Raw genomic sequence first — 57671 nt, 5'->3', positions numbered from 1 at the left:
GTTCTTGGAACCCGTTTCCGCGACCTGTTCTTGCAGGCGGAGCGCGCCGCTAAGACGGCCGTGAAACCGGGACGTTTCTTCGAAGACCTCGGCATCCGTTACTTCGGCCCCATCGATGGCCACGACATCAACGAACTCATTATGTTGTTGCAGCGCGTCAAGGAACAGCCGGGCCCCTGCCTGGTTCACGTCTTGACCGAAAAGGGCCGCGGCCTGGACGCTGCGGTAAAGAACCCGACCAAGTGGCACGGCATTGGACCTTTCGACCCCGAAAGCGGGCTTCCGCTTTCTCCGGGGAGTCCGAACCCCTCGCTGACGCACGTGTTCGGAAAGACGCTATTGGAACTAGCAAAGAAGGACGAACGCATTATCGGCATTACGGCCGCCATGCCCACGGGCTGCGGCTTGGATATCGTCGCCCAGGAATTGCCCGACCGCGTGATCGACGTGGGCATTGCCGAAGAACATGCGCTGACATTTGCGGCAGGCCTCGCCTGCGCCGGCGTAGTACCGGTAGTCGCAATCTATTCGAGCTTCATGCAGCGCGCCTACGACCAGATCATGCACGACATCGCCTTGCAGAACCTGCATGTGGTGATGGTACTTGACCGTGCGGGGCTGGTAGGAGCCGACGGCCCTACCCACCATGGCGCGTTCGACTTGTCATTCTTGCGTACGGTGCCGGGTATTACCATCTTGGCTCCCAGCAACGAAAACGAACTGCGCGACATGGTACGCGCGGCTATCGACATGAAGGGACCTGTCGCGATTCGATATCCGCGCGGCACCGCCCTGGAAGAGCACCTGAAACCCGCTCCCGAAACCGTGGACGTGAAGCTCCCGAAGGTCTTGGAAGAAGGCAAGGACATCTTGCTCCTGGGTGCAGGCTTCATGACAAACGAACTTAAGAAGACCGCGAAGGTTCTCCGCGAAAACGGCAAGAGTGCAACTGTTGTCGACGCCCGCGTGATCAAGCCTTTGGATACCGAAACATACCGCAAGCTCTTTGAAAGCCACAAGACGATTGTGACCCTCGAAGACAATACGCTGGTGGGTGGTTTTGGTTCTGCAGTCGCCGAACTGATTGCGGACTTGGGTCTTGAAGGCAAGCGCTTGCTGCGCTTTGGTCTGCCCGACCATTTTGTGGAACAGGGTGAAATTCCTGCCTTGTTCAAGCTTTTGAAAATTGACGGAGAATCCGTCGCCAAACAAATCATGGAAAAAGTATGAGCGAAGAAAATAAAAACCGCACCGTAAAAGTGACTCTGGACCGTAAGTTCGGAGTGAGCGAAAAGCCTGAACGTCGTCCGCGCCGTGACGATGACCGCGAAGAACGCGGTGGCCGTGATGGTCGTTCTTTCGACCGTGGCGAACGTAAGTTTGGCGACCGTAAACCGTTTGGTGATCGTGGCGATCGCCGCGAAGGCCGCTTTGACCGTGAACGCCGTCCGCGTCGCGACGGTGATGACCGTGGCTCCTTCGGAGGCCGCGAAGGTCGCCGTCCGTTTGGCGAACGTTCCGGAAACCGTTTTGGCGACCGTCGCCCGCGCCGCGAATTTGCAAGCGCCGGTGCTCCGATTTACCGCCAGCGTCCTGAAGAACAGAAGGAAGAAGTGGAAGAAGTATTGGACGAAGCCGCACTCGAAGCACGCGTGGCCCAGGCTGAAGCTTCTGAAGATTCCAACTTCAACCCGCCTTGGTTCAAGCGCCTCCTGGCCCTCACCACCGAAAAGGGTCGCGAACGCGAAGGCCGTTTCCTTGGCGAAGGCGTGCATGTGGTGCAGGAACTTGTGAGCCACCACCGCGAACTCGTGATTGGCGTCTACGTGACCGAAGCCTTTAATGACGAAGGCCTGATCGAAGCCATCAACGAAGCCGAAATCAAGATTAACGTGCTCACCGACGAACAGATGAAGCGTCTGTCTTCTACGGTGACCACCCAGGGCGTGATTGCTGTCGCTCGCATTGCAAGCAAGAAGCCGGTTTATGAATCTAGCCGCAGCGTGATTACGCTGGTGGATGCCGTGCAGGATCCGGGTAACCTCGGTACGCTTTTCCGCACGAGCCTCGGCTTTGGTTCCGACGGTATGATTCTTGGTCGCGGTACCGTGAGCCCGTTCAACCCGAAGGTTGTCCGTGGTTCCTCGGGCACTTTCCTCCGCGTGCCTTTTGAATTCGACGTGGATCTGGTGGACCAGATTAACTTCTTGCGCAGCAAGGGTTACACCATTATCGCTACTGATCTGCATGCCAAGCAGTCTCTGCGCCAGATTCCGCAGAACAAGCTCCGCAAGATGGCATTCCTCGTGGGTAACGAAGGTGCAGGCACCAACCCGTACTTCATTGAACTTGCCGACGAAACGGTGAAGATCCCCATGAGCAGCGAACTCGAATCTCTGAACGTCGCTGTCGCCCACGGTATCCTTAGCTACGAAGCCGCCCAGATTCAAGAGGACCTTAAGTAATGAACTTCCAGGCTCGTCTCGAAGAACGTATCGCCAAGTGCGGTAACCCGATTTGTCTCGGCATGGATCCGGTCATGAAGTTGATTGACCCGTGCTGTGCAAACGGTACTGCCGAAGACAAGATCAAGCGTTTCTATTCCGACATTTTGGAATGCTGCCTCAAGCGTAACGTGACGCCCGCCGTGGTGAAGCCCAACAGCGCTTACTACGAATGCGTGAGCGTGCAGGCCATGCTCGTGCTGCAGCAGCTGATTGTCGATTATCGCAGTGCCGGCATTCCCGTGATTCTGGATGCCAAGCGTGGCGACATCGGTAAGTCTAGTGCCGCTTACGCAACCGCCGCTTATGACGTGTACAAGGCCGATGCCGTGACGGTGTCTCCTTGGATGGGTGCCGATTCCGTGGGTCCGTTCATTCGCGAAAATTCTGAAAACGGCGCCTACGTGTTGCTGCGCACCAGCAACAAGGGCGCCCATGACTTCCAGGATTTGCCGGTGGTCCGCAGTGACGATCCGCGCGACACTGCAGAAGCTTTCTATTCTGTGGCCGACAAGATTATGGAATGGGACGGCTCCCTCGGTTACCTCGGCGCCGTGGTCGGTGCAACCCACCCCGAAGAGCTTGAAAAGATTACGGCTTACACCGTTGCCCACAAGCATGAAATTCCGTTCCTGATTCCGGGCGTTTCGATTCCTGGTGTTCCGGGCGGTCAGGGCGGCGATGCAAAGACAGTTCTTACGGCTATCGCCAACGGTGGCGGCAAGCGCAAGTTCCACGTGCTCAACAGCTCCAGCGGCTTGAACTTTGCCTACCAGCGTAGCGGAAAACCCGAGAACTTCGCAAGCGATTGCGTAGACGCTCTCGAAAAACTCGCCGAGGCTTGCCAGTTCTAAGTTATGCGTTTTCTTGCAGCCATCATCGTTGCTATCGCGATTATCGCAGCGGCTTTCCATTTCGCGAAGCCGCTTCCCGGTACGAACTTCGACGAGTCATTCTTGCCGAAGGCATCGACGGTGCATTATGTGGCTGCAGGGCATGACGCATCGGTGGCAGGGCTCTTCTGGATCAAGGGCCTTACTGAACTGGGCGAAAGCTACCTGACCGGAAAGGAATATGCCTACCTGGGTCATGTGGCAGAACTCTCTACCAGTCTGGATTCCCTGTTCTACACGCCCTATTACTTTGTGGGCGGCGTGACTCCGATTGATGCTCCCGATACTTCGGACTTCTCGGTACTGCGTCGCGCCAGTCGCGTGTATCCCGAAAAGTGGAGACTGTCCCTGTACTATGCCCTTCGCCTTGCCCGCGGCCCCTACCCCAACAAAACGGAAGCCGCCAACGTGATGCGCAAGTATTTCGATAGCCCGGATTCTACGATTCCCGATCACATCCGCACCATCTACCGTACCTTCGAGCTGGATTCCATGCAGACGGAAACAGCCCTCGAAACCATCCTCAACGATGTGATGCAGCCGCGCTTCAAGAAGTTCCGCAAGAGTTTCTATACCAAGATTACCAAGTTGCTCGGTTACAATTTCTTCGGCAAGGATCTAGAAAAGGAAGCCGATTATCAGAAAATCAAGGCCCTCGTCGATGGCATGGCCGACGGCAAGATCCACCCGGCAATCGTTTACCGTGAACTCCTCGCCATGAAGAAGATTCAAGACGAAAAGCTTGCGGAAGAAACCAAGGCTAAAGAAGCCGCAGCCGATTCTACAGCAGCGTCGGATACGACAGCAGTAATCGATACAACCGCCGCAGTCAATACTCCGGCAGACAGTTCTACAAATTAATTTGAAATTATTCCGCGCAACGCTTGGAGTTGTTCGGAAGTCCCATCAGTTCAAAAGCATTCCTGCAGCGGGCCTTCAACTCCGCGGCCTCTTTCTTAGGCGTGCTTTTTAACAGGGAACGATAATAGAGAATGGTCGCCGTATTGTAAGGCTTGTTCGCCTTGATGGATTTTTCTTCGGCAACCCGGTAAAGGGAATCGGCTTCGCCTTTTCCGGAAAGGTCGGCCATGCGGGCTGCGGTGAAGGCGTAAAATCCGCCCTTCTTGTCGGAACGTTTACCAGCCATCTTCAGGGCTTCTTCAGCACGGTCGCTACCCACGGCAGCGTATGCAACGGCACATTCCCCATAAAAGGCGGCCTGGGCGGTTTCATCCGCGTTCTTCAAGTCCTTGTCACTGACTTTATTGCAAATCGTTGCGGCATCCTTGTATTTCGCACGGGTATTCAAGAGCGCCACCTTCACCTTCGTGTACTGCACCTGAGTACTCGGGTCCAGGACATCTTCGTGAACCACAGAAAGCAGGGAATCCGCGAAATCAAGATCCAGGCTCATGGTGCGAATTTGCGCCATGGCAATCAGCACGCGGCTCTCAGAAAGCAGGTCGGCCTCTTTGCGGCTTGCCAACAGGGCTCGTTCTAGCTGGTTGTAGCCCTTCGCAAATTTACCGTTGTCCAAAGACCTTTGGGCACGGAAAGAATAGACGCCCGAATCGGAAGCGCCAGCAATTGCACTTGCGGCAAGGAGTGCTACGACGGCAGATTTAAGCTTTACCATAGCGTCTCCACCATAAAGGGCACGGAGTCCTTGTTAGGCAAGGAACGCTTCACAATCCACATGTTCGAAACGCCTGCCATCAAGTCGTCTGCATTCTGGAGCGTCTGCTCCGTCGCTTCCATAAAGTCCGAAAGTCCCGAGGTCACAAGACTAACCTCGTTCAAAAGCCCGTCGACACGGTTAAAGGTGTGATCCACCTTGCCCATCAAGCCGTCTACATTGCCGAGGAGGTTATCCAGCTTTTGCGGCACGGGTCTCAACTCGGTCATCATGCCCGAGACATCGTCTGCAATGCTATCCACCTTGCTAAACAGGATAGGAACACTAACCTGTATGGTATCGAACAGTCCCGAGGCCTGGAACAAGACCTTCTTGCCCACATAGGTAATGTCATCGAGACGGTTAAGCTGACGGTTCAAGTTGTCGTAGAGGAGTCGCGAGCCGAACAGAGCGCCAATGGTCGTTCCTGTATCCATGGCCATGCCGAGAATCGTATCGGCGGCATCGATGAGCTGGTTCACGCGGCCCAAAAGCTCGTTTGCTGTTTCAAGCACGGTTTCGATATCCTGGGCCTGTCCGGGGGGCAAGTAATCGCCATCCTCCAACACGCGGCCCTTTCCGCGGCGAATATCGATATTGATAATACGCGCCGAAATCATGTTCTGGTCGCGCATGGCAAACACCGTGGCACTGTCCGTAATCAGGTTCTGGAATTCTTTGCGGATAATGAACTCGATCTTGACGCCTTCGCCTTCGACATCCATTTCGCCAATCTGTCCGACATCCACGCCGCTAATCTGGACACGGGTTCCCGGACGCAGGCCGAAAGCCTTTTCGAAGTTACTGTGCAGGCGGTATTCCTCGACACCGATCATACCGGTCGAGAACAACTTTGCATAAAGGACAATGCCAAAAACCATTACGGCAACGGTAAAGAAGATACCGACCAGAAGGCCGGAAATTTCCATCCAGTTGATCCGTTTTAATGGTTTAAAAGCCATATCAAGAATATAGATTAAAGACTTGGCCATAAAGTCTCTAAGTAAAAAAAAATATGCGAAATAGTTGTAAAACGCTGTAATATCTATTTTTAGGGCATGGAATACTTCGAATTTTTGAACAAATCGGTAACGCCCTACCATACCGTAGAGACGTTGAAAGCTCTCCTTGAAGAAAAATGTGACAAAAACACCCGCTTTTTTGAACGGGGAGGGGCTTTAATCGCCCTGCGGGCCCCTAAGCAAATTTGTGCGGACTCCCAGTTTAGGATCGCCCTTGCCCATACGGATTTTCCGGCCCTGAAAATCACCCCGAACCCGGACCATGCCGCCGCAGGCATCCAGACTTTGCATCCTGAAATTTACGGAAGCCCCATTTACACCAGCTGGCTGGACCGGGACCTGGGTTATGGCGGACTCCTCGCCTACGAACTGGACGGCAAAATACATACAAAATTATTCCGCGGAAGCAAACTTGTCCGTATTCCGCAGCTGGCAGTCCATCTGAACCGCGGCGTCAACCAGGACGGCCTCAAGGTAAACCCCCAAACTGACCTGAACGCCTTGTGGACCGCAAGTGTCGGTACAAAGTTTACGGATATGTTACAACGGGAGATTCCCCAGGGCGGAACCCTACTGGATTTCGACGTACAGCTCTTTGACGCACAACCGGCGCAACTGGGCGGGCTGGAAGACGAATGGATTTTCTCGGGACGTCTTGACAACTTGAGCAGCTGTCACGCCATTGCCGAAGCCTTCGCCGCAGGCAAGCCCCTGGACAAGGACTTCCAGGTGGCAGCCTTCTTCAACAACGAAGAGGTGGGCTCCGAAACCCGCGAGGGGGCCGGAAGCAACTTCTTGAGAAGCGTGCTGGAAACGTCATTGCGAGAAAACGGCGCAACCGAAACAATCCAACTTGACTCTATGCTTGCAGCAAGCCTTGCGCTTTCCATTGACATGGCCCATGCCGAACACCCGAACTTTGTACAGAAGCACGAACCGAACCATGCCCCCGCTTTAGGCGGAGGAGTCGTATTGAAGACAAATTCACAAAAACGCTATGCCAGCGACGTATTCTCCAACGCACAATTCAAACTCATTTGTAAACAAAATAACATACCCTACCAAACCTTCGTAATGCGTAACGACATGCCCTGCGGTTCGACGGTTGGCCCCACGATTTCGGCTTCGCTTGGAATCCCGACGGTAGACATTGGTGAACCCATGCTCAGCATGCACAGCATTCGCGAGATGACAGATGTCGCAGATCACGAAAAAATGACAAGTCTGCTTTCTGCATTTTGGAGATAGTTACAAATAGTTATATTTACCCCTATGCGTTTACCGACAAAGCTTTCTTTGAAAAATCTAGTTTCCTCATTACTCCAAAAAATCAAAGGTTGTTTTCGAAAGGATTCCTTCGCCCTTTGGGGGCTACTGGTCATTCTGCTCAATTTCGTGATGCTGCACGGAATCGGGTTCGCATCGGATTTGACGTTCTGGCGCCATTGGGTGAGCGACTTGCAGCAGGGTGTCGGGCACTTTACCGGTAACTACCCGCCGCTTTATGTGCTATGGCTCCGCGTAGTCGGCATCATTTACCAGATTACCGGCCTCAATATGGATCTGGAATATGAACTCAAGCAGTTCTGCCTTTTCCCGGTGATTCTGGCCCACATTTCACTTGCGCATTTTGTGTGGCTGCGCATTCATAAAAAGAGCTGGCTCCCCGAAGTGAAAACCATCGTGATGCTCTTGGTGGTGGCTAACCCGGCATTTTACCTGGATGGCCCTATTTGGGGACAGGTGGATGTTTTGCCGGTGACGTTCTGCGTGTGGGGACTTTGGTATGCTTCTCGCCCCAAGACGTACGGCCTTGGCATGGCTCTGTTTATGCTTGGACTTTTGACGAAGTTCCAGATGATTATGTTCTTGCCTGTGTTCGGAGCACTTTCTCTGCGTTACCGCAAGGTGATGTGGAAGGGCCTTTTTGCAATGGCCGCCGTATTCTTACTGGTATTCTTGCCCTTTATTATTGCCGGGAACTTTAGCAAGGAATTTGCCCAGGCCTACTTGAGCACCATTGACGAATACCCCTATGCATCGATGAATGCGGGTAACTTGTGGATGGTATTCTCGGGGAACATGACGCCGCAATCGAGACCGATTTTTGAATGGGCACCCTCGTTTATGAACCCGGGCCTGCTGGGAAAAATCCTGTTCGTGCTAGTCTCCATCGCAGTGATGGCCCTGACCTTCTTTAAGCGTTTGCCGGTGTCGCGTGTGATGACTTTGGCGGCTTTGAATGCCTTTGCCTTCTTTATGATTTTGCCCTGCATGCATGAACGCTATGTGCTTGCAGCCGCTGTCGTTGCCATTGCAGGTGTTGCTTGCAAGAATCGTCCGGTGGTGATTTGGGCGGTGCTCCTTTCGATGGTTGCTTTCTTGAACATTTCGATGATGACTTCGATTCGCGGAAGTGCTCTTTGGTTCTGGATTGCCATGGCGGGCATCGTGGTGATGTTTGCGTACATGGTCCACACATTTGCGCCTGCCGCATTGGACAAGGCGCTTAACGCCTGCAATAAAGTCAAGTTGCCCGCATTGGTACCCTATGCGCTGTTCCTGCTGATTTACCTCGTAGATGTAGGTAGCAGCTACTTGCAACAGGCGAAAACCGCATACCACCTCAAAAAGGGCGAGACCTTCGTTTACGACTTGAAACTGTTGCATCAGGAACAGGGATACGGAACTACCCATATCGGCAAGTCCATTGACGACAACCCCCTTCACGTAAACGGGCAGCTATACTTGAGCGGTATCGGAACCCACGCCCCCTCCAAGCATATCTATAGGCTCCCCGATAACGCCAACAGCTTTACCGTAACCTGCGGCATTGACGACGAATCGGGCAACGGCGTCGTCGACTTCATTATCGAATTGGACGGCAAGGAAGTATGGCGCAGCGGCCGCATGGAAGGACGCATGGCTGCTACCGCCGAAATCGATATCCGTGGCGGCAAAAGATTGGCTCTCATTACCAACGAAATGGGTTCCAAGAACTTTGACCATGCCGACTGGGTAAACCCCGTAGTACGCACAGAAGACTAAGTACAGGTTGCCATAAGCCATTTGCAAAGCCTGGTCACGTGCCAGGCTTTTTTGTATATTCTTAGGCGAAGGATTTAGAATGCGTTTACTTGTTTTTTTGATGTTTTTACTTGCTGTCGGTCTGTGGGCGCGCCCCATTAACGACGGCAACAAGCTATTTAAAAACGGCGACTACGCCGGTGCTCTCGAAAAATACATGAAGGCTCGCGAAGCCGAACCCGGTAATCCGCTCCTGTTCTATAACATCGGAACCTGCCAATACAGGCTCGGCAATTACGATGAAGCCAAAAAGGAACTTGAAAGTGCTGTGCGCATGCCGGACAAGAAGATGGCTGCAAAGGCAGCCTATAATTTGGCGAATACGCATTTCCGTATGGGTGAAAAAGCTGCTGAAGGTAGCGAACGTATTGCTGCCTGGCGTGAATCGGTGGCCTACTTGAAGAAGGCTATCGACCTGGACAACAGTTTTGAAAATGCGAAGAAGAACGTGGAAATCGTTCAGCGCAAACTGAAAGAAGAACTCGACAAGCAAAAGCAGAATCAGGACCAGAACCAAGACCAGAATAACGACCAGAAGCAACCGCCTCTGAGCGACAAGGCCAAGGAAGTTCTGGCCCGCGCCCTGCAACTTTGCAAAGACGGCAAGTACGCCGAAGCAAAGGAAATGCTGGAAAACCTGATTGCCGAAGATGAAACGGCTGGCCAGTTGAGCGGCCACGTGCAGCGCATTGACGACGTCATTGAAATCAAGGCCGGCCGCAAGCCCAAGGCAAAGATTGACGCCAGCAACACCGACAACGACTTGGAGGTAATCTAATGCGTAAGTTGATGATTGCCGCCGTGATGTTCCTTGCTGCCGCCGCAATGGCCGCCCCGAAGTCTGCAAGCGCCTATTACAGCGATGCTGCCTTCCAGTATATTGAAAACCGCTTGCCCTCGGCAGAAATTACTTGTAACGAAGGTCTGCAATATTATCCGAACGACCAGAAACTGCAAATGCTCTTGGACCGTATTCACGAAGCCAAGGACGAGCAGAAGAACGAAAACAAGAAGAACGACAAGAACCAGGATAATAACCAGGACCAGAATAAAGACCAAAATCAGGATCAAAACCAAGATCAGAATCAGGACCAGAACCAGGATCAAAATAAAGATCAGAACAAGGATCAAGATAAGGACCAGCAGGACCAAAATCAAGATCAGCAGAATCAAGATCAAAATGGTGAGAATGGTCAGTCCAGCGATTCGAAGGCTGAAAGTTCCGATAGCAACGAAGGCGGTGCCGGCCAACAGCCCGAGCAGCAGCCTGAAGAGCAGTCCAGTGATAGCCAGGGTGGCGAAGAACCTCAGGAACAGCCCGTGCAGATGGGTGAAATGAGTCCGGAAGATGCCGCCCAGCTGTTGAAGGACTTTGACGAACAGAATGGCGAACGCAAACCCTGGAAACCTATCCGCGGCCAGGCAAGACCGGCCCGAGATTGGTAAAATTTTATTAAGCTGTAACGTTCGTCACACTGTTTACGGGTGTAACATTATTCGTTGCTTACATTCTGTTTTTTGCCCCTAGATAATTATAGTTTAGGGGCATGAATTCCAACGAGATGCATATTGTCAAACAGATTGTGTTGCTAATCGTAGCAGCGGTCATGCTCGGTTTTATTTACGGCTAATTGGCCGTTTTATATATTTACCGCATGCAGCCCTACATTCACCAGTTTGCAAATTTTCTGCGAGTCCACATGGATTCTATTTCGGTAGGCCTCGTAGCGACAGTACTGATGATTTACGGGGCATACATCAACAATTACTTCAAGAAAATCACCCGCAGCATTCCCTTTATAGGACGATTTGCATTATTCATTCTTTTGTGCAGTGCAGGCTACGCATTCCTGACATCGCAACTGGTGAAATTACTCAAGATGTTCTTGCGAGGGCAACCCGACCTACCCCTTATCGGAATTATCGCAGGGGCTTTTGTCGTCCTTGCATTCTGCGCCCATAGCGGAAAAGACGTCTAGCCAAAATTCAAACACGAAACTCAACGCATATAAAACGGGTCATCGGCTTTTGCCAATGACCCGTAATTAATGCAATAACGATTAATCAACAACTAGTAGTTGATGGCAATATAGAAACTGCCTGCTCCGAAGCGACGGTCAAAGCTTTCGAAGCCGTCCCACAGGACATCCCATGCAAGGCCAACTTCCAGCTGGGTTGCCGAATTGCGGAAGAAAATCACACCAAGTTCGGCACCGGTGGCAAGACCGATTGCAAAGCTTTCATTGCTGTCGTAATAACGGTTGTCTACCTGAATGCCCAAGCCAACGCCTGTACCCAGGAACGGAGTCACAACGCCCGTGCTCGGGAAGAATCGACCACCCAGCAAGAAGGTTTCATGCCATTCCCATTCCTCGCCAAAAGAAAGGTTCATGTTGTTCACGATGGTAATGGCAGCCTGGGGAATCACTTCGAAAATGCGGGCATAGTGGAATACGAAAGCCTGTTCCCATGTTTGGTCCGTATCATATTTCTTGTGGCATTCCTTATCATCTTCACAACGCTTTTCTACGAAATCATAGTTGTGCCAGAGGGCGGCACCCAAACCGTAGCTCACGTAATTGCGGGTAGGACGCTTGTGGGCAAAGTTGTCGTTGGGATCGCCGTCATTGCGGTCTGCGGGCACATACACAATCACGTCGGGTTCCGAGCGGGATGTTGTAGAAGCATAGGCGCCATTATCGGCGCTTGCGCTGTTGTCGGCGGTGTTGACAAGGGCGGACTTTACGGCGCCTTCGATTGCCACATCCAGGTCATCGATGGAGGAAGCCTTCTGCTTGCCACTTCCGACAATGGAGCCATCCTTTATCTGTTCGCAAACCACCACGAAAGAAGAACCCATGGTCATCACATTCGTACGCAACTGGATTTCGGCGCCGCCATCTACCGGAGTATTGCCGGTCTGGCTCACGGAAGCGCGGACGATGGACTGAACCATGTTCTGGGCGTCGGGTGCAAATTCAGCACCTTCGGGGGCAAGGATTTGAACGTTTGCGGCAAGCGAGAACGCTGCCAGAGAAAGGATAGTGGAGAAAATCTTTTTCATGTCGTAAAGATATAAAAAAGTCGCAAGTTAATAACTTGGGACCTAATTGGCAGAGCGTAGATATTTCTACTATTAACTAAAAACTATTGACCAACGACTAAAAATGAATAAAGCTGCCATTATCGTTGCCGTTTCGATGCTCCTGAGCCGCGTGCTGGGAATCTTCCGCGAAATGCTCTTGGCCCATGCCGCCGGCGTTTCGCTCGAAAAGAACGCTCTCGACCTTGCCTTCATGATTCCAGACATCTTGAATCATGTGGTGAGCACCGGATTTTTGTCCATTATCTTTATCCCGATTTTTACGGGGTACAAGGTGGCCGGCGATGAAAAGGGCGGCTGGAAATTTTTCAGCAACGTGCTGAACACTTTCGGGATTGCGCTTTTGATTCTGGTGGTGCCCGCATTTATTTGGATGAAGGAACTTTTGCAGCTCTTGACGGTTGAGGGAGCCACGCCGGAACTGATCGAACGCGCCACCTATTACGGCCGCATTATTTTGCCGGGACAGGTTTTCATTTTTGTCGGAAGTATTTTGGTGGCGGTGCAACACACCCGCAAGCAGTTCTTGATTCCGTCGCTGACGGGTCTGATTTACAACATCGCGATTGTGGGTGGCGGTGCCGCGGGCCTTGCGCTCGAGAAGTTCACCGGCACGGAGTATGGGCTTGAAGGATTCGCATGGGGCGTGCCGGTAGGCGCCTTCATCGGTTTCTTTGCCTTGCAGATTTTTGGCGCCCGGCGTGGCGGCGTGCATTACGAACTCCTGGTGCAGCCCACTCACCCAGACATTGTTCGCTACTTCAAGATGATGCTCCCTATGTCGCTTGGTGTGGGTTCCATGTTCGGTCTTGAATTCATTATCAGAAGCTTTGGCGCGAACTTCGGTACAGGCGGTATTTCCAGCTTGAATTACGCTTACCGCGTGATGTATACACTGGTGGCTGTCTTTGGATTCTCCGTAAGCGTTACAAGCTACCCCGACATGGCCCGCCTGGTAAAGGAAGGCGATTTCGGCCAGCTGAACCGCAAGATTTGGAAAAGCCTTTCCCGCATGTTCTGCATCTTGATTCCGGCCGTGGTTGCCGTATGGGCCCTCAGTTTCCCCGCAGTCCGCATTCTCTTTGAACGCGGTGCCTTCCAGCGTGAAACTACCGAAGCGATTTCTGAAATCTTGCGCTGGTATTTGCCCGTGAGCCTTGGCCTTTGCCTGCAAGCCGTATTGGTCCGCAGCTTCTATGCCTGCGAACGCATGTGGGTTCCGACGCTTTTAAATACCGGAATCTTTGCCGCCACCATTCCCGCCTACATTCTGCTGGGCGCGCCTGAAGTGGGTCTCGGCATCAAGAGCGTGCCGATTATCGGCGCTACCGGCGCCTTGCTGCAGGTGATTTCCATGATTTTCATGTGGGCAAAGAAGAACGGCACCGACGGCATGAAAGAGGCCTTGCTGAATATGGTGCGTGCTCTTGTCGCCTTCGGTATCATGATTGCGGCCGCTGTGGGCCTGGACCGCGTCTCGGGCGCATTCGTACGCGAAGCAAACCTCGTGGTGCTCGTGGTATACGCCTGCGCTGCAGGAATCATGCTCTTCACGCTAACGCTGATTATCCAGCGTTACCTCGGAAGCAAAGATGCCAAGGATATTCTCAACGAGCTCCTTGGCAAAGTACTTCGCAAGTTACATCTAGCGCACTAAAAAAGATTCAAAAAAATTGCTCGCTTTTGGCGAGCACTTTTTTTATCCTTTAAAAAGGCTTTTTACTTGCGCCAGCCTTCCATAATCTTCATGCAACCGGCGAGCAGTTCGGCGGAACGATCCTTGCCTTCGGTTTCCACGTAGCAGCGGAATTCCGGAGCGTTGCCGCTGGGGCGCAGGTGCACGATATCGCCGGAATCGAATTCCATGCGGTAGCCGTCAGTTTCGTCGATACTCACGACTTCACCGTGGAAGGGCTTCGGAGCCGGGCCATCCTTGGGCTTGAACTTGGAAGGCTTTGCAGTCAGCGAGCCGAACAATTTTTGGCCGAGTTTCTTTTCGCGGATTTCAGCGAGCTTTGCCTTGGAAACTTCGGTGGGGAATTCCTTGAGGCGGTCGCTCACGGTAAAGCGCTTCGGGAGTTTCTTGAGCAAGTCGACCACGCACATTTTCTGTTCGCGAACCATGACCATCACGGAAATCATCGGGAGCAATGCGTCGCGGGTCGGGAGAGCCGGAAGCGTGCGGGTAGCGCCGTCTTCGAAACTGCGAGTGAGATTTGTCTGCAGCAAGAATCCGCCGTTGGCTTCGTAGCCTGCGACAGAGACGCTCTTGTCGTTTGCATCCACCAGGCTTTCCATGCCGGCGATAACATAAGGGCTACCGATTCGGGTGCGACAAATCTTTTCGAAGCTGCCAGATTTTTCAAGCGACGTGTTGCAACTCACCGGAGTTGCAATGCGCTTGATACCAAGCGCCTGGGCAGCCAAGATGCCCAGCACGTCGCCACGGAGCCACATGCCGACATCGTCTGCCAAAAGCGGGCGGTCGCTATCGCCGTCGGTACTGAAGATGGCATCCACGAAATCCTTGTGGGCAAATTCGCGGGCCAATTCTTCGTCTTCTTTACGGATAGCTTCGGTATCTACCGGAATAAAAGTTTCGCTGCGGGCAAAGGGCTTTACCGTTGCACCCAGGCTTTCGAGCACTTTCACCACGATATCGCGGCCCACGGCAGAATGCTGGTACACGCCAATGGTGAGGCCCGAAAGAGCCTTCGTGCCAAAGAAATCCGGATAGCGCTTCACGTAATTCGCTTCGGCTTCGCCTTCGACAGCCGGGAGAGCGGGCGCATTCTTGAGCATGCCCTTCGCATCGAAAATGGATTCGTCGAAATCCACAGACTGCGAAACAATTCCCTGTTCATCTTTCTTGGAAATTTCGCCTTGCGGGTGGTTGAACTTGATACCGTTACGGTCTGCCGGAATATGGCTGCCCGTCACCATGATGGTCGGGAGCGCCTTGTCGATACCGTAGAGAGCGATGGCCGGGCTCGGGATGCGGCCGCAGTATACCACCTTCCAAGAAGAATCTTCGCCAGCCTTTACAAGCGCCCTCAAGATGCGTTCGGTACTGGGGCGCAAGTCACCTGCAATCGCGATCGTATGGTCGCACTTGTAGCTCTGTTCGCAGTACTTGATAAACGAGCGCGCATACACGTAGCACACGCGATCCGTCATCGCCGTCACCAAGCCGCGGGCACCGCTGGTACCGAATGCCACGCCGGACTGTTTCATTACTTCTTGCATCGTAACGCTCATAGAAACCTCAAGCTAGTTGTTTTCAATTAAATCTTTCTCATCTACAATACAGCGGACATAGGAACCCATATACTTGTGGGGATTGCTCCAAGCCACAGATTCATCCTTGCGGTAAGCCCATATCCAAGCGTATTCAAAAACGTACTTCGTTCCAGACACATCATATTCCGTAGACGTCCAGAAAACGGACTCTTCATCTTCGGACCTGTAGAATCCAGACCAGTCATAGGCACCGCCAAGCTGGTTCACAAAATAAGCCTTGTTTTCGGGATTCTCCTGCACATTGTCATAGAGAACGTTCCATTCCTCATGACTCGGCAAATGGGAACCCTCGGGGCAAATACCGCGATAGGGCAACGTTATTTCGCCCAACTGCACATGGTCATATTTTCCATCGATACCCATGGCCTGAGCCCAAGTATAGATTCTACCGTACTTTTCGCAATTTTCCAATTCGTCGTCATAGCACTTGCTGCCAGTAACGGGAGCATTCAGGTTTTCCGTCATCCATTCCTGATTCCCGATCTTGACGGTTTCGAAATCAGATATGTACATGGCACTGGAATAATAGACGACTTCTTCTGAACTAGAAGATTCGGACTCTTGTGAACTTGACGACATCAATGAATCTTCCGAAGAAGAGACAGAGCTGCTACTCGCTTCTTCATTTGACGAAGATGACTCCGGTTCAGCCTCATCCTCCTCAGAAGAACTAGAAAACTTTATAGATGAACTGGAAAGTTTTGCGGAGGAACTTGACACCTTTGCAACAGAACTGGAACTTTCTTCAAGGTCGTTTTCAGATTCCGCAGGGATTATTCTGACAACGACACTGCTGGAATCATCGCCACAGCCACAAAGCATAGCCACAGCCAAAACCAGCAACTTTGCAAAAAGATTCCTCATAAAATGAAAGGTAGAAAAAATTGCACAATCTAATTTTTGAGCCCAAAATAACACTTGATACAGCGGCATACAAAATCATTGCTTTTTCTATACCACCCTTTGAAAAATCAAGGTATTTTCTACTTTGGATATTAAAAAAGGGATAATTATGCTCAAAAAATTATTGTCTGTATGTGCCGTCGGTGCTTCTGCTGCTATGGCAGCAATCCTTACCAACGGTGACCTGTCTTACGGTGATGGGGGCTGGTATGTTTGGAATAACCCCGATGGCCCCGCCAAGTACGAAGCAAAGATTGGCGAAATGGGTCTCGGTGTCGACGGATCCGAAGGTGTCAAGCTCACGGTAACCGAACTGCCGAACCCGTCGTGGGGACTGCAGTTGCAGCCGCCCAAGTGGCTGGCCGATTCCGCCTATTACACTCTCTCTTTCAAGGCGAAGGGCAACATGCCCATCAACGCCATTATCCAGGGTGGTCCTCCTGACTGGCGCCAGAAAGAAAGCGCCTCCTTTATGCTCACCAACGAATGGAAGACCTATTCCATGACCTTCCTTGCAGACCAGAAAGGTTACGGCGTCAACAACGTCACCTTCCATGTGGGCCTTGCCAAGGGTTGGCTGCAAATGGACGACGTGGAGATTGAAAAAGTCGAAGGCATGAATGACATGACCTGGTACAACAACTCTGCCGCCCGTATCGACAGCCTGCGCAAAAAGGAACTGACCGTGAAGGCAACTCCGGGTGCCCAGGTGAAGGTGGAACTCATGCGCCACGCATTCCCCTTCGGTACGGCACTCGCCCTCTACCCCACCAAGGACAGCGTTGAAACCTGGTACCGCAAGACCGCCAATAAGTACTTCTGGTACGGCGTGCCCGAAAACCAGTTCAAGTGGCCGGAATACGAACCCAAGAAGGGCAAGATCCGCCGCGACGAATTCAAGCAGTACCTTGATTACGTAAACGATTACAAGTGGGGCTTCCGCGCACACACGCTGGTATGGGGTCACCAGGGCTACGGCTACGACAAGCACTTCGGCAACCAGGGCAGCTGTAAGGATATTTCCAACAAGATCAAGGCCCGTATTGAACGCGACCTGAAGGAATACAAGGGCCGCATCAAGGAATACGACGTCTGGAACGAAGCCTTCCACGAACCTTATCTCTTTAACAAGTGCGGCTGGCAGCTTCTGGATAGCGCCCACGTGTGGGCCCACCGCGCCGATCCCGACGCCCGCCTCTTCATCAACGAATACAACGTTATCGTGGCTGGCGAAACGGACCGTTTCTACGACCTGATCAAGGGAATGCTTGACCGCAAGGTGCCCGTACACGGCATCGGCGTACAGTGCCACTTTGGCGACCGCCAGCTGAACCCGGCCTTTATCAAGGCCCGCTTCGACAAGCTGGGTTCTCTTGGCCTCCCCATCAAGGTCACCGAACTTGACTTTGGCGACTGGCAGAAGGGCATGTACTTCGGCGAAGACGAACAGGCCAAGCGCTACGAAATGTTCCTGCGCATCGCCTTCAGCCACCCGGCCGTAGAAGGCATTCTGCTGTGGGGCTTCTGGGATAACCGCCACTGGGTAAAGCAGGGCGGCATCATCGCTGCCGATGGTCGTGAAAAACCCGCCGCCAAGCTCATTTACGACCTGTGGCACAAGGTATGGACCACCAACGGAACATTTACTGCGGATGCAGAAGGCAATGTGAAGTTCCGCGGCTACCCCGGCAAATACAAGGTCACCATCGGCGACAAGAGCGAAATGGTCGAATTGAAGTAGAGTTTTCTTATTACTCCTTGGAATACCCCCGATTTTTTTCGGGGGTATTTTTATATTTCGCGAAAAACTTGTGAGGAAACAATGAAGAACTTCTATAAATTCGCAACGATTTCTTTTGCCCTGGCATTCACCGCCTGCGGCGACTCCACCTCCGCCAGCGATAACGGCGGCAATGGCGGCAGCAACACACCCTGCACAGACGCCGCTCCGGCCCAGTGCCCTGCAACACTTGAAGAAGGCACCATCTGCGATAGCCGCGACGGGCATGTCTACAAAATTACGACCGTCGGGTCGCAGGTCTGGATGGCAGAGAACTTGAACTACTATTCCTGCAACATTAAGGATGCTAGCTGGTGCTATGGTGACAATGCCGAAAACTGTGACAAGTACGGCCGCCTGTACAGCTGGACTGCGGCGATGGGAATTGATAAATCCTACCAGACTGAGTACGCAAACCTGACCGGGGTGCAGCGTGGCAACTGCCCCGAGGGATTCCACATGCCGTCAGAAGGAGAATGGAGCGATTTCTACGACTTCGTAGCGAATTATGCCGTAGAACAGAGCAACGATGAAGGCGCCGTCGTTCGTGCCAAGGGAATGTGGCCGGACGAACCGTCGTATTATCCGGCGACAGATGATTTCGGATTCGCGATGTTGCCGGCTGGAAGAAAAAACTTTACCGGTTATGAAGAACTTGGTGAAAAGGCGTATTTCTGGACGGCGGACGAAGACCATCGTGATGTTGTTGGCGGCCCCCGTAATGTCGGTATCTGGACTGTGTCAAGCATGTTCGGCTTTGGCGGCGGCTCCATCATGAAGGATGAAGCTATCTCAGTTCGCTGCATCAAAGACTAATCCTCGAATTTGATAAAATTCAGCGACTCTGTTAAGATGACTTAACAGAGCCTTGTTGTTATTTGGTACAACAGAAAAGGCTTTGGACACAGGCGGATAGACATACTTTGAATTTAAATTAAGAGAAGCCCGATATTGGAGGTTCAAATGAAGGCCGTTTTCAAATCCGTAGCATTTATGTCGATGATGGGTGCCGTGGCTTATGCAGGTCCCATTACCACTGTCCCCTGGGATGGTCACCCCGGTGCCGTTTCGTTCACATTCGATGACAGCGAAATTTCGCAACTGAACAACCTCGGGGAATATTTCGAAAAGAACCAGGACATCAAAGTGACGTTCTTCATGACAGGCGGCATGAATGCCGGAAACCAGTCAAAGTACTTCCCGATGGCCGAGAAAGGTCACGAAATCGGCAACCATTCCAAGACACACGCTGACCTGACCAGTTCCAACAACCTGAAGGGCGAAATCACCGACTACAAGTACGACCTTGAACAAAGAAGCGGCGCCGAAGTCGTTGCATTCGCAACACCCTACTGCTATTACAACGACGCCGTAGAAGCGGAAATTGCGAAGGCACACATCGTCAACCGTAACTGCCAGGGCGCAACCAAGTACAAGTGGGACGAAGAACCCGTTTGGGAACGTATCAGTTCGGACTGCTATCAGGGCAATACGCAGCAGTCCAAGGGCAACATGAGCGAAGCCAAGCAGAAGAACGCCTGGACGGTGCAGTTGAACCATGGCGTGGATGGTGCCGGCTTTGGTTACGGCATCACCCCGTCGGACATGATTTCCATTATGGACGAGGCCAAGGCTCAGGGCCTGTGGCGCGCCCCGATGGGCCGCGTGGCAGCTTACTACCGCGCACACTTCGTAATCGACAAGGCGACCTCCACAAACATCGATGGTGGTTTCAAGGTGACTTGGACATCGCCGCATCCGGCCATGCCCAAGAGCGTACCCCTCCGCGTAAAAATCGAAGGTGCCGATGGCAAGACCGTGAAGCAAAAGGGCACGGAAATCCAGGCCGAATCCGACGGATCCTATGTCATTGAATTCATGGACCTGGAACTGGAAGTGGTTGGCGCCGCTCCTGTTTCCAGCAGCAGCGAGGCTCCGACCTCTAGCAGCGTCGAAGAATCGTCAAGCTCCACTACCGCCATCGCCCAGCATTTTGAATGGGCTAGCCAGGAACAGACAACCTTCGCCGTATTCTCCGCAACAGGCGCACTGGTGAAATCCTTCACGGCCACTTCTCAGTCTGCGGAAGCTTCCTTCAAGGTCATGCAGATTCCGCATGGAACATACTACCTCAAGGATCTCAAGTCCAGCTACATCAAGAAAGTCGTGAAGTAGCCGCAACACAAAGCTATCCAACCAACGAACCTTGCAATAACAAAAGTCGTCCACTAAGTGGGCGACTTTCTTGTTTTCTTTAAAGTGTCTCGACTAGTAGTTTTCAGCGGTCACTTCGAAGAAGGACTGCGGGTGGGCGCACACCGGGCATGCAGCCGGGGCCTTGGTGCCCACGACAATGTGACCGCAGTTGCGGCATTCCCACACCTTGACTTCGCTCTTTTCGAACACGGCAGCGGTTTCCACGTTCTTGAGGAGAGCGCGGTAGCGTTCTTCGTGGCGCTTTTCAATGGCAGCGACCATGCGGAACTTGTTGGCAAGGGCCTTGAAACCTTCGGCTTCGGCAGTCTTTGCGAAGTCTTCGTACATGTCCGTCCATTCGTAGTTTTCGCCGTCAGCAGCAGCCTTCAGGTTGGCAGCAGTGTCGCCAATACCATCGAGTTCCTTGAACCAAAGCTTGGCGTGTTCCTTTTCGTTTTCGGCAGTCTTGAGGAACAGTTCAGCGATCTGTTCGTAGCCTTCCTTCTTTGCGCAGCTTGCAAAGTAAGTGTACTTGTTGCGAGCCTGGGATTCGCCTGCGAAGGCGGCCTGGAGATTCTTTTCGGTCTGGGTTCCGGCGTACTTGTTTGCCATAGTGTCCTCTTTGGGTTGCGGACCCTTTATTCCAGGGGTCCCTTGTGTCTCGGAAGAATATACACTTTTTTTACCACGCGAAGCGAAAAAGCACAAAAAATACTCCCTTTTTTCCAAACATCAAAAAATACGCAATGATACACAACGTATCATTCCGGTTAAAATTCTGCATATTTAGCTCAATTTTTAACGTTTTTTATTCAATTTTCCGATTTTTGTATCATTCAATCTATTGGATTATCCGAATTTTCTAGGTAGATTTATAGACATGAAGCCGATTACCGAATACAAGGACTACCGCAAGTACATGCAGGACTTCTACGACGAGCGCAAGCGTACGGGGGCGTTCTCGTGGAGGGAATTTTCGAAGCGGGCCGGGTTCAGTTCCCCCACATACCTCAAGCTGGTTTGCGAAGGAAAGAGCGGGCTTAGCAAAGTCAAGATGAAGCAGGTTTCCAGGGCAATGGACCTCACCGGATACGAAGAGGAATACTTTTCACTCCTCGTGGTGTTCGCCAAGGCCACCAAGGATGCCGACAAGAAGGCGGCCCTCCTCGAGATGGAGCGTATCGCCCTCGAACACAGGGTACGCGTCATTGACAGCGAGACATTCCAGTATTATGAATCCTGGAAGTATCCCGTGATTCGCGAACTTGCCCCAATGATGCCGGGAGCACAACCGCGCGATATCGCCGAAGAATGCAAGGAATATGTTTCCGCCGAAGAAGTCCGCGACATCCTCTCCTTCCTGGTGAAAGCAGGTTTCCTGAAGAAGGACGGCGACAAAGTTTATTCGCAAACGGAGAAGGCCGTCATCGGTTCGCCGGAAGCGCTGCCCATCGCCATCCGCTCAATGCACAAGGAAATGGGCAACATGGCGGTACGGGCGGTAGACCGTTACAAGGCAAGCGAACGGTATTTCACCGGAATGACCATCGGCGTGAACGAGAGCAACTACGCACGCATTATCGCCGAAATCGAGGCCTGCGCCAAAAGGATCGCGGCCATTGCAAACGAATCAGAGAATTTAAACCAGGTTTACGGGCTAAACTTCCAGCTTTTCCCGTTTACAAACAAGATTGAAGGAGAAGAACATGATTAACTTCAAACAGAACGCTTATGTTGCAGGAGCGCTCGTTCTTTGCACGCTTGCAGCCTGTTCATCAGACAGCAACCCTTCTACGGCCGGCTCCACAACCATTCCGAACGCTATGGCGGATGGCGACACGATTCCCCTCGAAGGAAACAAGCCCATCATTCCTGAATTATCCGGAGTCTACGGAAGCGACGATTCTACCCTCTATAAAAATCTTATCACATTCAAGACAGAACCGGCTTCTTTGAAGAGCGGCGTAGACAACCTCGACATCAACGCCTATGAAACGGAACACGGAGCGACGGCGACCTGCTCTGGCAACGACCAGTCCTTCGAAGCCCAGTTCAAGATAGCTTCAAGCTACATCCTGAAAACATTGGTGATGCATAACGTGGCTGCTTGCGACAGCATCCTTCAGGATTTCCTGAGCTCGTGCAACAAGAACCCCCAAATCATAGCACAGGATGGTCGTTGCACCACCGAAGGCAACTTGTACGCCTACTGCGCCGATTTCGGGAACTACACAACGGAATGCTCCGAAACGAGACCGGACGGCACAAGCAAATGCCATATAGTACCGGATTCCACGGCAATTCTCGACACGAACATCGTTATCCAGGAATTCGTGAAAAAATCCGAAAATGCCTGCACCGATATTACCGCCAACAAGTTTGTCGCATCGGACTATTATCCCGTCAAAGACTACTGGACTCCCGGACATAACCCCATTGACCATCTCGACCTAAGCCACGTTGGAGAACCTATCGACACAGCTTCGTTCACTCTTGAAAAATACGCCGCGCAGTTTACCGGACCGGAAAAAGTATACACGTTCGATAGCCATATAATCGCACGGCGCATCTTGCCATCCAGCGAGGCCGCCGTCGACTCGGCAACCGGCGTCACCATCAAGATGCCCACTCCTGCAGAAGTCGCCAAATACTTCCCCATGACATCTTCCATTGCCGGAGAAAATTTCAATCCCGAATTTTGCAACATATATACTGTCACTATACCGGCGTTTTTATCCGTGGCCCAGATCCCTACGGGTTTCGAAGAAGACTACTATAATAGCGTCATCATGCTTGATTATATCTTTGCAAGCGGTGACTGCAAAAAGGATGATTCTGACTTCTCCGAAGTTTTTCTCGTAAAGGATTGCGATGGAATCATCGACGAATATTCCACATTAGGCGGGGATTTCATCGAAAACGTTTCATGGGATTCTTCATGGACATGCGATGAGAACGGTGTACCCCCGGGCAGAGAAAACTGGCCTGATGGTGAATGGTACCGCGCCGACTTGCGCCAGTGAAGATTCTGATAGTCAAGTTTACTGCGAGAACCAGAAATTGCGATTTTCAGGCGTCTCAAACAGGCGGCAAGGTTGTATATTTATAAAAGATATACAACGAACCTAATGACGGTACCTTATGTTAATGAAGAAAATCGCATCTCCCGCAGACGTGAAAAAAATGGACATGGATTCGCTCAAGGAGCTGGCGGAAGAAATCCGTACGGCCCTCTTGAACAAGATTTCACAGTGCGGCGGGCATTTGGCACCGAATCTCGGGTTTGTGGAAGCAACGATCGCCCTGCATTATGTTTTCGATTCCCCCACAGACAAGATCGTTTACGATGTATCGCACCAGAGCTACACCCACAAAATTTTAACAGGGCGCGCCAAGGCGTTCCTGGATCCCACAAAGTACCATAGCGTCACAGGTTACACCGAACCCAACGAAAGCGAGCACGACCATTTTATGGTTGGGCACACTTCCACATCGGTGAGCCTCGCCCTAGGCCTTGCCACCGCCCGCGATATCCAGGGCGAATCGGGGAATGTCATTGCCGTCATCGGCGACGGATCCCTTTCGGGTGGCGAAGCCTTTGAAGGTCTTGACAACGCAGGCGAATACGCGAAGAACTTTATCGTGGTGGTAAACGACAACGAAATGTCCATTGCCGAAAACCACGGCGGACTTTATGCAAGCCTTGCGGAACTCCGCGCTTCACAAGGCAGCAGCGAAAATAACTATTTCAAATCCCTGGGTTTTGACTACCTGTACGTAGAAAGGGGCAACAGCATCGAATCGCTGATTGCAGCATTCAAGCTGGTAAAAGATTCCACCAAGCCCGTGGTCGTTCACATTCACACCCTCAAGGGCAAGGGCTACAGCTACGCCGAAAACTCCAAGGAAGGTTTCCACTGGGCGGCCCCCTTCGACATTCCTACCGGCGTGGTGAACTGGGGCAACGGGGAATCCTACAGCAACATTCTCGGCGAATACCTGATGGAAAAAATCAAGGCCGACCCGAAGGTGGTCGTGATTCATTCCGCCGTGCCTGCAGGCATCGGATTCTTTGCAGACCGCCGTAAAGAAGCAGGCAAGCAATACATTGACGTAGGCATCGCCGAAGAACACGCGGTCGCTCTCGCTTCGGGACTTGCCAAGGGTGGTGCAAAGCCCGTCTACAGCACCCACAGTACCTTTATCCAGCGCACCTACGACCAGCTTTCACAAGACCTTTGCACAAACAACAACCCGGCAACGATTCTTGTGACCATGTCGGGTGCCGACGGCATGAACGACACCACACACCTGTGCATCTTCGACATCCCCATGATGAGCAACATCCCGAATCTGGTATACCTCTGCCCCACCTGCGTGGAAGAGGCTATCGCCATGATGGACTACGCCATCGACCAAACGGAGCACCCGGTCGCAATCCGAATTCCGAATGGAGTGACGCACCGCAATGCACAATTCGACAAGGACTATTCTACCCTGAACACCTTCAGGGTTGACAAACTCGGAAAGAAGGTGGCACTTATCGGTCTCGGCAGCTATTACACCCTAGCCGAAGAAGTCGCCGCGGAGCTTGCAAAATCCGATATCGACGCAACTATTATCAACCCCCGCTTTGCCACAGGCGTCGACGTCAGCACTCTTGAAAACCTGAAGGCAAACCACCAGGTGACCGTCACTCTGGAAAACGGCGTAGTCGATGGAGGCTTTGGCGAAAAGGTTGCCCGCTTCTACGGAGCAAGCAACATGCGCGTTCTAGTGAAAGGCCTCAAGAAAGAATTCTACGACAAGGTCCCCTACGGCGAACTCATGGAACGTAACCGCCTAACGCCCAAGCAAATCGCAGAAGACGTACTTGCTGCGTTGAAATCCGCCTAGCAGCAAGCTGCAAAAATCTATTTCAGCAGTTCTTCGGGAACGCATTCCGCCATGGCCTCGTAGGCCTTGGCGCTGGGGTGCAAATGGTCACCCGAATCAAAGTTGTCGGCAAATCTTTTCGGATCGTCGTGACCGCGAACAGCCTTGTCAAAGTCAACGCAGCCATCGAATTCGGAAGCGGTTCTCAGCCATTCGTTAAAGGCCATGCGAATAATGTCGCGATTTTCGTTGTAGGTGCGCCAACCGTAAATCGGGAGGAGCGTTCCGCTATAAACCTTGAGACCGAGTTTTCTGGCGTGGGTAATATACAGAGAACGCACGCCGTCAATCAAGTCCTTGGCCGTGGGCATATCGCTCCAGGGGCGGAACTTGTTGACTTCAACACCGACCGGGTGAATGATATCGTTAATACCGTGCTGCACAATGACCGAGCGGGCTCCGGCCACATTCATTTCGATGGGGAATCGCGTAGCACCCTTCAAGCCATAAGCCGCATAAGTAATGCAGCTGTATTCCCGCAAGATTCGCGTACCGCTTACGGCACGGCGGATGATAGCAACGTTGTTGAACCCTTCGCGGGCACAACGCAGCGTCAAGTAATCCGGCCAGTCCTGCGCCGTAATGGAATCGCCAAAGCAAACCAATGCGAAGTTCTTCTCTTCGGTCAGAATGTCAACAGTATTGAGGAAATAAATCCAATTGGTTTTGCGCGTGAGGTCATCGGGAAGGTTTGCTTCTTTTGCAAAATTCCCGTAGCTGTACTTGCCGCCAGAAAGGGGGCCCGTAATTGCTGTGCCGGCGTTCATCTGCGTGAAGTCGCCGAAGTACATGCTCACATCAAACGTTTCGCCAGCAGTCACGTCGAAGGCGATTTCGTCGCTCAAGATTTCTTCGCCCGCAGGGATTGTTCCGGAGGTATCGCCACCGAACGTGATGGGAGTCGGCACATAGAATTGCGCGGCATCAACTTGGGACTGCGCGGCCTTCGCCACATAGGCCTCGGTAATCGTCACGGGCTCGGTGCCGGTAAGGTTCGAAAAATGGAACCGTAACTTATTCCCCGAAAAGCAGGCGCGAATCGGGTAGCGCAGCGTTAAATCTTTTGCGTAAGTCGCTTCTTTGCGGTCTGTAATAGAGGTGGCGTTGCCCCAGCAAGCCACCCATTTCGAAAACTTTTCTGGCATGATTCAAAAATAGCTAATTTAGGGTCACTTTTCTAGATGGCGATAAATGTCCGAGATTTCGTACAGCAAAAAGAACGAGAATATTGAATGCGTCCGCTACAAGGACTGGTCGAAATCGTATCCGCCCCATACCCATACGGGCCATTTGACCGTGGGCTATGTCGAAGAAGGCGCCATTTGCCTAGTAATCAACGGCGTTGCCGAAAACTACGGCGCCGGAGAAAAGTTCCAAATTCCGCCAAACGTGTTGCACGAAATCAAGACTGTCGATGGCAAAAGCTATTCGATGGTGGTCTTGTGCATTGCCATTGACAACGCTACTGAAGAATCCTTCGGTAACAACTACGAAGATGCTGTCGCTCGCTTAAATGAACTGCGTAAAAGTATTCTCGAAAATCCCGAGAACATTTACCTGATAGAACAGATGGCACACGATGCATGCATCAGCCCGTTCCACATGATTCGCGAATTCAAAAAAGCCTTCGGACTTACACCGCATCAGTTCCAGATGCAATGCAAAGTCCGCAAGGCGCAAAAACTACTCGCAGAAAAAAGCGCGTCCGAAGTGACTTATGACGCAGGGTTCTACGATCAAAGTCACATGGACAGGTGCTTTAAAAAAGTGGTCGGTCTCTCGCCTAAAGAATACAAGCGAGCCGTAAAAACGGATTCCGACTCAACAGATTCTAGCACAACGCCGGAATAAACTTTGCAAACAAGTAAAGCCCTTCTTCGCCGGCATTCACTTCGTGCGGGACTTTTGCGGGCATTATCGAAATCACTCCAGGTGCGTATTCCAGCTTGGCTCCGTCATTGACGCATGTGCCGTGCCCAGCAATCACTTCGTGGGTTTCCAGCTGGGTTTCATGAATGTGATTCTTGATGCTTTTATTCGGAGCGATGCGGACCAAGTGGTAGCTGAACGTGCCACCTGTTTCTTTCGAAGTGATAATATGCTTGAGCTCCACGCCTTCGAAAGTCGGATGCCTGTTCCAGGCGAGATCCTTGAACGCCTTTGCATCGCCGGGGAGTCTGAGTTCGCCGTTGTTGAATTTTTCAAAAAGTTCTTTTTCCATAATCATATCCTTTAATGAATCGTGAAACCGCGCCATAAAACATGTTTCGCGGCTATACCCGAATTCTATATAAAGGGTTTATGGAAAAATTGGATAAAATTGCTTTTCGAATTATTTGACGCAACGCACGGAGCGGCCTTCGTCCTTTCCGTAGGCGTTCAGACTTGCTGCCGGCACGCTAAAATCCAGGAGCAAATAGTAAGCGAGCCCATCGGGAGATTCCGATGCACTCCAGAAGTGGGCGTAACCACCGATGCCGTCGAACTTGTTGGCCGAACGGGAAAAGCCCGCAGGGAGTCCCTTGAACCCGAAATCGTCGGAGCCGTCGCCCTTCTTGAACCAGCCACTCGTTGACTTGAGAGCCTTTCCTGCAACTTCTGCACCACCGGCGCTTGCTACGAGTGTCGCAAAGTCGGTGCTGTCCGGGAGCCGCCAGCCTTCAGGGCAAACAACGCGGGCTGTTTCCCAAGTGTAGAGACGCCCATATTTGGAACAGTTGCGGTTATCGCCCTCGGGGCACACGCTACCCTCGGCTTCGTAATTCAAGTTCTCGGCCATCCATGTCTGGGAACCGACTTGTAATACATTGTAAGACACGCCGTCACGTGGGTCGGTAAAGGACTCGGAACAAGCGGCAAAAAAGACCATCAGAAGAAGTGCAAATAGAATCATCGACCTACCAATATTCATCAATCGCTTTATCTAGATAATGCGAAGAAACCCCCGCACCGACAAGGCCCACAGAAAAAGAAATCCCAGAGCCAATAAACATGTACTTGCTATAAGGCTGCGACTGAACCAGTCCATACACAAGCAAAGCCCCACTCACTCCTCCGAATACATACGCAAAACCCATAAGCACACTCGAAACCTTGGCAGAGCTTCTGGAATGCTCATTTTCAAGCAAAAGTTGCGTCACCTCAGACAATTCTACAGTTTTTCCATCTACATAGTATTCTTTGCCAAGCCCAAACAAGCCAGAATCATAATATATATGATGGTGCTCAGCCACAACTTCTTCTGTATCTTCTTCCTGGAACGAGTCATCTGTAGATGCAGGCATCAACTGCGCAAACAAAGCGCACGAAAGCAAAAGAATCAGTTTAAGTATTTTGCTCATGAACGTTTAATCTTTTGCAAATAACGTTTCGTTTGTTCCGGTTCAACAAAGAATGCTGCAACGCAAACTGCTATTATCGGGTTGATAATCGAATTGACAATCGTATGCACAATCACAAAAATTCGCGCATCTTCCGGAAAATACCCTGCATTGATATGTTGGAAACCTCCCACAAAAAACTGGACAAACATCAGCAAAGAGCAAACCATTAAAATAAGCGAATTCTTTTTCACAAGGGCAAGAATGCCACCCAACATTGTTGCAAAACTAAGCAAAGCTAGCACGTAAAGAGAAACAGGGCTGGAAATCATAAGGAGAATACTATTCAAACCGACCACAAGAAAACTCAACGCGCAAAAACGATACAAGCCTAAATTAAAATGTTCATCAACCTGCGCATCATTAATTTCTTCAGCATGTCTTTTGGGTCGAATAAAAAATGTCGCAACGGCAACGACAATATTGAGGTTAATAAATAAACATGCGATTAAACCAAAAATACTTTGTGTCCCACCTACAGAACGAAGAGACATCAAATGCCCTACGAAACCCAAAGCGATAACAAGTAGAGCCGCTATTTTTAAAGCGATTACGTTCTTTTTGACAAGTGCAAATATACACAACGCTAAAGTACTTACAAACGGAAGAACGGCGAGCCCTACCGGGACAATCACACCAGATACGACAAACAACCCAATCATCGCAATTATATCTTCAAAAGACGAAGTCGTAATCGTTTCCCACAGCGTCGACAATCCCCCGTCTCGCCCAACCATAAACAACATGTTGCTTACCATACTGAGCACATTTACAATCAGTATTATCGCACATATCCTAAGCAGCGCCCAATTGCCATTGAGACCTGGTTTTTCTGCCACTTTATGTTCTCCTCCGTTCATTCAAAAAACTCCTATTGCAAAAATACAAAATAAAACACCCCCGGCCGTTAAGGTCGGGGGCGTTTCATAATGGATTGCTTCGTGAGATCCTTCGCGACATTCGTCGCTCAGGATGACGCCGATGGCGTCACTTCACGAAGGCGCCGTAGATGGCCTTGATGGCCTTCTCGGTATCGGCTTCGTCAACACCAGTGATGATGTTGATCTGCGAAGAACCCTGGTCGATAATGCGAACGTTCACCTTGTTGTCGGCGAGAGCGGTAAAGAGCTTTGCAGCCACACCGATCTTGTTCGTCATGCCATGACCCACGGTAGCAATCAGCGAGATACCCGGGAACACCTTGATACGGTCGGGGCGCATCTGCTGCGTGATGTCTTCGAGAACCACATCCTGCACGGCGTCGAGGGACTTGGAGTCCACCACGATGCTCATGGAGTCGATAGCGCTCGGGCAGAGTTCGTAGGAAAGGCCTTCGCTTTCGAGCACGGCGAGCACGCGGCGACCGAAGCCCACTTCCTTGTTCATCATGGACTTTTCGATGTAAATCATCGAGAAGCCCTTACGGCCAGCAACGCCCGTAATCGGGAGCTTTGCTTCTTCCGGAGTGGGGCCGATGATGGTACCCGGATCCTGCGGGCGGTTCGTGTTGCGGATATTGATAGGAATTTTCTTGGCGCGGCACGGAGCGATAGATTCGTCGTGGAGCACGGAAGCGCCGGAGTAAGCGAGTTCGCGGATTTCGCGGTAGCTCACGTATTCGATCGGCAGCGGATTTTCGACGATGCGCGGGTCAGCCATGAGCATGCCCGAAACGTCGGTCCAGTTTTCGTACTTGGCGGCATCGATACCGTTGGCAAGGATAGCGCCCGTGATGTCGGAACCGCCACGGCTGAAGGTCTTCACTTCGCCACGGAGGTTGCTACCATAGAAGCCCGGCAGCACGTAAAGCTGATTTTCGTCGGAGAGGGTCTTTGCGATATCTTCGTAGGTCTTCGGCGTAATGCGATACTTGTCGTCGAAGGTAATCAGCGGGAAGGTATCCACAAAGTTTGCGCCCAGGTACTTGGCCATGAGGCGTGCGCACAGGAACTCACCGCGGCTCACCAGGAAGTCGGTGCTGACGGATTCGGGGTGGTTCTTGAGCTTGTCTTCGAGGCTGTCGAGATCTTCGGTGAGCTTATCACCGAGGCCGAGATCGTTGCAGATTTCGTCATAGCGCTGACGGATCAGATTCCACGGGGTCGAAAAGTCGAGGCCCTTGGAGGCGAGGTCGTAGGTGCTGTAGAGGAGGTCGGTAAGCTTGGTTTCCTTAGGATTGCGCTTGCCGGGGGCGGAAACGACGATGACCTTGCGGTTCTTGTCGGATTCAACGATGGCCTTGATCTTCTTGAACTGGCCTGCATCGGCGACAGAGCTGCCGCCGAACTTACATACGATTCTTTGACTCATTTTTTCCTTTTGGGCCACCAAACCTCTCGGCTTCGAGCGCAGCCGCTTTCCTCGCGACCGTCGTGCCCAAGCCTACCCATCTGGCCAGCCACTTGGTTTTTGTGTCTATGTCTGCACGGCATTTTACCGTTGCGGGGTAAATTTAGCAACTTGAAATCACGGTGTCTAGGGTTTTATTTATTATATTCTAGCGGAAATACCCAATTACTGCTCTTATAAGGAAGGGAGAAAATATGAAACATTCTTTATTCGCTGCCACTGCAGCCTCAGCATTAATTCTGGCCGCTTGCGGTGACGACAGTTCCTCGGCCTCCACCTCGTACTCCCAATCGGGTTCGCTTTATGTGGACGAGGCCCAGCAGCTACTCGTAATAACCACCGATCCCTTTTCTATCGACCAATGCGTCGTAACCCAAGCAGGCCTCGCCTGGAAATCTATCTCGCAACCCGGCGATGTCGATTCCGCCAAATATTCATTCCTCGGCGATACATTGGTACTCTTGGATATCGACGAAGGCGAAACTGACAACTATGGAGACCTGTTTGTGGGCGGCTCCGCCGGCAATATTTACGGAACCTGGACCAACCTTCCTTGCAGTTACAACAGCAGCACCGGCGAAAAGATGTGCTACGAAAAAGAGGCCCGTTACATGACGCGCACCCTTAAGCTCAGCCAGGGTAAGGCCACGGCCAGCATCGAATACCATTTTGACGTCTATCTTTCTGACATCGAAGCTGTGGGTTACATGAAATCCTACTTCATGAAGGAACTGTACAATGCCCTGAATGGCGGGTATTATTTCGATGGCGATGCGAACGATATTTTCGATGTATACGAAGATGAAGATTATGAAACGCTCACGAGAAGTATCGAAAAAAATAATGTCCAAATCATAGAAGAGACAAAGACAAGCCAGACCTTCAAAATTGGCGAAAAGACCTATACCGTTACCATCAACAAAGCTGACCAATCCTTCAAATTCAACTACAACGCCTATACCGATGAAGATATCAGTATCGATGTGACCGACGGCGTCAAAACCTGCAATGCCTACACCATAAGAAAGGTCGTGGATAATAGCCTTTGCAAGGAAGAAAACCTGGAACACCTTAAAATCAACAATGACCCAGATGAAGAATTCGCCTACGCAACATATTACAGGATCAACAACGACGTCGAATTCGAAGAGTGCATCAAGAGCATCGCCGTGGCACAGAACAACAACACATACGGCGACGACGCCTTGTACAAGAAAGCCGACGACAAGAAGGAAGCTTTCAAGAAGCGCTCCGAAAAGCTGCTCCGCAAGATGATGAAGTACATCGAAAAGTAAAATTCAATTTCCAGCTTTCCAGAAGCCACCGACCACCAACAGGTGCCGGCGGCTTTTTTGTAAAAAAAAGCGCGCGAATGTAAATTATTCGCGTTTTCGGTATTCAGGGCCTCTAAAAAAGCGTGTATAGTATAGAGGCTCTATGAACAGACACGAATCCCTATTACGCATCGCGGCAAGCTCCGACATTTCGGTGCTACTGCTCGGCGAATCCGGCTCCGGCAAAGAAGTCGCCGCCCGCTTTATCCATGCCCACAGCAAGCGCTCGGAAGGCCCCTTTATAGCCCTCAACTGCGGAGCCGTGGCCAAGGGACTTTCCGAAAGCATCCTGGAAGGTCACCACAAGGGCGCCTTTACCGGCGCCACCGAAGAGCGCCAGGGAATCGTGCGCTCGGCGGCCCACGGCACCCTCTTTCTCGACGAAATCGGCGAGATGCCACTGGAAATCCAGTGCAAGCTCTTGCGCATTCTGCAAGAGCGCTCCGTCATGCCGCTCGGCAGCTGTACCGCCCTCCCCGTAGACTTCCGGCTGGTCTGTGCCACCAACCGCGACTTGCGTTCCGAAGTCCGGGCAGGGCGATTCCGCGAAGACCTCTACTTCCGACTGAACGTGTTCCCCATCAAGATCCCGCCCCTGCGGGAGCGCGAGGATTTCGGCCTTATCGCCCAGGAAATCTGGAAAGAAGTCGGCGAAAGGACTACGCTTACCACCTTCGAAATCAAGCTCCTGGCACGCAAGGAATGGCCCGGAAACGTCCGACAGCTCAAGAACGTTCTGCAGCGCTATTCCCTGCTCAAACCCTACGACATAACCCTGCCTAAAATACTGGAAGAGGAATTTTGCGAGTGCGTCGAAACCGGTTCTGTCGCCGACACCGCCACCCTTTACAACACGGGGCCTACCCGCCGCAACTCCATCTCCCCCGAATGGAGCCTGATCTATTCGGAACTTTCAAAAAACAAAGGCAACAGAAATGCCACCGCAAAAAAATTAGGCATCAGCCGAGGATGCCTATACTACCAAATCAAGAAGCACGGGAGCTAGAATCTCATGCCAAGAGTCAGGTAGTGATACCCGCCGTCAAAGGCCTTCTTGGGACTGTAGCCGTAATCAAAGGTAATCATCCCAAAATTGAAACCGATACCCGCACTCACGCCGTCTTCGGTATCGGGGCGAGCCGCATAACCCACACGCAGCAACAGTGTCTGCATGTAATCGAGTTCACCGCCAAAGCGCCATTCGGGATCCTGCATGTCGGCACGGCGGTAGGCGTCGGCAGACACGTGAAGGTTCCATTCGCTTTCCAGGCTAAAGAGCTTCGCTATGGGCAGAATGCCCGTAACACCCGCCTGCAAGGCCATGGGAGCGGTTTCTTTTTCGCCATCGTAGTCGCTCATGTAACCGAAGTTCGTGAGCGTCGCGCCAAAGGCAAAATACTCGTTCACGTGGTAGGCGCCACCCACGTCGCCAAGGACAGCAATCGCCGTTTCGTCGTCGATGGTCTGCTGGCTAAAGCGTGCAGAAAAGGCCCAGTTGAAAGCCTTGTCGCGGTTACCGAGGCCCGCCTGGAGCACCCAGGCATAGGCACCGTAATCGGAAGTCTTGAAACCTTCCTCGTCGCGGCCCTCGATTCCGTCGTAGCCTAGAAATTCAGCACCCGCCGAAAAAGTCAACGGATAGTTAAACGCCGCAAAAGGGAGCGCCACGTAAGCCGTCGTGTAATCGTCGGCCGTATATTCGGGGAAAATAATGTGATTGACACCCGCCTCGGCTTCGGCTACGCCGTTCATCGCCAGCGGATTCCTCGAAATGTCAGAAGCACTGGTAGCATCAGCAACGCCCGCACCCGAAAGGGCAGCCGTCCTGGCCGACGCATGCATCGAAAGGTACTTCATAGATACCGCACCCGCATCTACATTCCAGTGCTCCCCGGCAAAAGCAAGGGAACCAGCAACGAGACTTAAGGCGAGGATCTTCTTATTCATGCCTACAAGATACAAAAAGAAACCCCGCGAAAAATCGCGGGGCTTGCATATAATCTGAAAATTTGATTAATTCACGTCGCAACCGGCGCTCGGATTTTGCCATCCATCTTCTGCGGGGGCTTCGCCCGCCTTCCAGCAATGGAGCGTATCGAGTACGTCGCCTTTCTTGAACGTGGACCAGTCTTCTACTTTCTTGATGTTGGTTGTCGTAGAAGTGTTGTATCGGGTCATGTAATGATCGATCAAGTACTGCGGGCATTCCACTTCTTCGATGTAGTAAGTCGGATTGTCGGCAGCCATGTACCAGTCAGCAAACCAGTTGCAACCGCGCAAAAGGTTCGGGAGGCCGGCGTCACCGAAAGCCGCTTCGCACATATCCTTGATACAAGTCTGGTAACATTCCAGGGAACCTTCGGTACCGCAGTTTGCTTGTTTCTGGCATTCCGTAAGGAACCCGCCAAAACCAGCACCCCAGTTAAAATCGGCACCCTTGTTCACCTGGGTAGAGAGAGCATCAAAGGCGCCCACGCCGCCACCCGGAACCATCAAGTCGAACTGCCCCGCAGGCAAATCCGCGTCACCCCCAGAGACATCTCTACCGATGTTAGAGGCCATCACCACCAGGTGCTTGCCCTTAAGGGCCTTATGAGTCGCCTTGGGCGGGTTGTTTTCCATTTCGTGTTTAAAGTGACCATCATACTGCAAGTGATAGCATCTACCGCACTTACTGTCGGCAGTGCCCGCAACGTATGCATAGGCAAGAGTGTCGTTCACGGCAATAGGAGCCATGTCTGTGCAGGTGAACACGCCCTTTTCCTTTTCATCGCCGCAGGCGCTTCTGGTACCTTCGTAGCCGAGCCAAGACCTACTGACATTACCCAAGGTAAAGGTGGGGACTTCTACATCGTGAATGTTGCAGTTACGCGCCGTGGCAAGGTCAGCGAGATAGGCCTCATCGGAAGACAAATCCGCACGAGTTGTATCGTTTTCGCTTTCCCTAAGCCAAGAGCAATGCGGCTTGCAGGCATCCCAGTAGCGGGTGTTCCAGCCACGTCTTGCCGTAGCGCTAATGTCCTTGGTGTATTCAGCCGAAGGTGCACCGTAAGATTCAATTGTCGGGAATCCGTCGGGACCCAATTCCGGATCCGTATTCACAGAACTACTGCTTACGGTAGGTCCGGTGCCGGCACTGGATGTAGGATCGTTCGGATTTGCGCCCGCACTAGACGTCGGATCAGCCGGATTCTGTCCGTTGTTTCCTGCGCTAGATGCCGGATTATTCGGATCCTGGTTATTGCCGTCGGGCGACGAATTCGGATTCTGCGAATCGACCGAATTGATTGTACCATCCGAAGGATTCGGGTTATCGATTACATCCGTACCAGGTTCATAACCCGTCTGGTCAGAAGCGTTATTCGAAGCAGCATCATCACCGCAAGCGCAAATCATGGCGACCGCGCCTGCCACAACCATTGACTTGAACAGTTTACGTTTCATAAATCCTCGTTACGGGGCGTAGGACTAGTAAGACTTGGCCTTGTCTGCAGCCAACTGGTCAGGATCGCAGTGTTCGCCCTGAGCATTGGCAGTTCTGGAGCAGGCATCCGTCGTAATGAATTGTCCGTCACCTTTATAATTGTCCCACTTTTCAGAGTAAAGGATATTGGTTTCAAGTTCCAGGCTGAGGGTTGTCCGGTACTTATCCACCAAATACTGGGGGCATTCCACTTCTTCCCAAACGAAGGAAGGATTGTCCGCAGCCTCGAAGAATGTGGCAAGCCACTTGCAACCACGATTCAGGTGAGGCCACACAGTGGAGTCAAATACAGCTTCGCACTTTTCAATCACGCATTCTTGGTATTGTTCCTTGGTAACTTGCCAGTAACCCAGTTTCTGCATGCAATAGCTCAGGACACCACCATTGTTGCTACCGAGTTCTTCTGGAGTCTTGCCAATCTGCGTAGAGAGTGCGTTAAAGATACCGACGCCGCCACCGGGAACAAGCAGGTCGAACTGGGTACTACTAGCATCGACATCATGACCAATATTGGATGCCATGACGATCATGTGCTTGCCCTTGAGAGCCTTATGCGTGTCCTTTACATCCGGGCCACCATCACCCATATTGCTGGTGCTGCCATCATACTGCAAGTGGTAGCACTTGCCGCAACCCTGGTTGCTGGGGCCAGCCACGAAGCCATAGGACAAGGTATCGTTCACTCTAATGGGAGCCATATCGGTACAAGTGAAGGAACCTCCAGCGCCAACTTCACAGGAGCTGGGAACACCTTCCATGCCCCACCAATACCTCTCCAGGCCCTTGCTCAATGTGAACGTGGGGATTTCAACGTCATGGATGTTGCAGTTTCTTACCGTGTAACCTGCAGCTGCATATGCGGCCTGGCTGGAAGTATCAACATTATCCATCCAACTGCAGTGGGGCTTGCAGGAATCCCAGTAGCGGGAGTTCCAACCCTTTTGGGTCGAGCCTTCCGCCAGAAGGTTCTTATAGGCAGCGACAGGGTATTTCTTGATATCTTCTTCGGGGTTGCCACTCGGCTTGACAGGCTCGACACTGCTAGAACTGTTTTCTACAGGTTCGGTGCCAGCGCTAGAAGTCGGGTCAGTCGGATTGGAGCCCGCGCTAGAGGTCGGATTCGTACCGCCTGCACTAGAAGTCGGATCGCTCGGATTCTGGCCGTTGTTTTCTGCGCTAGAAGTCGGATTGTTCGGATCCGTAGCTTCAGACGACGAACTGAACTTTTCGATCGTACCCGTATTCGGATTGATAGTCGCATTGGCCGCACAAGCAGTCAGGTTTGCAACATCTACACCCGTTGCAATAGGGCTGCCGTTCAAATCCATGACAACGCCCGTAGCGGAGTCATAATAACCATACGGTTGGCCTGCAGCATCGGTTACGTTACCATCAGTATAGATGACCACGTCAACTACACCCGTGTTGAAAATCCATGCGTCTGCAGTCACGACTGCCTTTGCGCACGCGTTGTCTGCAATCGGAGTTGCAGGATTGCTCGAAGCGGAATCATCGCCGCAAGCACAAATCATGGCGACTGCACTGGCCGTAAGAATGGACTTGAACAATTTACGTTTCATAAAACCTCTTTTTATACGCCAACCCCAATATTGGCAATTTACTTTCTAAAAAATAAATTCTGTACCCCGAATTTCAAAGCAAAAACAGCATTTTAAAACATTAAATGTTCCCGAAATGTGCGCAAAATACCAATTTATGAGCCCTACGTCACGCATTTTTACCAACCGGCCCTTTATGGTCGCTCTTGTACGCAAAAACAGTCCGTTAAATTAATTTGTACATAAAGAAAAACCGTCCCTTTGGAGGACGGCTTTTCTTAGTAATTCTAAAAGGCTAGATTACTTCTTGCAACCCTTCTTGCAGGCGCACTTCTTAGCAGGAGCGGCAGCCTTGCGCGGGTCACCGGCGTAGACAGCAGCCTTGCCGAGTTCTTCTTCGATGCGGAGGAGGCGGTTGTACTTGCAAACGCGGTCCGTACGAGAGAGAGAACCAGTCTTGATCTGGCCAGCGGCAGTACCGACGGCGAGGTCAGCAATGAAGGTGTCTTCGGTTTCGCCAGAGCGGTGAGAAACGATCGGAGCATAGCCTTCGTTCTGAGCACGCTTGATAGCAGCGAGAGTTTCGGACACAGAACCCACCTGGTTCACCTTGATGAGGATAGCGTTGGCGATGCCAGCCTTGATGCCTTCGTCGAAGATGGTCGGGTTGGTAACGAACAGGTCGTCACCCACGAGGTTGATCTTGCCACCGAGCTTGTCGGTCATGACCTTCCAGCCAGCCCAGTCAGCTTCATCGAGACCGTCTTCAATGGAGAAGATGGAGTACTTGTCGATGAGCTTTTCATAGAGCTTCACCATGTCGGCAGACTTGACAGTCTTCTTGGTGCTCTTCTTGAAGGTGTAGGTTTCCGGCTTGCCAGCCTTGGTGTTCTTGTCGCAGAATTCGGAAGAAGCAACGTCAAGAGCGATCTTGATGTCAGTGCCGAACTTGTAACCGGCATTGGTCGTTGCAGCCTTGAGGGCGTCGAGAGCCTTTTCGAGAGTCATCACGCCAGTGATTTCGTAACCGAACTTGTTCTTAGCCGGCTTGATAGAAACGCCAGGAGCGAAGCCACCTTCGTCACCAACGGTGGTGTCGAAGCCGGCCTTCTTCAGCACAGCCTTGAGGGCGTGGAAGATTTCGGTGACCATCTGGAGGCCCTTGGAGAAAGTCTTGGCGCCAACCGGAGCGATCATGAATTCCTGGAAGTCGATCGGAGCGGAGGAGTGAGCACCGCCGTTGATCACGTTGCACATCGGGCACGGGAGCGTGAGCTTCTTGGTGCCATGGAGCTTGGCGATGTACTGGTAAAGCGGAAGGCCAGCATCCTTAGCGGCAGCAACGCAAACAGCCATAGAAACGCCGAGGATAGCGTTTGCACCGAGCTTGTTCTTGAGCATGCGGTTGCCGTCGAGAGCGATCATAGCGTCATCAACTTCGGTCTGCTTGGCCGGATCCATGCCAATGATCTTCTTAGCAATCTTGGTGTTCACGTTCTTCACTGCAGTGAGGACGCCCTTACCGAGGTAGGTCTTCTTGTCACCGTCGCGGAGTTCGCAAGCTTCGCGTTCGCCGGTGGAAGCGCCGCTCGGAACAGCAGCGTGACCGGTCACGCCGTTTTCGAGGGTAACATCAACTTCGAGAGAGGGATTGCCGCGAGAGTCGAGGATCTGGCGGGCAACAACGGATTTGATTTTAGAAGCCATTTTTTAGCCTTTTGTTTAGTGTGAGATTTTATGCGTGCAAAGATAGCAAATTTTTTAAATAAAAAAATCCCCGCCCAACTGAATGGGCAGGGACTTATGGAAATTGGAGAATTTTACTTCACCAAAACTTTCTTGCCGTAGTAGGCGCCGTGATTGGCCTTGTTGGCATCATTCACCTTGCAGCCCTTCAGGTCGTAATTGCGAATAGTCTTGTATTCAAGAGAACGCGGGGTCATGCGGCCAATAGCATTCGCAGCAGGCTTGACAGTTGCCTTGTAGAGCTTGCAGCCTTCGAAGTAGTCAACCTTGTCACCGTCACTGTAGGTAACGCCATTGATTTCGGTTTCGGTAATGGTCTTTTCTTCAGATTCGACAGTCGGCTTCGGCTTCCAAATCTTGAAGTTACCGCTCAAATGAAGCATAGCGAGGTAGTGCACCAGGCCATCGTAGTAACGATACTGACCGGTCATGAGTTCCGTGTCCCAAGCCAGCTGGAGGTTCTTCTTGATCTTTTCTTCAGAACCCGAAGTACTTCTCAAGGCAATGGCTGCGACAGCGTTTGCGCCGGCTTCACCCTGCGTGTAGCTTTCGTCAGCACCCGTGCCGTCCCAGTTAAAGCGGGCGTGCTTGTAACCATCCTTTTCAAAGAAATTGATAATTCTCGTAGCCATTTCAATTTCTCTGGTGGAGTCAGCACCGAACAGGTAATAGTCCATACCGAAGTTCATAGCGCAACGCATGGCGTCGTACATATACTTGGTCGAATTCGAGTTGTACGAATAAGACTGCGGCTGACCATTGAAAGCACTGTAGTCAGCGAACAAACCGGAGCTCGTATTGGAAGACTTGTAAAGGTGATCGCGTGCTGCAGATACTGCTCTAGTCCACTTGTCCGTGTCTTTTTCTGCCCAGCGGGAGAACAATTCCAAGTATGCCGGCAAGTCATAAGACGGGTCAGAGAAATCGTTACCGTTGCCAAGGGGCTGGAACACGATAATGTAGTTGCCCTGGTTGAAGAGCTTGTGGTTCGGGTTGTTCCACATCTTGTCCATGATGTACAGAGCATCCTTTCTGTATTGGTCATCGTTCCAGCGGTTCGCTGCGAACAAGAGGGACATCATGAAATACATTTCACCATCCGGTGCGCAGTTATCATCGCCTTCGTAACCGCTATCGTTGCGCTTCCAAGCAAAGTAACCGTCCCAGTCGCCACTCTTGTGCCACATGTGGTTCTTGGCCCAATTCCAGAGCTTGTCGAATTCTTCCTTGTGGTTCGTCTGCACGGCAATCATCATGCCGTAAGACATACCTTCAGAACGTACGTCGTTGTTATTGATATCCTTGATGTAACCTTCGGAACCTTTATCGAAAAAGACCTGGGAATTTTGATCACCCTTGAAGTAGTGCTTCCACATTTTGTCCATTTTTGCCTGGATTTCTTCGTCAGTCTTGCCCAAATAGGTCTTGAACGGGCTGGTGTAATTACCAGTGTAGTAAGCACCGTTCAGCTGGCTTCCATCCTTTTCGCAATCCGGGCCATAGTAGGCACCGTTTTCGTCAAAGAAGGTTCCTGCGTAGGTTTCTGCGGCCATCGATGTAGTGGCAGCAAAAGCGCTCAAGCAAGCGGCAGACGCCAAAATGCCTGCATAGGATTTAAGGATCTTATTCATTTTCACTCCCATTAGTGTTGTTTTCCCTTTACCGCAAAGATAAATCCCGCTGTATACAAAAGCAATAAAAGTCCGACTATTTGCGTTGTACGCTTTTAAACGCCTAAATTTGGGCAAATTCGCCAATTCCGTGTTAGAATTTATGTCTACAATAAAAAAGCCCGCCGTAGCGGGATATTTCCTCTAGTATAATTCTTGCTAAAATTTCGATTTCTTGCACATGTCAATGGCTTCCTTCATCGATTTTAGCTGGTTCTGCTTGAGCCTTTTGTAGCGAACCCTTTTCTTCCCCTTGTAGAACGCCATCCCGGCAGTCTTCCGCGCAGCGTCGTCACCCAGTTTCTGGACCATGCTCTCGGGGAAATTTGCCGGCAGCAAGGTTTCCTTGACCAATATGTTGTTGCCCAGGGCATCATAAAACGCCTTTATACCATTCGCCGCTTTCATCTCTAGATAAAGCCAAAGTGCCTTGCGGTCCCAGCCGATGTAGTTTCCGTTCGCATCGATGACAAAATCCAGTCCGAACTCCGCTTTGCACCCTCCCGGGGAAGATTCACCTCTAAAGCAAGAATAGTATGGTTTATTCCACGATTTCTTCTTTTCAAAGTCACTTTGGCTTGCATAACAATGCCCATATGCGTCATCTTTGAATTCATTGTGCAACAATCGCTAAGCAAATCACAATCCAAAGAAGCTTCAATCCACCCATCGACCTATTCCCCGAATCACGTTGCACGTTTATAAATATAACATACAAAAATATAATTCCAAGAAAAAAGGCTTATTTTTCCACGACATGCCCCGAAAGCTCACGGAAATCGTCTTTTTTATACAAAGTAACACCAGGAGATACCAGATGGAATACGGATTGCTCGGCAAGGGCATCGAGGCTGAACTCAAAGGAATCCAGGCGGTTGCGATAGCTGTCGTTGGAATTGTCGAAAGAAACCATGTAAGGCGGGCGCTTGAGCTTGCCCTGCTCCACAAGCGACAAAAGTTCCACCCCTACCCTGTCGTTAGACACGACCCACGCATCTACAGGCGGAATCTCTTTCACCAGCTTAAGCAAAATACGGCTGAAAAGTTCGTGCGTCCCCTTCTCCTGCATAAAATCAAAATGGCTCGCATGGCTCGCATCGGTCGATTCAATTACCTCGAGCCCCACCTTCTTGAGTCCTTTCAGGCGGTCCCTCGACCACATGCTCATGTGGTAAGGCGAAATAAAGGCGACACGTTCCATTCCCTTTTCTTTCAAGAAATGTCCCACCGCGCGCCCCGGGAAATCACCAAAGGCCAAATTGAAGAACGCGTAGCGCTTTTCTTTTTTCAATGCGCGGGGAATGTCGTACAGCGGGTGTTCCCACCACACCGAAATCGGGAACCGCGTGCAGGCAAGCAGGGCAAAGAGTTTGCTTATGTTGAACACCAGCATTGTCGAAACGACGGCACCGAAGTATTCGCCACAGTCCTCCAGCCGAACCCGGTTTCCGGCGGCATCTAGAAAAAGGCCCTCTTTTTCATAATACCCGAGCGCCTTGACTTTAAGTTTGTTGCGGCGTGCCTCGGCGTACACCTTCTGCATGAACGTCAGTTCACGTTCGCCAAGCCCGTTAAAATCCCCATTCGGATTGCAACGCATAATCAAGAGGATTTCCTTCAAGTTGGCCGCAGACGACCTTGTGTTCTTGAAGTAGTAACGCCCGCGGCCCTTGCGGTCAAGCACTCCCCTTTCACGCAGCATTTCAAGGGTTCGGCTCATGGAACCCGATGTGGTCCTGTAAACTAAGCACAAGTTCTTAATTGACGGCAGCGTACTGTCTACCGAAATCTTGCCGGATTTCCAGTCTTCTAAAAGCAGGCGCTCCAAGCGTTCGGTCTCGTGCTCGCTTGCGTCTACCACGATTTCGGGCTTTTGGCCCCAAAAGTAACCATTACCGTGCTCTCCGTAGATTTTCCCTTGTTCTACCAAGCGCTTGTATGCCTGGAAAACGGTAAAGGTCGAGGCGTGCAATGACGCAGCCACCTTGCGCACAGATGGAAGCCTTGCGCCATCCTTGAATCCGGACGATTCTATCCACTTGCAAAATTCATCGACAGTCATGGAGCCTCCGTTATAACACTAGATACACTTTAATATAAATATAAACAATTAAAACGTCTTTCACAAAATCCCGAACATATCTTTAAAACGTAAAACAACATCACCGGCGTTTAACGCCAATCGGGGTTTATATGAACAAGAAACTATTCCTCTCTATGTGTGTCGCACCTGTCGCGGCCATGGCATTCCAGGTCGGCGCATGGGTCGGTGGCCCGGGTCAGTATCCGCAGCCCACGCAGCAGAACGTGCAGGCGTTCCAGGATTTGCAGGGCACGCATCTCGACCTTATCAGCTACTTTGCACTTTTCGACATCAACGACTGGAACGCAACCGAAGAATACGCCAACGTCGCCAAGGAAAACGGCTCCACACTGGTGGTCACTTGGATGGCTAACGGATACGGTGCCCAAGACTTGGTCGACGGCAGGGCCGACGAATACATCCGCGATTACGCCAAGGGCGTCAAGAATTACGGTGAAGAAATCTGGCTCAGGCCCCTCCACGAAGCAAACGGCGACTGGTACGACTGGGGCGTGGGTAAAGAAGGTGCCGGCAACACCGACGCAAACGTGGCCGAAGCATTCCGCCACATCGTGAAAATCTTCCGCGAAGAAAATGTCGAGAACGTAAAATGGGTGTGGACCACTAACGCCTCGAACGCAGGAAAGGGTTCCACGCTCACCGGCAACTACCCCGGCGACGAATACGTCGACTACATCTCCATCGACGGCTACAACTGGGGCAAATGCCAGAGCTGGTCCAGCTGGCAGACGTTCACGCAGGTATTCAAGAAGGCGTACAACGCGCTCGCGAATATCGACAAGCCACTCTTCATCGCCGAAATTTCGAGCTCCGAACTCGGTGGGAACAAGGCCGAATGGATTACCGACATGTTCGAGCATTTTGCCACGGACTTCTCCCGCGTATTTGCGGTGATGTGGTTCAGCCAGAGCAAAGAAGCCAACGAAGGCGACTGGGCGCTCAACACCTCGCAGGCCGCCGTTGACGCCTGGAAGGCCGGCATCGCCAAAATGAAGGCTTTGGAGAGTAACACGGCTATCAAGCCTACCGGGAGGGCCGCCGGCAACTCCTTTCGCCTGCAAGACGGCAAACTCTACATGCAAACCGACAAAGCATTAAAGGCAAGCGTCGTGCAGTTCGACTACCAGGGGCGCATCCTGTGGCAGAGCGCCGTACAGCACTTCACCCCGGGCGTACACGCTATCGACGCACCCGAGGCAAATACACGGAGCATTTACAAACTTTCTATTAAACAATAATCATCACTCCAACCCAAACAACCAAAAAATCCCGGAAGGTTTTCCTTTCGGGACTTTTTTGATTGATTTGACGGCGATGCTTCTACTTCTTTATGCAACGGATGGAAAACTCTCCGCGATCCATAAAAACGTGTATTCCTTTTGATGTCACCATCATTTGCGCTGTTGCTCTTGTCGTCGCCACAGGCGGCAAGGAACAGCGGGAAAGAGATTACCGCGCACCCGAGGGTGCTCGCAATAATGCTTTTCTTAAAATTCATAAACACCTCTGCAAATAAGATTCCCCTCCCTTACAGATCCCTACTCCTCAATACAGAAAAGGCTCGCTTTGTAAGCGAGCCCTTCCTCTAGGATAATTCTGTGCTAATGCAAGAATTAGAAACGGAAGTGGGCGAATGCCTTGTTGGCTTCGGCCATCTTGTGCGTGTCGTTCTTCTTGCGGACAGCGTTGCCTTCACCGTTCTTGGCGGCAACGAGTTCTGCAGCAAGGCGGTCAGCCATGTTGGCTTCGTTGCGGTTACGGGCAGCGTCGAGCAACCAACGGAGAGCGAGAGCCTTGGCGCGATCCGGTGCAACTTCCATAGGAACCTGGTAGTTGGCACCACCGATACGGCGGGACTTCACTTCGAGACGCGGCTTGATGTTTTCGAGGCAGATTTCGAACTTTTCAAGCGGAGTTTCCGGGCCTTCGAGCTTCTGGCCGAGAGTTTCGAGAGCGGTATAGACGATCTGTTCAGCGATAGTCTTCTTGCCCTGCTTCAGCACGACACCGACGAGTTCGGTAACGAGCGTGGACTTGTAACGCGGATCCGGGAGGATGGAGCGATGGAGAGCCTTTCTTCTTCTAGACATATTCTACCTTCCTTACTTCTTGGCCGGAGCGGCACCTTTCTTCTTAACACCGTACTTGGAGCGGCCGTTCTGGCGACCGTTCACAGCCTGGGTATCCAGGGTACCACGGATGATGTGGTAACGAACACCGGGGACGTCCTTCACACGACCACCGCGGATGAGCACGATGGAGTGTTCCTGGAGGTTGTGGCCTTCACCAGGAATGTATGCGGTCACTTCCATCTTGTTGGAAAGACGCACACGGGCGATCTTACGAAGAGCAGAGTTCGGCTTCTTCGGGGTGCTGGTGTACACGCGGGTGCAAACACCGCGCTTCTGGGGGCAGGACTTCAAGGCCACGGAAGCGGTCTTGTTGCTGATCTGTTCACGTCCGTTGCGGACGAGCTGTTGAATAGTTGGCACTGTTAATCTCCTAGATTTTGGAGTGCAAATATAGTTTCTTTTCCAATTTTTTTCAAGTATCTCGGGTTAATTATCCGAATCATCATCGTCATTGATGCCGATTTCGTTATCCAACATCTGGATATCGTTATCGTCAGACACGGTATAATCGCCCTGGATACCCATAGGCCGAGCCGCGGCATCCAGTTCGGCATCGGCATCCACCACCTGGACGTTCCTCAGGTGGCGTGCGCCAGTACCGCACGGAATAAGACGACCCATAATCACGTTTTCCTTAAGACCCAACAGCGGGTCAACGCTACCTTCGATGGAAGCGCGGGTAAGGATCTTGGTGGTCTCCTGGAACGAGCAGGCAGAAATGAAGCTGTCTGTCGCCAAGGATGCCTTCGTGATACCAAGGAGCATCGGCGTGAAGGTCGCCGGAGTCTTGCCGAGTGCGACCAAGCGGTCGTTCTCTGCGCGGAGACGGGCCTTGGAAATTTCTTCGCCCGGAAGCAGTTCGGAGTCTCCGGAATCCTTGACCTTCACCTTACGCATCATCTGGCGGACGATACATTCGATGTGCTTATCTGCGATAGCCACACCCTGCAGGCGGTACACCGCCTGGATTTCGTTCACCAAGTGACGCTGGACCTCTTCAGGACCAAGGACGTCGAGGATATCGTGGGGATCCACGCTGCCTTCACTGATCTTCTGACCAATGTGGACACGGTCACCTTCGTTGACCGCCAGATGGACGCCGCGGGGAACCAGCACTTTCTCTTCCTGGTCATCCATCTTAATATAAACTACCTGGTTGTTGCGGACTTCTTCGATCTTTTCGACCAGGCCGTCGATCGGAGCGATGAATGCCTTGTTCTTCGGAACGCGTGCTTCGAAGAGTTCGGCCACGCGCGGAAGACCACCCGTAATATCGCGGGTCTTACCGGCAGCGCGCGGAAGTTTTGCAACTGTCTGACCGACGGTCACCATGTCGCCAGCCTTAACGGTAAGGATAGCGCCGTCCGGAAGCATGTAGTTACCGATCTTCGTGTTAGAAGAATCAACGATGGTAACTGCCGGGTGGAGGTCCTTCTTGCCGTGCTGCTTGTCGCTAATCACGGTCCAGGTTTCCACGCCCGTCACTTCGTCAGTTTCGGAACGGTAGGTGCGGTTTTCAACCATGTCCGTAAGAACAACCTTACCAGAAACGTTACTGATAATCGGGCTGTTATACGGATCCCATTCGAACATCACTTCGCCAGCGGTAACGGAGGCGCCGTTTTCGACATGGAGGATAGAGCCGTACGGAATCTGGTAACGACCCTTGTTGATGCCGGTCTTGTCAAAGATAACGAGTTCAGCCATGCGGCTGGTAACGACCTTCTGGCCATCGTGTTCGACGGTTTCCACCTGTTCGAGTTCGACGCGGCCATCCACGGTTGCCTTCTTGTCACTTTCAACAGTAAGACGAGAAGAAGCACCACCGATGTGGAAGGTACGGAGGGTAAGCTGCGTACCCGGTTCACCGATGGACTGGGCTGCAAGCACACCCACGGCTTCGCCGAGGTCAACCGGACGACCGGAAGCCAGCATACGGCCATAGCACTTGGAGCAGACACCATTGCGGGAATTACAGGTAAGCACGGAACGCATCTTGATGTGTTCGAGACCGGTAGCGGAGATCTTCGGAAGATCACGTTCGGTCACGAGTTCACCGGCCTTGACGATCACTTCGCCAGTAACCGGGTGCTTGATGTCATCCACCGGAGCACGACCAAGGAGACGTTCTTCGAGAGCGATCACGGTATCGTCGCCGTCCTTGAATGCGGACACTTCGATACCATCGGTAGTACCGCAGTCTTCTTCGGTAATCACGAGGTCCTGGCCCACGTCAACGAGACGACGAGTCAAGTAACCAGCGTCAGCCGTCTTAAGAGCGGTATCAGCCAAACCCTTACGAGCACCGTGAGACGAGATGAAGTATTCCATCACGTTCAGACCTTCACGGAAGCAGGACTTAATCGGGTTTTCAATAACTTCCTGACCACCGAGCTGCTTGATCGGCTTCTGCATCAAACCACGCATACCGGACAGCTGCTTAATCTGTTCGCGGCTACCACGAGCGCCGGAGTCGGCCATCATGTAAACCGGGTTAAAGCCGTCGCGGTCGCTGGAGAGCAAATCCCACTGCTTGGCAGCGACTTCGGAGGTCGTCTTGGACCAGACGTCGATGGTCTGGTTATAACGTTCACCGTCAGTAATCACACCGTCTTCATAGAGGCCACGGATGCGGGAAACCTGTTCGGCAGCCTTGTCGAGCATTTCCTGCTTTTCCTTCGGAATCACCATTTCGGCGATAGCCACAGAAGAACCGGCGCGAGTTGCCCACTTGTAACCGTTAGCCTTCAGGTCATCCAGGTAATCCACGGTCACGCGGTTACCGGTGCGGCGGTACAGGTCGTCAATGGACTTGGCGATCACCTTCTTGCCAAAGGTTTCGTTGGCGTAGCCAAGTTCCTTCGGAACGAATTCGTTGAAGATGATACGACCGACGGTCGTCTTGATAACATTGTCTTCCTTAAGGGTAAGGAACTTAATCTTTTCACCGGCCTTCACGGCAACTTCGATATTGCCATTGTCGTCGGCAGATTCACGCAAGCAGACGGCATCCTTTTCGAGGGCGCCCATGTAGATCTTCTTGCCGGCCTTAAGCTTCAGGTAAACGATTGCGTTCAGATCGACAACACCGTTTTCGTAGGCGCGCACGGCTTCGGCAGAGTCGAAGAAGTGCATGCCTTCACCCTTACGGGCCGGACGGGGCTTGGTCAGGTAGTACAGACCGAGCACGATATCCTGGCCCGGCACAGCGATCGGCTGACCGGAAGCCGGGTGAAGAATGTTGTTCGAAGAGAGCATGAGAACGCGGCATTCGAGCTGCGTTTCGAAAGACAGCGGAAGGTGGCAAGCCATCTGGTCACCGTCGAAGTCTGCGTTAAATGCAGTACAGACGAGCGGGTGGAGGCGGATTGCGTTACCTTCGATCAGGCGCGGATAGAACGCCTGGATACCCAGACGGTGAAGCGTCGGGGCACGGTTCAACATCACCGGGTGGTCTTCGATAATTTCTTCGAGGATATCCCACACTTCCGGACGTTCGGCGTCCACGTACTTCTTAGCGGACTTGAGGGTATAAACGATACCTTCTTCTTCCAAACGGTGGATGATGAACGGCTTGTAAAGTTCGAGAGCCATGCGCTTCGGAAGACCGCACTGATGCATGCGAAGTTCCGGGCCCACCACGATCACGGAACGACCGGAGTAGTCCACGCGCTTACCGAGCAAGTTCATACGGAAGCGGCCCTGCTTACCCTTCAGGAGTTCAGCGAGGCTCTTCATCGGACGTGCAGAACCCGTACGGGCAGTGCGACGGCCGCTGTCGAACAGCTGGTCAACGGCTTCCTGCAACATACGCTTTTCGTTGCAAAGAATCACGTTCGGTGCACGGAGGTCGATCAACTTCTTCAAACGGTTGTTGCGGTTGATGACACGGCGATAAAGTTCGTTCAAGTCGGACGTTGCGAAACGGCCGCCTTCGAGCGGAACGAGCGGACGAAGATCAGGCGGAATCACCGGAAGCACGTCGAGGATCATCCAAGACGGCTGGTTGGCGAGAAGGCGAGCTTCGCTCGGGTACATCTTGCGGAATTCTTCGTAAGCGTCGGCAACAACGAAGTTGTCGTGCTTGGCTTCATAGTTAGCCTTGAATTCGGCAACGGCTTCGGCGAGACCACGGAGCCAGGGCTGCTGGCTGTCGGCCTTCTGGGCCTTTTCAGGATCTTCGTAGTAGCTACGGAAACTGTCGCGCTGAGACTTGAGGAAGGAATCCACGACCTTGAGGCGCTTGAGGGCGTCTTCCTGCTTGGTCTTGGACTTGGACATAGCCTGAGTACGGAGTTCAGCAGAAAGGGCGGTGAGGTCCACGCGGTCAAGCAGCTGCTTGATAGCGGAGGCACCCATCTTGGCGTCGAAGGTACGGCCTTCGTTGGTGAGGTCCTGATACTGGGCTTCATCAATCAAGGCGTTGGGTTCGAGGTCAGCGTCACCCGGATCGATCACGACATACTTTTCATAGTAGATGATGTTGTCGAGATCCTTGGTGGACAAATTGAGGAGAGCGCCAATGACGCACGGCTGGTTACGGACGAACCAGGTGTGGGTCAGAGGAATAGCAAGTTCAATGTGGCCCATGTACTTACGGCGCACGTTGGAGTGAGTCACTTCCACGCCGCAACGGTCGCACACCACACCCTTGTAACGGATGCGCTTGAACTTACCGCAGTTACATTCCCAGTTCTTCACCGGTCCAAAGATCTTTTCGCAGAAAAGACCATCCTTTTCAGGCTTGAAGGAACGGTAGTTGATAGTTTCGGGCTTGGTCACTTCACCATGGGACCAGCTACGGATCATTTCCGGAGCGGCGAGGTGAATCGAAATATCGCCAGAATTGTCGCGTTCAATTTCTTCGACCATATTACTTATCTCCATTGGTCTGAATATTGAGACCCAAAGAACGAACTTCGCGGATCATAACGTTGAAGGATTCAGGAACACCCGGCTTCGGAGTGTTCTGACCGTGGACGATAGCATCGTACACCTTGGAACGGCCCTGCACGTCGTCAGACTTGACGGTGAGGAGTTCCTGCAGCGTGTAAGCGGCACCGTAAGCTTCCATAGCCCACACTTCCATTTCACCGAAGCGCTGGCCACCGAACTGGCTCTTACCGCCAAGAGGCTGCTGGGTCACGAGAGCGTAGCTACCGATAGAACGGGCGTGGATCTTGTCGTCCACCAAGTGACCGAGCTTCAGGTAGTACATGTAACCGATCGTCACCGGGTTCAAGAAGGCTTCACCGGTACGGCCGTCATAGAGCTTTGCCTTACCGATAATCTTGTTGTTGTCCGGATCCATTTCGTAGTTCACGATCGGGTTCTTCTGGTAAGCCTTTTCAAGTTCCTTGCAGATGTCTTCGAACTTGGCACCATCGAACACCGGAGTAGAAACCTTGAAACCGAGGGTCTTTGCAGCCCAGCCAAGGTGAACTTCAAGCACCTGACCGATGTTCATACGAGAAGGCACGCCCAGCGGGTTCAGAAGAATCTGGAGCGGACGACCGTCTTCGGTGAACGGCATGTCTTCGACCGGCACGATCTTGGAGACCACACCCTTGTTACCGTGACGACCTGCCATCTTGTCACCGATAGAGAGGCAACGCTTCTTGGCAATGTAGACCTTGACGCTCTTGAGAACGCCCGGCTTGAGTTCGTCACCCTTAGTGACCTTGTCGATTTCCTTTTCCATGGTACGGGTGAGCGTATCAAGGTTGTCGCGAGCCACGAGCACGAGCGAGAGCACCTTTTCCTGGAGTTCGTCGTCGCCCACCACGAAGGTGGAGGCCGGAGAAACCTTGGTCACGTCGATCACGGACAGGTTCTGTTCGGTGTAAGTCTGGCCTTCGCGAATCAAGAGTTCATGGGTTTCATTGTCCATGACCTTGCCGGCAGCCTTGCCACCCAAAAGTTCGAACAAGTGTTCGGAGCAAGAAGCCTTGATCTTGTCAATCTGAGCCTGGAAGTTGGCGCGGATTTCGTTGATGGTTTCCTGGTCCTTTTCCTTGCTGTTCTTGTCAGCCTTGTCCTTCTTGCTGAAGATACGGGTTTCGAGCACGACGCCCTTCATTCCCGGAGGAGCCTTCAGAGAAGAATCGCGCACGTCGCCGGCCTTTTCGCCGAAGATAGCACGGAGCAAACGTTCTTCCGGAGAGAGTTCGGTTTCGCCCTTCGGAGTCACCTTACCGACGAGGATATCGTCAGCGGAAACTTCGGCACCCACGCGGATCACGCCGTTTTCGTCGAGGTTGCGGAGAGCATCTTCGCCAACGTTCGGAATTTCACGGGTGAGTTCTTCCGGACCGCGCTTGGTGTCGCGGACTTCGAGTTCATATTCTTCGATGTGGATAGAGGTAAAGGTATCCTTGATGGCCAGTTCTTCCGAAATGATAACGGCGTCTTCGTAGTTGTAACCGTTCCAGGGGAGGAAGCCGATGAGGATGTTCTTACCGAGAGCCAGTTCGCCGTGATCGGTGGAAACGCCGTCAGCCAGCACGTCGCCAGCCTTAACGAAGTCGCCCACGTCTACGATCGGCTTCTGGTTGATGCAGGAATCCTGGTTGGAACGTTCGAACTTGCGCAGAACGTAGTTGTCGATAGGATCCTTGCCGAGGAATTCGTAGTCTTCGCCGAGACCGGTGAGCGGCACGAAGTTGCCGTCGACCATGTCGCCACGCTGCACGGTAATGTTGCGGGCGTCAACGAAGGTCACCTTACCGTCGTGCTTTGCACGGACGACCGTACCCGAGTCGAGTGCGGCGCGGCGTTCGAGACCCGTACCCACCACCGGAGCTTCGGCGCGGAGCAGAGGCACAGCCTGGCGCTGCATGTTGGAACCCATCAATGCACGGTTAGCGTCATCATGTTCGAGGAACGGAATAAGACCAGCAGCCACAGACACGATCTGCATCGGGGCCACGTCCATGAGGTCGATACGTTCGGTTTCGGTGTCGTCGAGTTCGAAGCTGTCCTGACGCATGAGGTGCGGATATTCGCTCTTGTCGCGAACGATCACGTAGCCGTCCATGTCGCCCTTGAAGCGGTTGTCTTCGGTGAGTTCGGTAGAAGCCGGAGCCACCTTGAATGCGTCTTCTTCGTCGGCGGTGAGGAAGGTGATGTAGTCAGAAACGATCTGTTCGACCACAGTGCCAACCTGTTCGTAATCGGCCTTGCCGTTGAAGTCATCAACGGTGAAACCGTTACGGTAGTAAGTCACGTTGCCTTCGGCATCCTTGAACGCAAACACCTTGTTCACGAAACCTTCGAAGAGGTCGCGCTGCTTGATGTCGAGGTTCATGCGCACAGAGTCGATCTGCTTCTTGGAAAGTTCGAGTTCCAGGAAGAGGTGCGGGTCATGCACGAAAGCCTTGAAGATACCGAAATGCCACTTGGATTCAGGAATCTTCACGATGTTGCCCTTGGCATCCTTGAAGTCAATGAGACCCACAATACGGTACGGGGTTTCGATAAAGCCGAAGTGGTTCACCACGGCGAAAGATGCGAGGGAGTTGATAAGACCGATGTTCGGGCCTTCCGGAGTTTCGATCGGGCAGAGACGGCCGTAGTGCGTGTAGTGCACGTCACGGACTTCGAAGCCTGCGCGTTCGCGGGAAAGACCACCAGGACCGAGAGCAGAGAGACGACGCTTGTGAGTCAATTCAGAAAGCGGGTTCATCTGGTCCATGAACTGGGAAAGCTGAGAAGAACCGAAGAAGGACTGCACCGTGGAGCTGACCATGCGGGTATTCACGAGGTCGCGCGGAGTGGTCTGTTCGTCTTCGCCGTGGAGGTTCAGGTTCTCGCGGATGACGCGAGACATACGGGAGAGGCCCACGGAAATCTGGTTAGCAAGGAGTTCGCCCACGGAACGGGTACGACGGTTGCCCAAGTGGTCGATATCGTCGAGGGTGTAACCTTCGGTATCGCTGTAGAGGCCAACCATGTATTCGATGATGGCAAGGAAGTCGGCCTTGCTCATGGTCATCGTGGTGAGGGACGGAATCTTGAATTCGTCGCCCTGTTCTTCCAGGACCTTCAAGATTTCGGGCTTGCTGTAAATCTTAGCGTTCAAGCGATAGCGGCCAACTTCGCCGAGATCGTACTTGTGCGGATCGGAAATGAACTGGCTGTCGAAGTAAAGTTCGGCAGTGCGCATATCCGGAGCTTCGTCCTGCTGCTGGTGAGTCACGGAGTAGATAGCCTTGAGGGCGTCTTCGCGGGACTTGGACTTGTCGGCAGCGAGGGTGTAGTGGATGAGGAGGTTGTCTTCGTCCTTGGAGAGGAGCACAACCGTTTCCACCTTGTTTTCGATGAGACATTCGAGCTTCTTTTCGTCAATCACGTCGTTGGCGTGAACGATGACTTCGCCGGAATCCTTGTCAATCACGTCTTCGAAAATGATGCGGTCGATGAGGACGCAGACGCCATTTTCGTCAAACTGACCCTTGAGCTCGTCGATAGAAACTTCTTCGGTCTTCTTGTAGAAGAGCTTGAGAATTTCCTGCGTGGTTTCGAAACCGATGCAACGGAGCATGGTCGTAGCAGCGAGCTTCTTCTTGCGGTCAATGATAAGATAAAGGGTGTCGCCTTCGGTATTGAATTCCACCCAGGCACCACGGTGCGGAATAATACGGCTCTTGTAATCGGAGCGGCCGCTGGGCTGGAGTTCTTCGTCAAAGCTAATACCGTAGGAACGGTGCAACTGGGAAACGACAACGCGTTCAGCGCCATTGACGATGAACGTTCCGTTTTCAGTCATGATCGGGAGTTCGCAAATAAGAACGTCGTTCTTAACTTCTTCCTTCAGCTTGCGATCTTCGCCATCTTCTTCGAAAATCTGCAGAGAAAGAGTTGCGTAAAGCTCCATGGAATACGTGAGGCCACGCTCACGGCATTCGGGGATGCTGTACTTCGGGATACCGAAATAATAACCTTCATAATTAAGGGAGTAAAGACCCTTGACGTCAGTGATCGGGAAAATATCCTGGAACACGCGTTCCAGCCCTACCTTGAGACGTTTTTCAGGCGAGATTTCCTTCTGGAGGAATTGCTCGTACGAAGCCTTCTGGACTTCGATCAGGTACGGGAGTTCCAGCTGGAACTTGTTGGAGGAATAGCTTTTTCGCTCCGTGGTCATTTGAAATACCTCATCCGGTGAAGAGCTTTTTTATCTAAAAATAGCAAAAAATAGTGACAAACATTATACACCAAAAGCCCGCACGTACAGTGCAGGCAGTTGGCGTATAGTAAGTCAATGAAGTGAAAGCATTACTTCAGAGCGACCTTTGCTCCGAGATCTTCCAGGTCCTTCTTGAGCTTTTCAGCGTCGGCCTTCGGCATTGCTTCCTTAACCACGCTGTTGGCCTTTTCGACCAGGTCCTTAGCTTCCTTGAGGCCCAGACCGGTGATGGCGCGGACAGCCTTGAGGACGTCCATCTTCTTAGCGCCGCATTCGACGAGGATCACGTCGAATTCAGTCTTTTCTTCAGCAGGGGCAGCAGCAGCAGCGGCCATTACGACGGCGCCACCGGCAGCAGCTTCGATGCCGTGGGTTTCTTTAAGGTAGTCAGCCAAAGCCTTGGCTTCGAGAAGGGTAAGACCAACGATTTGATCGCCCAGTGCCTTGATATCAGTTGCCATGATGTGTTTCTCCGATTATTCCGTTTAAATTTTTTGGTTTGTGGTTTGTTGTTAAGCTTCCGCAGCGGCTTCAGGGGCAGCTTCGGAGCCCGATTCTTTTTCCAGCTTTTCCTGGAGTGTCTTGATTTGACCGGCGATCGTGGAGCCAGGTCCGAGAGCGATGGAGACGATCTGAGCGATCATGCCCTTACGATCCGGGATCTTGGAGAGGTTCACGACTTCGGAGCCAGGCATCGCCTTGCCATCAAGGTACACGCTCTTGGCAACCAAGAAATCGGGGTTTGCTTTGTGGAATGCTTCAATTTCGCGAGCAGGCAGAAGCGGATCTTCTTCGAAGCCGACCATCACGGAAGTTGCGCCGGTCAGCAAATCGTCGAGACCTTCGACCTTAAGAGCAGCGAGCACGCGCTTGAGAAGAGTGTTCTTCACAGCGTGGTACTTCACACCCTTAGATGCGAGTGCCTTGCGAAGGGCATTGTCCTTTTCTACGGTCATGCCTTGATAATTGAGCAGATAAACGGCGGTAGCGCCATTGAAGGACTCGACGAGCGCGTCCACAGTCTGTTGTTTTTTAACTACAGCTTTCATGGTGTCTCCTATCGCGTCAGTGCCATATCAAGTTTGATGCCCGGAGCCATCGTTGCAGACAACGTAAGGCTCTTAATGTAGGTGCCCTTAGAAGATTGAGGCTTGTTCTTGACAACGGAATCGATCACAGCCTTGGTGTTTTCAACCAGCTGTTCGACGCCGAAGGAGAGCTTGCCTACGGGGGCATGGACGTTGGCGCCCTTGTCAACGCGGTACTGAATCTTACCAGCCTTGAGTTCCTTAACCGTCTGAGCGACGTTAACCGTCACAGTGCCGGCCTTCGGAGAAGGCATCAAACCGCGAGGACCGAGGACCTTAGCGACCTTACTAATCACCGGCATCATGTCGGGAGTAGCAACGACGGAATCAAAGTCCAGCCAGCCTTCCTGAATCTTCTGAACCAAGTCAGCACCACCAGCGTAGTCTGCGCCTGCGTTCTTTGCAACTTCAAGGTTATTGTCCTTGCAGAAAACCAAGACGCGGACCTGACGACCGGTACCATGCGGCAGCACGACAGTGCCACGAACCACTTGGTCGGAATGTTTTGGGTCCACACCGAGATTGAAGTGGATTTCGACCGTCTGGTCGAACTTCAATTCGGACTTTTTAAGGATTTGGACTGCTTCAGCAAGATCATAAGCCTTGTTACGATCGATGCTTTCTGCAATCTTCTTGTATTTTTTTCCTCTGAACATGGTGTTTCCTGTCAGATACGTAACGGTGAATTACCTGCCTCAGTCAACCACTTCAACGCCCATGGAGCGAGCAGTACCCGCGACCATGCGCATAGCGGCTTCGAGGTCGATTGTGTTTAGATCCGGCATCTTCTTTTGGGCGATATCCTGGACCTGGGCCTTGGTGAGCTTACCAACTTTCTTACGGTTGGGTTCGCCAGAGCCGCTTTCAATGCCGGCGGCCTTCTTGATGAGGGCCGGAACCGGCGATACCTTCGTGATGAAGGTAAAGCTCTTATCGGCATAGACCGTAATAACGACCGGGATAATCATGCCCTTGTCGTTCTGAGTCTTTGCGTTGAACTGCTTGCAGAATTCCATGATGTTCACACCCTTCTGACCAAGGGCGGGACCCACCGGAGGAGCCGGGTTTGCGGCGCCTGCAGGAATCTGGAGCTTAATATAACCTGTGATTTTCTTTGCCACTGTGTTATCTCCGTTTCAAAACCGTAGTCTTAAGCGATGTCGGACTCAACCTGGTTGTAGGAAAGTTCGACAGGCGTAGAACGACCGAAGACCGTGACCATGACCTTGATCTTGGTCTTGTCTTCCATGATTTCGTCTACGACGCCCACAAAGTCCTTGAACGGACCTTCCTTGATGCGGACATTTTCGCCAATTGTGTACGGATTTTGGATCTCACCTTCTGCGGAGCCACTAGGATCAACTCCAAGAAGACGATCGACCTCGCTCTGTTGTAAAGGAATAGCCACCCTCTTAGTGGGTGTCATTCCGAGGAAATGGGTGACGCCATTAATGTTCATCACCAAATGCTGGGTGAGCTCGTCCAGCACCATTTCGATGAAAACGTAAGTAGGCATTGCGTTCTGCACCGATACATGACGACGACCGCGAACGGTGGAAACCACTTCGCGGGTCGGGACAATGATACGGCCGAACTTTTCTCGAACGCCTTCGCGTTCAATCATCTGCTCGATACGTTTCTTAATGTTGTTTTCTTGACCGGAAAAGGTGTGAATGGCATACCAAAGCATACTAGTTAACCTCTTCCCATAATTTTGTCAATGATCCAAGAGAAACCAATGTCGAGTCCGGCAATGTACAGACCCATAATGACGCTAAAAAGCATCACTACCAAAGTCGAACCCTTAAGTTCTTCCCAAGTAGGCCAAGTAACTTTCTTCAGTTCCTCGATGGATTCCTTGACATATTGCTGGATCTTGCGCATAATGACTCCAGGAAGTGAGCAGGTCGGGAGGGACTCGAACCCCCAACCAACGGTTTTGGAGACCGTGACTCTACCAATTGAGCTACCGACCTATTCGGACTTCCTTACTTGGTTTCCTTGTGAACAGTATGCTTGCGGCAGAACGGGCAGTACTTCTTGTACTCCACGCGGGAGGGGTGAAGACGCTTGTTCTTATCGCAGTCATAGTTGCGCTGATTGCATTCTGTGCATTCGAGCGTGATGAGTTCTCTGGGCATTTTATTATCCGATTACTTGATGATTTCGGTTACGGAGCCAGCGCCAACGGTACGGCCACCTTCGCGGATTGCGAAGCGGAGCTGCTTTTCCATTGCCAC

52 protein-coding genes and 1 tRNA gene (1 of these 53 running past the window's edge) are annotated in these 57671 nt (G+C 52.1%); 20 read left to right on the top strand and 33 right to left on the bottom strand.

Going from position 1 to position 57671, the window contains the following annotated elements; all coding sequences use genetic code 11:
* The 4 genes in view from dxs to ACJMNB_RS08785 are tightly spaced (at most 3 nt apart) and all read left to right on the top strand, a layout consistent with a single transcriptional unit that may run on beyond the window.
* Window positions 1-1230 carry the 3' portion of a 1-deoxy-D-xylulose-5-phosphate synthase gene (dxs, locus tag ACJMNB_RS08800; RefSeq protein ID WP_405341533.1) on the top strand. 639 nt of this gene lie to the left of the window's left edge, so only the last 1230 of its 1869 coding nucleotides appear in the window; the start codon falls outside the window, past its left edge; its stop codon occupies window positions 1228-1230.
* Complete coding sequence (locus ACJMNB_RS08795; protein ID WP_405341530.1) at window positions 1227-2465, top strand: TrmH family RNA methyltransferase; 1239 nt, start codon at window positions 1227-1229, stop codon at window positions 2463-2465. The genes dxs and ACJMNB_RS08795 overlap by 4 nt, the downstream gene beginning before the upstream one ends.
* Entirely contained in the window at window positions 2465-3358 is an 894-nt protein-coding gene (gene pyrF, locus ACJMNB_RS08790) for an orotidine-5'-phosphate decarboxylase (RefSeq protein ID WP_405341527.1), read from the top strand. Before ACJMNB_RS08795 ends, pyrF begins: the two co-directional genes overlap by 1 nt.
* Window positions 3359-3361: 3 nt before the next feature.
* A complete protein-coding gene (locus ACJMNB_RS08785; RefSeq protein WP_405341524.1) occupies window positions 3362-4258 on the top strand; it encodes a hypothetical protein in 897 nt (298 codons plus the stop codon).
* Window positions 4259-4265: 7 nt separating this feature from the next.
* Here the strand turns inward: ACJMNB_RS08785 and ACJMNB_RS08780 are convergent, their stop codons facing one another.
* Both ACJMNB_RS08780 and ACJMNB_RS08775 read right to left on the bottom strand, forming a co-directional pair.
* On the bottom strand, window positions 4266-5033 hold the full coding sequence (locus tag ACJMNB_RS08780) for a hypothetical protein (RefSeq protein ID WP_405341521.1): 768 nt from the start codon (window positions 5031-5033) through the stop codon (window positions 4266-4268).
* Entirely contained in the window at window positions 5027-6034 is a 1008-nt protein-coding gene (locus tag ACJMNB_RS08775) for an MlaD family protein (protein ID WP_405341518.1), read from the bottom strand. The genes ACJMNB_RS08780 and ACJMNB_RS08775 overlap by 7 nt, the downstream gene beginning before the upstream one ends.
* A gap of 96 nt (window positions 6035-6130) precedes the next feature.
* Between ACJMNB_RS08775 and ACJMNB_RS08770 the strand changes: the two genes are divergently transcribed.
* The 5 genes from ACJMNB_RS08770 (at window position 6131) to ACJMNB_RS08750 (ending at window position 11160) form a co-directional block, all read left to right on the top strand.
* A complete protein-coding gene (locus ACJMNB_RS08770; RefSeq protein WP_405341515.1) occupies window positions 6131-7342 on the top strand; it encodes a M18 family aminopeptidase in 1212 nt (403 codons plus the stop codon).
* 24 nt (window positions 7343-7366) lie between these two features.
* On the top strand, window positions 7367-9142 hold the full coding sequence (locus tag ACJMNB_RS08765) for an NPCBM/NEW2 domain-containing protein (protein WP_405341512.1): 1776 nt from the start codon (window positions 7367-7369) through the stop codon (window positions 9140-9142).
* A gap of 79 nt (window positions 9143-9221) precedes the next feature.
* Window positions 9222-9959 (top strand): tetratricopeptide repeat protein, encoded by a 738-nt coding sequence (locus ACJMNB_RS08760; protein WP_405341509.1) that lies wholly within the window; start codon window positions 9222-9224, stop codon window positions 9957-9959.
* The gene (locus ACJMNB_RS08755) at window positions 9959-10627 is read left to right on the top strand and encodes a hypothetical protein (protein ID WP_405341506.1); all 669 of its coding nucleotides are present in this window, start codon (window positions 9959-9961) and stop codon (window positions 10625-10627) included. The genes ACJMNB_RS08760 and ACJMNB_RS08755 overlap by 1 nt, the downstream gene beginning before the upstream one ends.
* A 209-nt stretch (window positions 10628-10836) precedes the next feature.
* Complete coding sequence (locus tag ACJMNB_RS08750) at window positions 10837-11160, top strand: DUF3392 family protein (protein WP_405341503.1); 324 nt, start codon at window positions 10837-10839, stop codon at window positions 11158-11160.
* A 92-nt stretch (window positions 11161-11252) separates the two neighbouring features.
* On the opposite strand, the gene ACJMNB_RS08745 is transcribed toward ACJMNB_RS08750, so the two are convergent.
* Window positions 11253-12245: a hypothetical protein gene (locus ACJMNB_RS08745; RefSeq protein ID WP_405341500.1), complete on the bottom strand. Its 993-nt coding sequence runs from the start codon at window positions 12243-12245 to the stop codon at window positions 11253-11255.
* 103 nt (window positions 12246-12348) lie between these two features.
* On the opposite strand from ACJMNB_RS08745, the gene murJ reads away from it, so the two are divergent.
* On the top strand, window positions 12349-13941 hold the full coding sequence (murJ, locus tag ACJMNB_RS08740; protein WP_405341497.1) for a murein biosynthesis integral membrane protein MurJ: 1593 nt from the start codon (window positions 12349-12351) through the stop codon (window positions 13939-13941).
* A 62-nt stretch (window positions 13942-14003) separates the two neighbouring features.
* Here the strand turns inward: murJ and ACJMNB_RS08735 are convergent, their stop codons facing one another.
* Window positions 14004-15542: a phosphomannomutase gene (locus tag ACJMNB_RS08735; protein ID WP_405341494.1), complete on the bottom strand. Its 1539-nt coding sequence runs from the start codon at window positions 15540-15542 to the stop codon at window positions 14004-14006.
* Between the two features lie 12 nt (window positions 15543-15554).
* A complete protein-coding gene (locus ACJMNB_RS08730) occupies window positions 15555-16448 on the bottom strand; it encodes an FISUMP domain-containing protein (protein ID WP_405341491.1) in 894 nt (297 codons plus the stop codon).
* Between the two features lie 148 nt (window positions 16449-16596).
* Between ACJMNB_RS08730 and ACJMNB_RS08725 the strand changes: the two genes are divergently transcribed.
* The 3 genes from ACJMNB_RS08725 to ACJMNB_RS08715 all read left to right on the top strand — a co-directional run bounded on the left by ACJMNB_RS08725 (window position 16597) and on the right by ACJMNB_RS08715 (window position 20442).
* Window positions 16597-18228, top strand: a complete 1632-nt coding sequence (locus ACJMNB_RS08725; RefSeq protein WP_405341488.1) for an endo-1,4-beta-xylanase — start codon at window positions 16597-16599, stop codon at window positions 18226-18228.
* Window positions 18229-18309: 81 nt separating this feature from the next.
* Window positions 18310-19083 (top strand): FISUMP domain-containing protein, encoded by a 774-nt coding sequence (locus ACJMNB_RS08720; protein WP_405341485.1) that lies wholly within the window; start codon window positions 18310-18312, stop codon window positions 19081-19083.
* Between the two features lie 147 nt (window positions 19084-19230).
* Window positions 19231-20442, top strand: coding sequence for a polysaccharide deacetylase family protein (locus ACJMNB_RS08715; RefSeq protein WP_405341482.1), 1212 nt, complete (start codon window positions 19231-19233; stop codon window positions 20440-20442).
* A gap of 93 nt (window positions 20443-20535) precedes the next feature.
* Here the strand turns inward: ACJMNB_RS08715 and rbr are convergent, their stop codons facing one another.
* Window positions 20536-21075 (bottom strand): rubrerythrin, encoded by a 540-nt coding sequence (gene rbr / locus ACJMNB_RS08710; protein WP_405341479.1) that lies wholly within the window; start codon window positions 21073-21075, stop codon window positions 20536-20538.
* A 268-nt stretch (window positions 21076-21343) separates the two neighbouring features.
* Between rbr and ACJMNB_RS08705 the strand changes: the two genes are divergently transcribed.
* From ACJMNB_RS08705 to ACJMNB_RS08695, 3 genes are all read left to right on the top strand, one after another.
* Window positions 21344-22177 carry a TIGR02147 family protein gene (locus ACJMNB_RS08705; protein ID WP_405341476.1) on the top strand — a complete coding sequence of 278 codons (834 nt, stop codon included), beginning with the start codon at window positions 21344-21346 and terminating at the stop codon, window positions 22175-22177.
* Window positions 22170-23486: a hypothetical protein gene (locus tag ACJMNB_RS08700; protein ID WP_405341473.1), complete on the top strand. Its 1317-nt coding sequence runs from the start codon at window positions 22170-22172 to the stop codon at window positions 23484-23486. The genes ACJMNB_RS08705 and ACJMNB_RS08700 overlap by 8 nt, the downstream gene beginning before the upstream one ends.
* A 118-nt stretch (window positions 23487-23604) precedes the next feature.
* Complete coding sequence (locus tag ACJMNB_RS08695; protein WP_405341470.1) at window positions 23605-25359, top strand: 1-deoxy-D-xylulose-5-phosphate synthase; 1755 nt, start codon at window positions 23605-23607, stop codon at window positions 25357-25359.
* 17 nt (window positions 25360-25376) lie between these two features.
* Here the strand turns inward: ACJMNB_RS08695 and ACJMNB_RS08690 are convergent, their stop codons facing one another.
* A complete protein-coding gene (locus tag ACJMNB_RS08690; RefSeq protein ID WP_405341466.1) occupies window positions 25377-26543 on the bottom strand; it encodes an SGNH/GDSL hydrolase family protein in 1167 nt (388 codons plus the stop codon).
* Between the two features lie 46 nt (window positions 26544-26589).
* Between ACJMNB_RS08690 and ACJMNB_RS08685 the strand changes: the two genes are divergently transcribed.
* A complete protein-coding gene (locus tag ACJMNB_RS08685) occupies window positions 26590-27249 on the top strand; it encodes a helix-turn-helix domain-containing protein (RefSeq protein WP_405341463.1) in 660 nt (219 codons plus the stop codon).
* Here ACJMNB_RS08685 and ACJMNB_RS08680 read toward each other — a convergent pair.
* From ACJMNB_RS08680 to ACJMNB_RS08660, 5 genes are all read right to left on the bottom strand, one after another.
* Entirely contained in the window at window positions 27230-27619 is a 390-nt protein-coding gene (locus tag ACJMNB_RS08680) for a cupin domain-containing protein (RefSeq protein WP_405341460.1), read from the bottom strand. The genes ACJMNB_RS08685 and ACJMNB_RS08680 overlap by 20 nt on opposite strands.
* Window positions 27620-27730: 111 nt before the next feature.
* A complete protein-coding gene (locus ACJMNB_RS08675) occupies window positions 27731-28291 on the bottom strand; it encodes a fibrobacter succinogenes major paralogous domain-containing protein (RefSeq protein WP_405341457.1) in 561 nt (186 codons plus the stop codon).
* A gap of 4 nt (window positions 28292-28295) precedes the next feature.
* Window positions 28296-28739 (bottom strand): hypothetical protein, encoded by a 444-nt coding sequence (locus ACJMNB_RS08670; RefSeq protein WP_405341454.1) that lies wholly within the window; start codon window positions 28737-28739, stop codon window positions 28296-28298.
* Window positions 28736-29638 (bottom strand): hypothetical protein, encoded by a 903-nt coding sequence (locus ACJMNB_RS08665; RefSeq protein ID WP_405341451.1) that lies wholly within the window; start codon window positions 29636-29638, stop codon window positions 28736-28738. Before ACJMNB_RS08665 ends, ACJMNB_RS08670 begins: the two co-directional genes overlap by 4 nt.
* A 127-nt stretch (window positions 29639-29765) precedes the next feature.
* A complete protein-coding gene (locus ACJMNB_RS08660; protein ID WP_405341448.1) occupies window positions 29766-31088 on the bottom strand; it encodes an aspartate kinase in 1323 nt (440 codons plus the stop codon).
* 233 nt (window positions 31089-31321) lie between these two features.
* Here ACJMNB_RS08660 and ACJMNB_RS08655 point away from each other — a divergent pair, with 233 nt between their 5' ends.
* Both ACJMNB_RS08655 and ACJMNB_RS08650 read left to right on the top strand, forming a co-directional pair.
* Window positions 31322-32422, top strand: a complete 1101-nt coding sequence (locus tag ACJMNB_RS08655; protein ID WP_405341445.1) for a hypothetical protein — start codon at window positions 31322-31324, stop codon at window positions 32420-32422.
* 142 nt (window positions 32423-32564) lie between these two features.
* Window positions 32565-33467, top strand: a complete 903-nt coding sequence (locus ACJMNB_RS08650; RefSeq protein WP_405341442.1) for a sigma 54-interacting transcriptional regulator — start codon at window positions 32565-32567, stop codon at window positions 33465-33467.
* Here ACJMNB_RS08650 and ACJMNB_RS08645 read toward each other — a convergent pair.
* From ACJMNB_RS08645 to ACJMNB_RS08615, 7 genes are all read right to left on the bottom strand, one after another.
* The gene (locus tag ACJMNB_RS08645) at window positions 33464-34408 is read right to left on the bottom strand and encodes a PorV/PorQ family protein (RefSeq protein ID WP_405341439.1); all 945 of its coding nucleotides are present in this window, start codon (window positions 34406-34408) and stop codon (window positions 33464-33466) included. The genes ACJMNB_RS08650 and ACJMNB_RS08645 overlap by 4 nt on opposite strands.
* Before the next feature lie 66 nt (window positions 34409-34474).
* Window positions 34475-35905, bottom strand: coding sequence for a glycosyl hydrolase family 5 (locus ACJMNB_RS08640; RefSeq protein ID WP_405341436.1), 1431 nt, complete (start codon window positions 35903-35905; stop codon window positions 34475-34477).
* A 24-nt stretch (window positions 35906-35929) separates the two neighbouring features.
* Complete coding sequence (locus ACJMNB_RS08635; RefSeq protein WP_405341433.1) at window positions 35930-37525, bottom strand: glycosyl hydrolase family 5; 1596 nt, start codon at window positions 37523-37525, stop codon at window positions 35930-35932.
* A 279-nt stretch (window positions 37526-37804) separates the two neighbouring features.
* Complete coding sequence (eno, locus tag ACJMNB_RS08630) at window positions 37805-39211, bottom strand: phosphopyruvate hydratase (protein ID WP_405341430.1); 1407 nt, start codon at window positions 39209-39211, stop codon at window positions 37805-37807.
* Between the two features lie 113 nt (window positions 39212-39324).
* The gene (locus ACJMNB_RS08625) at window positions 39325-40881 is read right to left on the bottom strand and encodes a glycosyl hydrolase family 8 (protein ID WP_405341427.1); all 1557 of its coding nucleotides are present in this window, start codon (window positions 40879-40881) and stop codon (window positions 39325-39327) included.
* Window positions 40882-41079: 198 nt separating this feature from the next.
* Window positions 41080-41544 carry a hypothetical protein gene (locus tag ACJMNB_RS08620; RefSeq protein WP_405341424.1) on the bottom strand — a complete coding sequence of 155 codons (465 nt, stop codon included), beginning with the start codon at window positions 41542-41544 and terminating at the stop codon, window positions 41080-41082.
* Window positions 41545-41662: 118 nt separating this feature from the next.
* Entirely contained in the window at window positions 41663-42982 is a 1320-nt protein-coding gene (locus ACJMNB_RS08615; protein ID WP_405341421.1) for a GntR family transcriptional regulator, read from the bottom strand.
* Window positions 42983-43113: 131 nt separating this feature from the next.
* Here ACJMNB_RS08615 and ACJMNB_RS08610 point away from each other — a divergent pair, with 131 nt between their 5' ends.
* On the top strand, window positions 43114-44262 hold the full coding sequence (locus ACJMNB_RS08610; RefSeq protein ID WP_405341418.1) for a glycoside hydrolase family 26 protein: 1149 nt from the start codon (window positions 43114-43116) through the stop codon (window positions 44260-44262).
* Here the strand turns inward: ACJMNB_RS08610 and ACJMNB_RS08605 are convergent.
* The 14 genes from ACJMNB_RS08605 to ACJMNB_RS08540 form a co-directional block, all read right to left on the bottom strand.
* A complete protein-coding gene (locus ACJMNB_RS08605) occupies window positions 44238-44522 on the bottom strand; it encodes a hypothetical protein (RefSeq protein WP_405341415.1) in 285 nt (94 codons plus the stop codon). The two genes, ACJMNB_RS08610 and ACJMNB_RS08605, sit on opposite strands and share 25 nt — an antisense overlap.
* A gap of 115 nt (window positions 44523-44637) precedes the next feature.
* Window positions 44638-45114 (bottom strand): 30S ribosomal protein S7, encoded by a 477-nt coding sequence (gene rpsG, locus ACJMNB_RS08600; protein ID WP_072801182.1) that lies wholly within the window; start codon window positions 45112-45114, stop codon window positions 44638-44640.
* A gap of 12 nt (window positions 45115-45126) precedes the next feature.
* Window positions 45127-45516 (bottom strand): 30S ribosomal protein S12, encoded by a 390-nt coding sequence (gene rpsL / locus ACJMNB_RS08595; protein WP_072980597.1) that lies wholly within the window; start codon window positions 45514-45516, stop codon window positions 45127-45129.
* 66 nt (window positions 45517-45582) lie between these two features.
* Complete coding sequence (rpoC, locus tag ACJMNB_RS08590) at window positions 45583-50028, bottom strand: DNA-directed RNA polymerase subunit beta' (protein ID WP_405341410.1); 4446 nt, start codon at window positions 50026-50028, stop codon at window positions 45583-45585.
* A gap of 1 nt (window position 50029) precedes the next feature.
* Entirely contained in the window at window positions 50030-54301 is a 4272-nt protein-coding gene (gene rpoB / locus ACJMNB_RS08585; protein ID WP_405341407.1) for a DNA-directed RNA polymerase subunit beta, read from the bottom strand.
* A 131-nt stretch (window positions 54302-54432) separates the two neighbouring features.
* Window positions 54433-54804 carry a 50S ribosomal protein L7/L12 gene (gene rplL / locus ACJMNB_RS08580; RefSeq protein WP_072980602.1) on the bottom strand — a complete coding sequence of 124 codons (372 nt, stop codon included), beginning with the start codon at window positions 54802-54804 and terminating at the stop codon, window positions 54433-54435.
* Window positions 54805-54855: 51 nt separating this feature from the next.
* Window positions 54856-55392 carry a 50S ribosomal protein L10 gene (gene rplJ, locus ACJMNB_RS08575; protein ID WP_072980604.1) on the bottom strand — a complete coding sequence of 179 codons (537 nt, stop codon included), beginning with the start codon at window positions 55390-55392 and terminating at the stop codon, window positions 54856-54858.
* An 8-nt stretch (window positions 55393-55400) separates the two neighbouring features.
* Complete coding sequence (rplA, locus tag ACJMNB_RS08570; protein ID WP_072801176.1) at window positions 55401-56087, bottom strand: 50S ribosomal protein L1; 687 nt, start codon at window positions 56085-56087, stop codon at window positions 55401-55403.
* Window positions 56088-56126: 39 nt separating this feature from the next.
* The gene (gene rplK, locus ACJMNB_RS08565; protein ID WP_072801175.1) at window positions 56127-56552 is read right to left on the bottom strand and encodes a 50S ribosomal protein L11; all 426 of its coding nucleotides are present in this window, start codon (window positions 56550-56552) and stop codon (window positions 56127-56129) included.
* Window positions 56553-56581: 29 nt separating this feature from the next.
* Window positions 56582-57121, bottom strand: coding sequence for a transcription termination/antitermination protein NusG (gene nusG / locus ACJMNB_RS08560; RefSeq protein ID WP_072801174.1), 540 nt, complete (start codon window positions 57119-57121; stop codon window positions 56582-56584).
* A 5-nt stretch (window positions 57122-57126) separates the two neighbouring features.
* Window positions 57127-57315 carry a preprotein translocase subunit SecE gene (gene secE, locus ACJMNB_RS08555; protein WP_072801173.1) on the bottom strand — a complete coding sequence of 63 codons (189 nt, stop codon included), beginning with the start codon at window positions 57313-57315 and terminating at the stop codon, window positions 57127-57129.
* A 19-nt stretch (window positions 57316-57334) separates the two neighbouring features.
* Window positions 57335-57407: transfer RNA gene (locus ACJMNB_RS08550), tRNA-Trp, on the bottom strand.
* A gap of 12 nt (window positions 57408-57419) precedes the next feature.
* A complete protein-coding gene (gene rpmG / locus ACJMNB_RS08545) occupies window positions 57420-57572 on the bottom strand; it encodes a 50S ribosomal protein L33 (protein WP_072801172.1) in 153 nt (50 codons plus the stop codon).
* A gap of 12 nt (window positions 57573-57584) precedes the next feature.
* On the bottom strand, window positions 57585-57671 hold an 87-nt coding region (locus tag ACJMNB_RS08540; RefSeq protein WP_405333124.1), incomplete at its 5' end, for a hypothetical protein.

It is taken from the genome of Fibrobacter sp. (assembly GCF_045131395.1).
In the GTDB taxonomy this organism is placed as follows: Bacteria; Fibrobacterota; Fibrobacteria; order Fibrobacterales; family Fibrobacteraceae; genus Fibrobacter.
Note: the sequence above shows the minus strand (reverse complement) of the source record. Positions and strands in the feature narration are given on the sequence as shown.

Coding starts and splice junctions, on each gene's coding strand:
- ACJMNB_RS08795 (WP_405341530.1), top strand. CDS start 1,227: ATGAGCGAAGAAAATAAAAACCGCACCGTAAAAGTGACTCTGGACCGT.
- pyrF (WP_405341527.1), top strand. CDS start 2,465: ATGAACTTCCAGGCTCGTCTCGAAGAACGTATCGCCAAGTGCGGTAAC.
- ACJMNB_RS08785 (WP_405341524.1), top strand. CDS start 3,362: ATGCGTTTTCTTGCAGCCATCATCGTTGCTATCGCGATTATCGCAGCG.
- ACJMNB_RS08780 (WP_405341521.1), bottom strand. CDS start 5,033: ATGGTAAAGCTTAAATCTGCCGTCGTAGCACTCCTTGCCGCAAGTGCA.
- ACJMNB_RS08775 (WP_405341518.1), bottom strand. CDS start 6,034: ATGGCTTTTAAACCATTAAAACGGATCAACTGGATGGAAATTTCCGGC.
- ACJMNB_RS08770 (WP_405341515.1), top strand. CDS start 6,131: ATGGAATACTTCGAATTTTTGAACAAATCGGTAACGCCCTACCATACC.
- ACJMNB_RS08765 (WP_405341512.1), top strand. CDS start 7,367: ATGCGTTTACCGACAAAGCTTTCTTTGAAAAATCTAGTTTCCTCATTA.
- ACJMNB_RS08760 (WP_405341509.1), top strand. CDS start 9,222: ATGCGTTTACTTGTTTTTTTGATGTTTTTACTTGCTGTCGGTCTGTGG.
- ACJMNB_RS08755 (WP_405341506.1), top strand. CDS start 9,959: ATGCGTAAGTTGATGATTGCCGCCGTGATGTTCCTTGCTGCCGCCGCA.
- ACJMNB_RS08750 (WP_405341503.1), top strand. CDS start 10,837: ATGCAGCCCTACATTCACCAGTTTGCAAATTTTCTGCGAGTCCACATG.
- ACJMNB_RS08745 (WP_405341500.1), bottom strand. CDS start 12,245: ATGAAAAAGATTTTCTCCACTATCCTTTCTCTGGCAGCGTTCTCGCTT.
- murJ (WP_405341497.1), top strand. CDS start 12,349: ATGAATAAAGCTGCCATTATCGTTGCCGTTTCGATGCTCCTGAGCCGC.
- ACJMNB_RS08735 (WP_405341494.1), bottom strand. CDS start 15,542: ATGAGCGTTACGATGCAAGAAGTAATGAAACAGTCCGGCGTGGCATTC.
- ACJMNB_RS08730 (WP_405341491.1), bottom strand. CDS start 16,448: ATGAGGAATCTTTTTGCAAAGTTGCTGGTTTTGGCTGTGGCTATGCTT.
- ACJMNB_RS08725 (WP_405341488.1), top strand. CDS start 16,597: ATGCTCAAAAAATTATTGTCTGTATGTGCCGTCGGTGCTTCTGCTGCT.
- ACJMNB_RS08720 (WP_405341485.1), top strand. CDS start 18,310: ATGAAGAACTTCTATAAATTCGCAACGATTTCTTTTGCCCTGGCATTC.
- ACJMNB_RS08715 (WP_405341482.1), top strand. CDS start 19,231: ATGAAGGCCGTTTTCAAATCCGTAGCATTTATGTCGATGATGGGTGCC.
- rbr (WP_405341479.1), bottom strand. CDS start 21,075: ATGGCAAACAAGTACGCCGGAACCCAGACCGAAAAGAATCTCCAGGCC.
- ACJMNB_RS08705 (WP_405341476.1), top strand. CDS start 21,344: ATGAAGCCGATTACCGAATACAAGGACTACCGCAAGTACATGCAGGAC.
- ACJMNB_RS08700 (WP_405341473.1), top strand. CDS start 22,170: ATGATTAACTTCAAACAGAACGCTTATGTTGCAGGAGCGCTCGTTCTT.
- ACJMNB_RS08695 (WP_405341470.1), top strand. CDS start 23,605: ATGTTAATGAAGAAAATCGCATCTCCCGCAGACGTGAAAAAAATGGAC.
- ACJMNB_RS08690 (WP_405341466.1), bottom strand. CDS start 26,543: ATGCCAGAAAAGTTTTCGAAATGGGTGGCTTGCTGGGGCAACGCCACC.
- ACJMNB_RS08685 (WP_405341463.1), top strand. CDS start 26,590: ATGTCCGAGATTTCGTACAGCAAAAAGAACGAGAATATTGAATGCGTC.
- ACJMNB_RS08680 (WP_405341460.1), bottom strand. CDS start 27,619: ATGGAAAAAGAACTTTTTGAAAAATTCAACAACGGCGAACTCAGACTC.
- ACJMNB_RS08675 (WP_405341457.1), bottom strand. CDS start 28,291: ATGATTCTATTTGCACTTCTTCTGATGGTCTTTTTTGCCGCTTGTTCC.
- ACJMNB_RS08670 (WP_405341454.1), bottom strand. CDS start 28,739: ATGAGCAAAATACTTAAACTGATTCTTTTGCTTTCGTGCGCTTTGTTT.
- ACJMNB_RS08665 (WP_405341451.1), bottom strand. CDS start 29,638: ATGAACGGAGGAGAACATAAAGTGGCAGAAAAACCAGGTCTCAATGGC.
- ACJMNB_RS08660 (WP_405341448.1), bottom strand. CDS start 31,088: ATGAGTCAAAGAATCGTATGTAAGTTCGGCGGCAGCTCTGTCGCCGAT.
- ACJMNB_RS08655 (WP_405341445.1), top strand. CDS start 31,322: ATGAAACATTCTTTATTCGCTGCCACTGCAGCCTCAGCATTAATTCTG.
- ACJMNB_RS08650 (WP_405341442.1), top strand. CDS start 32,565: ATGAACAGACACGAATCCCTATTACGCATCGCGGCAAGCTCCGACATT.
- ACJMNB_RS08645 (WP_405341439.1), bottom strand. CDS start 34,408: ATGAATAAGAAGATCCTCGCCTTAAGTCTCGTTGCTGGTTCCCTTGCT.
- ACJMNB_RS08640 (WP_405341436.1), bottom strand. CDS start 35,905: ATGAAACGTAAACTGTTCAAGTCAATGGTTGTGGCAGGCGCGGTCGCC.
- ACJMNB_RS08635 (WP_405341433.1), bottom strand. CDS start 37,525: ATGAAACGTAAATTGTTCAAGTCCATTCTTACGGCCAGTGCAGTCGCC.
- eno (WP_405341430.1), bottom strand. CDS start 39,211: ATGGCTTCTAAAATCAAATCCGTTGTTGCCCGCCAGATCCTCGACTCT.
- ACJMNB_RS08625 (WP_405341427.1), bottom strand. CDS start 40,881: ATGAATAAGATCCTTAAATCCTATGCAGGCATTTTGGCGTCTGCCGCT.
- ACJMNB_RS08615 (WP_405341421.1), bottom strand. CDS start 42,982: ATGACTGTCGATGAATTTTGCAAGTGGATAGAATCGTCCGGATTCAAG.
- ACJMNB_RS08610 (WP_405341418.1), top strand. CDS start 43,114: ATGAACAAGAAACTATTCCTCTCTATGTGTGTCGCACCTGTCGCGGCC.
- ACJMNB_RS08605 (WP_405341415.1), bottom strand. CDS start 44,522: ATGAATTTTAAGAAAAGCATTATTGCGAGCACCCTCGGGTGCGCGGTA.
- rpsG (WP_072801182.1), bottom strand. CDS start 45,114: ATGTCTAGAAGAAGAAAGGCTCTCCATCGCTCCATCCTCCCGGATCCG.
- rpoC (WP_405341410.1), bottom strand. CDS start 50,028: ATGGTCGAAGAAATTGAACGCGACAATTCTGGCGATATTTCGATTCAC.
- rpoB (WP_405341407.1), bottom strand. CDS start 54,301: ATGACCACGGAGCGAAAAAGCTATTCCTCCAACAAGTTCCAGCTGGAA.
- rplL (WP_072980602.1), bottom strand. CDS start 54,804: ATGGCAACTGATATCAAGGCACTGGGCGATCAAATCGTTGGTCTTACC.
- rplJ (WP_072980604.1), bottom strand. CDS start 55,392: ATGAAAGCTGTAGTTAAAAAACAACAGACTGTGGACGCGCTCGTCGAG.
- rplA (WP_072801176.1), bottom strand. CDS start 56,087: ATGTTCAGAGGAAAAAAATACAAGAAGATTGCAGAAAGCATCGATCGT.
- nusG (WP_072801174.1), bottom strand. CDS start 57,121: ATGCTTTGGTATGCCATTCACACCTTTTCCGGTCAAGAAAACAACATT.
- secE (WP_072801173.1), bottom strand. CDS start 57,315: ATGCGCAAGATCCAGCAATATGTCAAGGAATCCATCGAGGAACTGAAG.
- rpmG (WP_072801172.1), bottom strand. CDS start 57,572: ATGCCCAGAGAACTCATCACGCTCGAATGCACAGAATGCAATCAGCGC.